This window comes from Flavobacterium sp. SH_e (assembly GCF_025717045.1).
GTDB lineage: Bacteria > Bacteroidota > Bacteroidia > Flavobacteriales > Flavobacteriaceae > Flavobacterium.
In genome coordinates, this window is sequence record NZ_JAOVZN010000003.1 from 1 (window position 1) to 57,671 (window position 57,671).

A 57,671-nucleotide genomic window follows, 5' to 3' on the forward strand; every position below is an offset into this window, starting at 1 on the left:
AATCCAAAAACATTTAGCCGGTTTTGAATATGATCATCTATTGTTTTCATACCACGGAATTCCGGAGCGCCATATCCGCAAAGCTGATGTGACTAAATCCCACTGTAAAATTGACGGCTCCTGCTGCAGCACAGCGTCACCTGCGCACGAATTCTGCTATCGCCACCAATGTTATGAAACTACAAGACAAGTCGTTAAATTATTAGGTCTTTCCGAAGATAAATACAGTCTGACATTTCAATCGCGACTGGCGGGAGACAAATGGCTGGAACCTTATACCGATGTCGAAATTGACAGCATGCCGGCCAATGGAATCAAGAGATTGGCAGTTGTAACGCCAGCTTTCGTTTCAGACTGTTTGGAGACTCTGGAAGAAATCGCAATGCGTGCCAAAGAAGATTTTCAGGCAAATGGAGGAGAAGAATTCCTGGCAATTCCTTGTCTGAATGATGGCGATGAATGGTGTGAGACTGTAGCGGGCTGGATTAATGATTGGGCAAAATAGATAATCGCAAAGGGATATCAGAACAGGCATCTGCCATAAGAATTTAAGCAACAGCAATATTGGGCTTTTAGATATTTTTCCCTTTTTATCATATGCTTTAAAATTAGAAGCCTACCCAGTCAGTCCCCATCTCTCTAATCCAAAGACCAGACTGCATAATGCTTAAAAAAGAAAGAAGCCCTCAAATAAATGATTGCGGCAGTATCGAATCGGCATCTGGCAGTGGTGCGGCTATTGCAGCCGAACCTCCCTGTAGATTTCAATTCTGCCTACAACATCAATATCCAAATTATAATCGATCTGCATTTCATAATTTTTATCAGTTAAAACAATCATCATGCTCTGGCAAACTTCATCATCTGGCCTTAAAACAGATTGTTTGGATAAAATTAGGAAAATTGGCAGTGGCGATTTTGACAATCCATTAATCGCGGGCGTATTAAACCCTTCTCCTGGCGTTTCTTTAACAAATTGCAATCCGGGAAAATTCATCGGGTTTTTATCTATAAAGGACTGCAGCAGATTCAGCTCTTCTTTGCTAAACGAAAATGCGCTGATACCTGCATCATTAAAGCTTTCCAGCCTGTACCATGTAACATTCACAATCATCTTTTTAAAATCGTGATTGTATTTAAAATTGGCAAGCTGTGTATTTAGTGTATACATAGGTTAGGATTCCAATTAAAATGCTGATTTCTTTTTGCTATAATTTCAATTCAAAATAGGCTAATGGCAATCAAGAATAGAGAGATGTGCTGCTGCAGCAGCAATCATACTTATTAGCTGCTAAACATGCAATGCTAAATTAACATGAATTGCGCAAAAAAAAAATCATAAGAATGAAATTTGGAATCATTCCATATCGGGTCTATTATACCTAGTCCGCCGATACAGCCATTTATAATATCAAAATATAAAACCGCCCAGCATTATCTTAGCCTGCTTAATGCATTTTCAAGCATAGATTTCTCCTGTATGCAGTCTTGTTCCAATGAGTCAAGTGTGTGCTCTAAAGCAGGATCATACTCTTGGATATGAGAAGCATACGCTTTAATATATTTTACTTTATTCTTAAAATGGTCAAGATGCCGCTGCGCTTCCAAAATATTGCTATTCATGTATTCCCGTTCGTCCTGCGGACAGGATTCCACGATATCGCTCTGCTGCTGGATCATCAGCTGCGCCGAATTTATTATGCTGTCTGATTTCCTGCTCAGCAGACGCCACTTTTTTAGTGTCTTGCCCTCTATGTTTGAAATTTGCAGTGAATTGGAATCGCTATCATTTACGTTTGAATCTGTCCAATCCTTTTTCTGGCAGCAATACAGTAGAAATGTACTTAGGGCAAGCAATGCTATCTTAGTTTTCATAATTTATTTTTTATTTGGCTTTCACCGCTGTACTGAATTGCCAGCCAGCAGATAAAGGGTTTTCAAATCAGAACTTTTCCGCTTTAGCGCTTTTTCCTGATGCCCAATTCTTTCTCTTGAAGCTTTTTTCAATGGCTGGCGAAAATGATTTAAAATCTGTATGGTCTAGAAGGCCTGCAAGTTCATTTGAACTCCGAAACTCATTGCCGGTTTTGCCATACCTGCGTATTGTCTCAAAAACTGACACGCTTTTTTCTGATGATTCATTTGTTTTCATGGCACTACTATTATCGTAATAAAATGGCATCTCCCATTGCCCCGTTTGGCAATATCCAATCTGGCTAATTTAATGCATAATTGGCCGCTGAAAAATGACCTTGATCACAAAAGCAAAATATCTCCTCTCAAAATATAAGCAGGGCTGTGACAATCATCATTTTAAACCGGACTGCGCTGCTCTACCTTTATTTTATCATAATCCGCATAAATTGCAATCTGATTTAACAAAAAATGGAAAAGCTCATCTTAAAATTTAACGAAATAGGAATTGATGACATCAATAAAGTTGGGGGAAAAAATGCCTCTTTGGGCGAAATGTACAATAACCTCGCCTCCAAAGGAATTCGAATTCCAAATGGGTTTGCCATTACCACTATGGCATATAAATACTTCATAGAATACAACAAGCTGAGAGCTCCCTTGCAGGAATTGCTGGCCAAATTAGATGTATCTGAATTTACTAATTTAACCGAAATTGGATCCAAAGCTCGAAAGCTGATCCTAGAGGGCAGATTTCCTCTTGCTTTAGAAACCAGCATAACGGCAGGCTATAATTCCCTATCAGATAATAAGGAAAGAGACTTTGCCGTAGCGGTAAGAAGCAGCGCAACGGCAGAGGACCTATCTGCTGCCAGCTTTGCAGGACAGCATGATTCTTATCTCAATATAAAAGGCAGCGTTCCCTTGATTTATGCAGTGAAATGCTGCTTTGCTTCACTTTATACAGACAGAGCCATTAAATACAGGCAAGATAAAGGTTTTGATCACAACAGCGTATTCCTTTCTGTAGGCATACAGCAGATGGTACGCTCCGACCTTGGCTGTTCCGGCATCGGTTTTACCCTTGAACCTGAATCAGGATTTCGTGATGTGGTGCACATTGCCGGAACATGGGGACTCGGAGAGACAATTGTGCAGGGCACTGTTACTCCAGATGAATTTATTATATTTAAAACTTCTCTTAAAAAAGGCAGGAAGGCAATTCTGCAGAAAAATCTTGGCAGCAAAAGCAGATTGCTTGCCTATAATGATAATGCCTCAGGCACCAATTCAACAATTCTAAAAATAACCCCCAGAAAATATAGCGGAAGCTTTGTTTTGGAAGACCCAGAAATAGAAAATCTGGCAAGATGGGCTGTCATCATTGAAGATTACTATCAAAAACCCATGGATTTTGAATGGGCCAAAGACGGGCTCAGCGGTGAACTCTACATCATTCAGGCAAGACCGGAAACGGTGCACTCCATAGCCAGACCATTATCGGTGACATCGTATAAATTACTAAACAAAGAGAAAGCTATAACAAGCGGCCAAGCAATCGGACAGGCAGTAATCACCGGCATTGCAAGGATATTATATTCTGTCGCAGATTTGGGACTGATCCAAAAAGGAGAGATTCTGGTAACTGATTATACAAGTCCTGACTGGGATCCTGTCCTTAAAAAAGCGGCCGGAATCATTACCAACAAAGGAGGAAGAACAAGCCACGCCTCCATTGTAGCTAGAGAACTGGGGACACCTGCGATAGTCGGCACATCAAATGCTACCGAGCTTATTAAGAGTGGAGATCTTATTACCCTGAGCTGCGCTGAAGGCAAAACAGGCTATGTATATAAGGATAAGGCGCAATTTATACGCACAAGCACAGTTCTCGACAACCTTCCGCTTCCCATAAAACCTAAAGCCCAGCTTATAGTCTCTGAACCAGAAAGGGCATTCGAACTTGCAATGTATCCCAGCCACGGTGTCGGGCTGCTGCGCATGGAATTCATTATCACCCATAAGGTCAAAATTCATCCTATGGCCCTGATACATCCCGAAAAAATTACGGATCACAAGCAAAAATCAGAGATCGAGATGCTCACCATGAACTATTCCGACAAAAAGCAGTACATGGTCGACAAGCTCTCCCAGGGCATCGCGGTAATTGCAGCCGCTTTTTATCCTAAAGAAGTCATCGTAAGAATGAGCGATTTCAAAACCAACGAATATGCAGGGCTTTTGGGCGGAACAGCTTTTGAGCCTGTCGAAGAGAACCCCATGCTGGGCTTCAGGGGAGCCTCACGCTACTATCATGAAAATTACCGAGAAGGATTTGAGCTTGAATGCCGTGCACTCAAAACAGTACGGGATGAAATGGGGCTTACCAATGTAAAGCTGATGATCCCATTCTGCCGCACTCCCCAGGAAGGAGAGAAAGTCCTCTCCATTATGGGTGATTACGGTCTAAAACAGGCAGAAAACGGCCTTGAAATATATGTGATGGCAGAAATCCCCTCAAATGTGCTGCTCGCCGGAAAATTTGCTGATATTTTTGACGGTTTCTCTATTGGATCCAACGACCTCACCCAGCTCACACTGGGCATTGACCGAGACTCTACCCTCACTGCCGATCTTTTTGACGAGCAGAATCCCGCCAGCAAAAAATTCATCCGAAAGATGATCAAAACCGCAGTCAAAAAAAATAAGAAAATCGGGTTATGCGGCCAGGCTCCCAGCGACTCCCCTGCTTTTACGGAGTTTCTGGTAAAAGAAGGCATCAGCAGCATTTCTTTTAATCCCGATGCCCTAATTGATGGCATAAGACATATAAATGAAAGCTGTAAGCAAAACTGTCGAGGCAGCAGACAAAAGCCTTAACGGGCAGTCAGGCAGCCGGTTTTAAAAGAAACAAAAAACACCTTCAGATGATTATTTTAATAGGCCAGACCATTGATTATCAAAAACATTTAACGATATTTGTTACTGTATAATTCCAATGGCAGATGAAAAACCAGGCGCTTTTAAATGCTATAATTGAAAATGCAATAGACGGGATCATTACAATTAATGACAAAGGTATTGTAGAGTCGATAAATCCGTCAGCATGCCGGCTTTTTTTATATGACCCCCAGGATGTCATCGGAAAAAACATTTCCATTCTGATGCCTTCACCCGACCGTGAGAAGCATGATTCCTATCTTGAAAGCTACAAATCTTCTGGAATTCCTCATATTATTGGTCATGGAAGGGATGTGCTGGGACGAAAAAAAGACGGCAATATATTTCCTTTCCGCCTTGGTGTGAGTGAAGTCAAATTTGAGGATACAAGAATTTTTGCAGGTTTTATACACGATCTAAGCCATCAGAAAGAAGCAGAAAACCGGCTGATGCAATATACACAGCATCTGGAAGAGCTGGTTAAAGACCGCACTATCATATTAAATGAGACCATCGAGGCTCTCACAAATGCCAAAGAGGAAGTAAGTACTACTCTGGAAAAAGAAAAAGAACTTCATCAGATAAAGAGCAGGCTTTTATCAATGGCCTCCCACGAATTCAGGACCCCGCTGAGCACCATCCAGCTTTCTTCCTCCTTGATGCAGCGCTATGCCGAAGGATTGAACAGCCCCAAGATTGACGCTCATCTGCTGAAAATAAAAAGCGCCGTAGCCAATCTGACCGTTATACTGGATGATTTTCTTCTTCTTGAAAAAGCGGAAGCCAATAAAATAACACTGCAGGTTTCGTGTTTTGATCTTCAGGTCTTTATTAAGGAATTATTGGGAGAGCTGAAGCTGCTCACCAAAAAAAAACAGAAAATAATCAGCAGGCCAAATAACGAAATTACACTGGTAAAACTAGATAAAAACCTTCTTAAAAACTGCATCATCAATCTGGTCTCCAATGCCATAAAATATTCAGGCGAGGAAACTGAAATTGAAATCTGGACCACCCTTGACAGTAATAAGATAGCTCTCAATATCAAAGATAACGGCATCGGGATACCACAGGAAGACCAGGAGCATTTGTTTGAAGCCTTTTTCAGAGCCCATAATACAGGAAATATTCCGGGCACCGGTCTGGGACTCCATATAGTTTCACGTTATGTAAAAATTATGAACGGCTCCATATCTTTTAAAAGCGCCGTTGATAAAGGAACCTTGTTTACCATTGAACTGCCGTGTTTATGAATAAAGTGCTTATTATCGAAGATAATGACAATATCAGAGAAAATGTTGTCGAAATACTGGAACTTTCAGGCTATAAGGCTTTTTCCGCTGAAAATGGGAAAAAAGGGGTTGAATTGGCCCTTAGAATAATTCCTGATATTGTATTGTGTGACATTATGATGCCTGAACTTGATGGTTACGGCGTAGTGCACATTCTGCATAAAAATCCGCAGACACAGGTCATTCCTATCATCTTTTTAACCGCTAAAGCAGAAAGGGCCGATCTTAGAAAAGGCATGGAACTGGGCGTTGACGACTATCTGAGCAAACCATTTGATGACCTGGAACTTCTGAAAGCTATAGAAGCCAGGCTCAAAAAGAAGGAGGCGCAACAGCTATTTTACGGACAGACCCCTGAGAACCTTGATACAATAATTTCAAAAGAAGACGGACTCGCGAAACTTAAGGAAATTATGCTTGAAAGGAGTTCCAGAAAGTATAAAAAAAACCAGTATATCCATTATGAAGGTGATCGTGTTACAGGCATATACTACATCATAAGCGGAAAAGTCAAAACAGTGAAGCTTACGGAAGAAGGCCGTGAGCTTATTACCGGCATTTATAAAGAAAATGATTATCTGGACATCAGTGTATTATTTTCAAAAGATACTTATAAAGATACCACTATCGCTCTGGAGGAAACAGAACTCAGCTTCCTTCCTATTGAACAGCTCGACAAGCTGCTTTTTCTCTATCCGGCTGTAGGGGCTAAATTTATCAAGATCCTTTCCAATGATATGAAGGACAAGGAATCCCGCCTATTGCAGATTGCCTATATGTCGGTCAGAAAAAGAATTGCCCAAGCAATCGTCCAATTATTGCTGCAGCATAGCAGTGACGGCTCCACCATCAAATTCAGCCGCGATGATCTCGCCGCATTTTCAGGCACCTCTCCTGAAACGGTAAGCCGAACATTAAGCGATTTTAAGGAAGAGGGATTAATTGAAAAAACTTCAGGGGCAATCCGCATTCTTAATCTGGAAAAACTCAGCAAAATCAAAAACTGAATTTCAAATATGATCGAGATCACGTAATGCAGTGATTACTCTCATTCTTCAAACCGCCAATACGTTGTATTTTTGAGTAATTCATTTCAGAATGTTTAACTTAAATTTTTTACACAATGACAACACTTGTTCCAACAAAGAAGAAAAACAGCAATGGTCTTGGCATTTTTGAAGATTTTTTTACCGATCATTTTCTTGATATTCCATCTTTTTTTGCCTTTGCAAATCAAAATGGGTCATCGCTGCCTCAGGCTAATATCATTGAAAACAATGCTGATTTTGAAATTGAAATCGCAGCGCCGGGTCTTGCAAGCAAAGACTTTAAGGCTGAAATAAAAAATGGCGTTTTGAACATTAGCGCCCAAAAAGAAGAGGAATCAGAGCAGGAAGATAAAAATTTCAGAAAAAAAGAGTTTTCCTTCACCTCATTCAGCCGCTCTTTTGTACTGCCTGAAAATATAGCAGAAGATAAAATCGATGCTAAATATAATAACGGGGTCTTAAAACTGACCCTTCCTAAAAAGAAAAGCAGTCCCGTAAAACCGGTGCAGCACATTGCAATTAACTAACTATGAATCGGGATGTTACATACACCATCCCGATTTTGCATCAATCCAGTTGAGAACCAAACCGCCTGTTATGAAAGTTATTAAGCACTCAGGACACGTTGTTCCATTCGACAGACAAAAATTAAAGCGTTCGCTTCAAAAATCCGGCGCCAGCCCAGAACTTATAGAACAGACTTTACAGAGTATCGAAAATCAGCTGTATGAGGGCATAAGTACAAAAGAAATATACAAACTGGCTTTTGCAATCTTAAAAAAAGCCTCAAACGGCCATGCGGCACGCTACAACCTTCGTCATGCGCTTCAGCTTCTTGGCCCCGATGGCTTTTTCTTTGAAAAATTCATTTCAAGATTATATCAGGCAGAAGGCTATGATGCCAAAACAAACCTGACGCTTCAAGGCAAGTGCGTGACGCATGAAGTGGATATTGCACTTAAAAAAAACAATACCGTCTGGATGGCTGAATGCAAATTCCACAGCAGCAGGGAAAGCGCCTCCGATGTGAAGGTTCCAATGTATATTCTCTCACGATTTAATGATCTTAAAGCACTCCAGCATACTATCTTCTCGGGCAGGGAAACTTTTGCCTGCTGCCTGCTGGTAACCAATAACCGTTTTACAAAAGATGCCGAAACTTTTGCACTCTGCTCAGGAATCAGCCTTTTGAGCTGGGATTTCCCCAAGGACAACGGAATTAAAAACAAAATTGACAAAGGAATGCTTTATCCGATAACCTGCCTGACGACCCTCTCGCTGGTTGAAAAAGAAAAACTGCTGATTTTAAACCTGTTATTAGTCAAAGATATTGTAACTGATTCTAAGAGTCTTTCAAAAATCGGTCTGAGTGAGAACAGAATCAGGAATGTATTAAAAGAGGCTTCACAAATCTGTAACTTTATTTAAAATGAAAATAAAATTTATAGGAGGTGCCGGAACCGTTACAGGTTCAAAAACCCTAATAGAAAGCAATGGCACAAGAATTTTGGTGGACTGCGGCCTTTTTCAGGGCCTCAAAGCGCTTCGTGAACTCAACTGGGAACCGCTGCCCGTTTCTGCTTCTACGATCGACACCGTGCTTCTCACCCATGGGCATCTGGATCATTGCGGCTGGCTGCCACGGCTTATTGATCAAGGATTTAAAGGGAAAATCTATTGCACCGCTCCCACTAAGGCTGTTGCTGAGCTTGTACTTCTTGACAGTGCCAAAATACAGCAGGAAGAAGCTGAAAGGGCCAACAGGGAGCATTATTCAAAACATAATCCCGCAGAACCGCTCTACACCTTGCAGCAGGCAGAGTCAGTTTTTCCGCTCTTTAAAGTCATCCATACCAATGAATCCATAGTTATAGCCAATGAAATAGATGCTGTTTTTTCCAATGCCGGACATATCATTGGCGCCTGCAGCATAAGCGTAAACTTGGAAGGCAGAACATTGGTCTTCTCCGGCGATATTGGCCGCGATGATGATGTTTTGATGTATGCTCCGCAAAAACCCGCTCAAGGGGATTATCTCTTTCTGGAAAGCACCTATGGCAACCGCATTCATCCGAATCTTGACCCAAAGACGGAACTGGAAAAATTCATCAATGAAACCATAAAACAAAAAGGAACCGTTATCATTCCTGGATTTGCAGTAGAACGGGCCCAGTCCATAATGTATCTCTTGTGGGAGCTTAAAAAAGAAGGCCGTATTCCAAATGTGCCCTATATACTGGATACTCCAATGGGCGCAAGCGTATTGAATATTTTTTTAGAAAACCTAAAATGGCACAAGCTCTCCGCCGATGACTGCCATCAGATGTGCGGCATGTTCAGGATAGTTTCTGAATTTGAGCAGACTATGCGCATAATTGAGGATCCATCACCAAAAGTCGTTTTAGCTGCAAGCGGTATGGCTACAGGCGGGCGTGTATTGTCCTACTTTGAACATTATTTGGGCATTGAGAAAAATACTGTTATAATCGTCGGCTATCAGGCCGAAGGCACTCGCGGAAGAAAGCTCCTGGATGGAGCGGATGAAATCAAAATATATGGAAATTATTATTCGGTCAAAGCTAAAATCGTACAGGTAGAAGGCCTGTCGGCTCATGCGGACCAAAAAGGCCTTGCCAGCTGGCTGTCGGATCTAAAAAGCCCTCCCAAGTGCATTTATCTGGTTCATGGCGAAAACCAGCCCGCAGATGAACTGCGCACAAAAATTAAAAAACAATATGGATATGATTGCAGAGTCCCTTTAATGGGCAGTGAGATAGAGATTTAAAGCAGTCCATTTTTAAGATATTTAACTGCCTCAATCCACAATACGGACAATGCTCCTATAACCAGGCAGACAGCTGTATGAAAAAATGAGATGCATTCAAAATCAAAAAGAGACCGCAAAAATGGTATAGCAAAAAGCATTACGACTAGCAGTATGGTTATACCTATTATGACAGGCACCAGCGGGTTTTTATACTTCAGTGTTGTAAACAATGGATATTGAAAAGATCTGTTGACAAGAGTGAGCAGGATATTAGCCGCAATTAAAACCAAAAAAACCATGCTTCTGGTACCGTTTTCCCCTAAATTCATTCTTACAGAAAATTGATAGATTAACAATGCTCCCACAGTTATCATCATTCCTTGAATAAAACTGGCCATAATCTCTTTGCCATTAAAAAAAGTTGTTCTCGGCGGGCGTGGCTTCTCCTGCATAATGTTATCTTCAGCTGGTTCGTTTTCATACAAAATGGAACAGGTCGGCCCCATAACAAGTTCAAGCAGAATAACATGTATAGGATTTAAGATATTAGGACAGACCCATCCTAGAGCAAGCGGAACAAAAACAATCAGTATAATAGGTATGTGTATTGATATAATATAGCGTATCGCTTTTTTTAGATTGACATAGATTTTTCGTCCCATGGCTACAGCTTCTGCCATTTTTGAAAGGTCGTCCTCAGCAAGTATTAGAGAAGCAGCTTCTTTTGCTATAGCTGTGCCTTTTTTCCCCATAGCAATCCCAATATGCGCCGCTTTAAGCGACGGTCCGTCATTAACGCCGTCTCCTGTCATTGCAACAATCTGCCCGTTTGCTTTCAAAGCATTGACAATCCGCAATTTGGCATCTGGAAACATCCGGCTGAAAACATTGATATCCATAACGCTGCTTTGCAGCTCTGAATCGGTCATTTCCATAAGTTCTTTACCAGTAATGGATTTTTCATAACCCCTAAATTCGATCTCCTTCGCAATTGATGCTGTGGTGCCAGCATTATCGCCGGTAATGATCTTGACTTCTATGCCTGCATCATAAAAGGATTTAAGCACTTCCCGGATATTATCTTTTGGAGGATCGTAAAAAGCAATCAAACCTTTGAAGGCAAATGAAATTTCCTGCTGCTTTGCCGGATAATGAGATCCCTGCAGATCGCCCTTGGCGACACCAAGCACTCTGTAGCCCTTTAGGGTCAGTTTATCAAGCGCTGCGATAATTCTTTTATATTCCGGAGATGAAAGGCCGCAGACTTCCAAAATCGCTTCAGGCGCACCTTTTGCCGCAATGATCCGGGTGCCTGAACTATTTTCAAAAACATGCGTCATCATTGGCGGGGTGCCCGACAAAGGGTATTCATGCACCATTTTAAAATCTGCTCGCCAATCTTGATCCGTACTTTTTTTATAGGCATTATGAAGTGCGGCCTCCATCGGGTCAAATGCAATGGGTTCGCTTGCCCACATTGCATTTCTTATCAGGCTGCGCGAGGCTTCTGTTTCAGAAAAAGCCGCAGCAGCTATCTCTAATCCTGAAGGAAGATATAATGCTGCAAGCTCCATTTTATTCTGGGTGATTGTCCCTGTTTTGTCTGTACAGATAACTGTCGCACTTCCAAGGGTTTCAACAGTTTTCATCTGTTTGACTACTATACCTTTTTTCATCATTCTTTGCGCTCCCAACGCCATAAAAGCTGTAAAAGCTACTGGAATTTCCTCAGGCAGTATGCTCATCGCCAAAGTAAGCGACATCAATAGGCTTTTCTCTAAACTGCCTATTTTTGAATAATTGAGCATCCATACCAAAATAAATACAATGGCTCCCGCAAAAACCATTTTTTTTACAAAACTGCCAATCTGCATTTCAAGAGGTGTTTTCTCCTCTTTTATAGTTTCGATGCTTGATCCTATTCTGCCTAATCTGGTTTGGAGACCGATATTTGTTACTCTGACAAATGCCAGTCCGCTGGCAACTATAGTTCCTGAAAATACTTTATTATCTTCTGTTTCCGAGCTTTTGAAAACAGCCAGAGACTCACCTGTTAATATGGACTCATCTACAGAAAAATCATTTGATCGCATTATATTGCCGTCAGCCGGAACTAAGCTTCCTTCTTCAATAATAATTACATCCCCAAGCACAATATCCTTCACAGGTATCCTTTGATGCTTGCCTTCTCGAACAACTTCATATGCGGGCTGCGTAAATTCCTGGAGTTTTGCCAAAGCATTTCGGCTTCTTTTATCCTGATAAATCGATATTCCTGCAATAAGCAAAATGGAAACCGAAAGAAAAATGGCATCACTATACTGCTGATTGGTGTAATAGATTCCAGAGGCCACAAGCAGTAAAAGGATCATTGGTTCTGAAAAAATATTTTTCAAAAATAAATAAATGTTATTCTGTTTTTTATAATCAAGTTTGTTCAGACCATACTTTTTTCTGCTCTCAGCAACTTCTTCGGAGCTCAATCCTTCTAATTCCTCTTCTTTTTCCTCTTCTTTTAAATCCATACTAATTATTAAAATTAAGATTCGCACAAAAACGCTTGCAAAATATCCTTTAGACCATAGACTAATTCAAATCTGATTCTATACTAAAACTACAGAAGGAAATATATGTATTCTGATCTTTAAAGTATTTACCACCAGACTTTTATCTTTGCACAATAAGAAAATTTTTAATGCTCTATTGATCTGGCTGCTTTTAATGATTTCGACCGTCGGCTTTATAAGGATATCTGTTATTTCTGAAACTTCATCGGAAATAGTAAAAGATGCCCGGCCGGTGCTTTTGAAACTTTTACAATCAATCCCTTTATTTTTAGCAGTTCTTAAATATGCTGTCATGTATGAACTTAAAATAGATGCAATGAAGAGATGCTCTGCCGTCCATTTGTCATTTTTAGAATGGCTCAGGCACCAGTTTTTCGCTATTTGAATTTTATCGTCGAAAAGCAGTGAACTTGCTACTGCATTTTGATCCTCTTTCCAGTGAAGATCTACTTGATATTCCTCTAAAGTTTCCATAGCAGCTTTTAAGATGATTTAATTAACTCAACCGTATTTTAATAGATTAGATTATTTTATGGAATATAATTATGCTACTAAATTAGCTATATTCCAGCAAAAACTACATGACAATCATCACATTACAATAGTTCTTCTAAAAATTCAACCTGATTAAGATCATTTTTAACAATGATTAATATCATTTCTTTTTTCTAAGTTTTAAAGCAATTTTACCAGATAATACTAATTGAAAGAAACTCTAAATTTTATCTTCTGAAAAAAAATAATCCTCAAAAAGCACAATCATGAAAAATCATAAATTATTTGTAGCTCATTTTGAAACCCAGCAGCAGGCTGAGGACGCCATAATAAAGCTTAAAAAGCGCGGTTACGATATTACAAAACTATCACTGATTGGAACAGACTGCTATACCGAGCAGAATGTCATGGGATATTATAGTATTTATGACCAGATGGAAAAATGGAGCTCCATAGGGCTCTTTGCAGTCGGGCTGACTTCCATCATATTTGGCACTCTGTTCTTCTTTAATCTGGGAGCAAGCCTACCGTATGTTAAGATGCCAATCATCTATGCCTGCATCGCAGTACTTATATCGGCTGCAATTCCGCTGATTGCCATCTCATTTTCAAAAGAGAAGACCATTGAGTACAAAACTGAAATCAGGGCTCACAAATTTATGCTCTGCGCCGAGGAACCTGCCGCAGAAATCGAAAAAATGCAGGCCGTCCTGCACGTACACATTCCCAAAGAAAACTCGCTTTCTGAGAAAGAAAATCAGGTACTGCTGGAAAACTGATTAAAACAGATCAAGGAACTTTATTAATTAACTGGCTAAAATAGGAATAAAATGAAAACAAATGAAGAATTGCAGAGAGATGTGCAGAACGCCATCAAATGGGAACCGCAGCTTCATGCTGCGCAAATTGGTGTAACAGCAAAAGACGGCATAGTAACCCTTATGGGAACAGTCGATGCTTATTTCAAGAAAATCGAAGCGGAAAATGCCGCTAAAAATGTAGACGGTGTAAAAGCAATTGTTGAAGAAATTAATGTGAGATATTCCAACAGCCAGAAATCGGATAGCGATATCGCTAAGGAGGTAATTAAAGCTTTAATTGACTGCTGGTCAGTTCCAAATGAAAAATTAAAGGTAAAAGTGGAAGACGGATGGATCACTCTTGAAGGACATCTCACCTGGAATTATCAAAAAGAAGCCGCCGAAAAAGCAATTGCCTATCTGCCGGGAGTCAAAGGAATTAATAATCAGATCAAAATCAAATCCGAAATACAGGAACATATTGAGAAAAAAGATGTTGAAAGAGCTTTAAAAAGCAACTGGACACTTCATTCCCAAGAAATCCTGGTTCGTGTAGAAGGCACAAAAGTTATTTTGACTGGCGCCGTTTCTTCATTGTACCAAAAAGACCTCGCCGAAAAGACTGCGTGGAAAACACCTGGTGTCTGGTCAGTTGACAACCAGCTGGTTGTGGAGCACAAATATGCAACTGCTCTCTAGTCAGAGATAAATCTAATTGGAATTATAACAGCTTACGTACTGCTGCACAATTCTGGAAAATCTGATTTAAAAGAAAATCGATAAAAAGCAATCTCAATTAGCAGCAGTTTTTTTTGGCTCTGCAAATTTTGATAACTGCAATATTGCATTGAATCATATCTGCGAAATAATAAATTTTTAATAACATGGAACCAAGCTGGATTATTTTAACCTTCTCAGGATTAATAGTATTAGCAGTCCTGATTTTTGTATTCATCCAAAACGCAAAAGACAAAAAGAAATACGAAGAAGATTTAAACAAACCCTTATTTCCTAATGAAGAGGAATCAGAAGTTCATGATTTATAATAAAAAATTAATTAGTGGAGCTGCTTATTATAAATTAAAATAATTAACTGCATGAAAAAAGCCATAATTTATACTATTTTCCTAAGCACGAGCGCTTTGATACTACTAAACCGCTATACTGCGCTATACATCAACAATTCTATTGTGCATTTTATTATTCTTTATGCCTCTGCCCTTTCTTTGGTTTTTATAATAGCCCAGTTTTTAGGTAAACTAAAAAGTTTAAAATCAAGACTTATTACCGCACTTTTTGTTGGATTTTCGTGTTTCATTAACGCGTTCCTCACATGGGCCGGAGATTGGAAAACACAAAATATTTTGTATCAGAACATAAATAACCCTCATAAAACTGTAGAATTCCAAATGAGAGGCGATCGTTTTTCATTTGGATATAAAAAACGCATCGTAAACCGCACTAAATTATTTCCTGCCTTTGACTGGACAACAGATATTGATACCGCAGCTATCAATGCCAGAGAATGGAAAAAGAACGAAATCTACGTAAACGAAATGAATTTTCATTCCCAAAACACAGTAGACTAATCACCTGTCTTTTGGCACCTTACTTACTTTCTTATCTTAAATTTTATAATTATGAAAAAAATACTAGTGACAACAGACCTGTCCATTAATTCAAAGACAGCCTTGCGTTTTGCTATACAGCTTGCATCTCAGACTCCTTGCGAACTGTTTTTTTACCATGTGGATTCCGCATATATAATAGATCCGTTTGCAGGGGCAGCCTTTGTTGATATACCTGTGGCCGACACTAAAATACAGCAGAAAGAACTTGTGAAATTTGTAAACACGCTCTATAGACAAACCGGAAAAATTCCCGGAAAAATAAACTTTATCGTCGAAAATAGGCTTGATATAAGCCGCGCAGTAATAGAATGCGCTGTAAAAGTTAAAGCGGATTACATCTGTATCGGAACCCGTGGAGGCGGATTGATCAATAAACTGCTGGGCAGCCATGCATCACGAATTTTAAGTGAATCTCCGGTTCCCATTTTTGTAGTCCCCCGACATTACCGTGTCAAACCTTTAAAATCGATCCTCTACCCTTCTGACGTGGAAAATTTTTCTCATGAGATTAATCTGATTAAGAAGTTTGGAGCATTATTTGACGCCGGAATCTCAGTATATCACTATGACTATTTTACCAATGAACAGCAGATCAAAAATAAACTGCATGCAATTGAGCACAAATTTCAGAGCGATAAAATCAGTTTTAATTTTAAAAAACTTTCTCCAGATAAATCTTTATTTAGGAGTCTTCAAATTGATATTATAAGCACCAAACCATCTATAGTAGCTATGTTTGCAAAAGAAGACCGCACTTGGTTTGAACAGCTCCTGCAATCTGTTAAAACAGCAGAAAAAGGATTTGATACCAGGACACCAATGCTGGTTTACAGAAAAGAATAAAAAAGGCAGGCCATTAGTATTGATGGTCTGCTTTTCTTTTTTGAAATTAATTATGTCTGTATTTTAAGCGGTTGAAGCTGGCCGTTGTCAAATTTTACGGCACTTGATAAGTATTAAATTCGCACAGGGCTGCTTCAAGTTTTATTTTTTCCTGCAGATAATCGACCCTTAAAGAATCTAATGTATGACTTACGCCTTGGTCAAAATGATCCGTATTGCCCGCATAGTCTTTTATATACTTAACTTTCTTCTTGAATTCTCGCAGATGGTAGTTAGCATTTAAAACATTATTCTTAGTCTTCCCAATCATCTCATGGTGATCAGCCTCAAATTCAATAGCCGTTTCTGCCGCTGCAATTAAGCTGTCGGCTTCTCTGTTGAAGGAAAACCATTTTCTGAGGGTCTGCTGTTCAATATTTGCAGCCTGAATCGAATCCTCACTGATTTCACCTTCGGCAGAATTTACATCTATTTTCTCCTGACAGCAATACACCAGTGCCGCTGCCAGTCCCATTATGCTCCATTTTGTTTTCATGCTTTATTGATTTAAAATGTTGGCTTTATTTTTTATTCATTTATTACTTTTTCAAAATGTTGGCCTAGTTCCATCGAGGGCTAAACATCCGCTGGCAATGCTATATAACGCTGTAGGCTAATAAACAATATCAAAAGCCCTTTTTAGACAGATTTAAAGCATATTTTTAAAAAGTAAAATCTTGTTTAAAATGACGAAGGTCATATTTCATTTTTCGAAATATCGATAACTTTACTTTGCATTTTAATTGCCATCCTAATGAAAAAAGCTCCATACATTACTGCATTTTGCTCCCTTATATTGATTCACTGTTCAAGCAGCAGGATCATCAGCTCTTATGCATCGCCACAGGAGATAAATATTGAAAAAGGAAAAATTATAGTGGCAGCATTGGCAAAAGAATCGGATTATGCGCTGCAGAAAAAAATGGAAAACCATTTGGCTGATGATTTATGCAATCTGGGCTATAATGCGGTGTGCTCTACTGATCTTTCCGATTTAAGCGCTTCCAATATCCAGGATGAAAAACTGATCTTAAAAAAACTGCAGCAGGCTGGTGCAGATGCGGTATTGACTATTGTCCTGCTTAGCCATGACAAAGAAAAATATCATGTCCCTGCCACTATGTATGGCATTGCAGATCAATACAGTTACAGTCGTTTCTATCCATATTATGCAGCTATTTACAGTAAAATTTATAAGGAAGGCTATTATATAAATGATACATCATACTTTTGGGAAAGCAATTTATATAGTATGCCTGATCAAAATCTGGTCTATTCTGTTCGTACAGAATCCTTTAACCCTTCAAGTATTTCAAGTCTTGCACATCAATATGGGAGACTGATAATACAGGATATGCTTGCAAAAAAAATGGTCAAAAATCTGAAGAAATAATTTTTTTGATATACCAAAGTTATAGCCTACTGAAACCTTCCTTGCTATTAAACTGAAATTTTGGCTTGAGTCCATAGCGTTTGATGCTATGCTCAATAATAAAAAGTCTTACCTGCTCAATATCGTCCGTTACAATAAAAAGCTTTAAGTCAGCTTCATTTATAGTTCCTTTTTCTTTCAATGAATTGATATGCTCAATGAGCTGCTTATGGTACTGGGTATTGAATATGATGATCGGAAAATTTCTGATCTTGCCTGTTTGGATCAGTGTAAGGGATTCAAAAAATTCATCCAAAGTCCCAATGCCTCCGGGCATTACAATAAAGGCAAAGGAATACTTGACCAAAAGTATCTTGCGCACAAAAAAATGCTTTGCCTCCACCCATTTATCAAGGTAAGAATTGGGGCTCTGATCAATTGGAAGCTTAATATTGCAGCCAACGGATTTCCCTCCAGATTCTCTGGCTCCGCGGTTTGCGGCTTCCATTAAACCCGGACCGCCGCCGGTCATAATGGTAAATCCAAGCTTGGCATACTCGCCAGCCGTCTGTCTGGTAAATTCGTAATAAGGATGGCCTTCACTAAAACGCGCAGACCCGAAAAAAGTGATGCAGGGGCCAATTGAACGAAGCTTGCCAAAACATCTTGCCAGTTCCAGCAAAGTTGAAACGATAAATTTCAGCTCTGCAAATCTTGACTGAGGGCCTTCCAAAAACTTAATTTCCGCCTTTTCATTCTGATTGATCATAATCTTTAATTTAAATTCTGAAGATTATTTGACTGTCTTGCTGCAGTCTTTTCGATTTTAGCATAAATAGGGCTGTTCCAGATCTACTTTCAAATGATTTACAACTTTTATTACGCCAGGAGTCTTATAAGCAATCCTTTCAGCTTCCTCCTTTTGAAAAATGGAACCCACCGTACCGGAAAGCTGAACGGTTGCCCCGGCAACCTGAATGTCTATTTCATCCATATCAAAAGCCCAGTGTCTGCGAAGCGCTTTTTCCAGTATTTCCTTTTCAGCCTGATCATAAAGTTCCCTTTTTAGTTTTATATTATTTCTAACATCTCTTACTCCTGATTGGTTCTTGATAATGTCCAGAGCAGTCTCCCTTTGAAAGTTCCAAGGCACAATTCCTTCCGCTGTTACATTTCCATTTTCGACGGTAAGGCTAATTGTATTTTGTGGGACAACCAGATTTTCTTTCAGCTTTTTTACAATTTTTGCTGCAATATCCTGATCGGAAACAACCAGAGACTTGTCAAGCTTCACTTCAATTTCATCTACGATAGCTGCGACTCCTTTGATTTTTTTTGCGGCATGCAATGCCTCGGTTTTCTTTATCAGGTTATCTACAGTCCCGTTAAGGGTAACAATCCCTTCTTTGACAGTGACACCAATTTCGGCGGCATGAAGCATTGGTTCGAACTTCATTGCCTCCTGTATTTCCTGCTGTAATGCTTCATTGTTTTTCATAACTTTATATTTTTATTATCCATTTCAGTTAAACTCCACTAAAAGCTCATTATCCACAAAGCAGACTCCGGGTGTATTCCAGGCTATCCGCTCTGCTTCTTCTTTTTCGAAAAGCGAATCGACAATTCCGCTCAAAAAGATTGTTTTTCCATCTACTCTGACTTTGATATTATCGACATCCAAGAGCCAGCTGTGGCGCAGTGCCTTTTCAACAATTTCTTTCTCAATTTCATTTTTGATCTCAGCTTCTATTTTGATCTCATCAATAACGCCCCTCACTCCATTAAGATAGCGGATTGCTTCATCAGCTGCCTTTCTCTGGAAATTCCAGTGTAGAATTCCTTTAAGAGTAACCCAGCCGTCTTTTACTGTAATTGTTAATCTATGGTTTGGGACTGCCCAGTTTTCCTTCAGGGTTTTAATGACTAAATCTGCTATCTCCTTGTCACTTCTAATACCTGATGTAAACAAATCAACTTTTACATTATTAACCACATCCCTAACCCCGGCAATTTTTTTAACAACATGTTCCGCCTCCTTTTTCTGCGCATAGGTATCTACAGTCCCTCCCAGATCAACTGCACCTTCACTGACATGCACATCAATTTCAGTGCTATGTAAAATAGGCTCCCATTTTAGGGCATCTTTTACTTCTTTTCTTAAAATATCATTATTCTTTTTCATGGCGCTTTTTAGTTTAAAAAATTAATTCAGTGCTGCAGATCGAACCTCTACAGCAAACATCCTTTTTGCGATAAAACAAAATTGATTAAAGGATACGGAAAAAAAAATGATGTGCATCAGTCTTAAAAATGACCTGAATCATTATTGGAGCTGCTATTTTTTTTTCCGCAAAAAGTTAACGCGGTTCTTTAATTTTTTTGGAAATTCTAAGTTTTAGCCAAATAGCAGCGTAACGAATTATAAAAGCAGAAACTCAGCTAAAGAATCATTTAAGAAATCGAAATTCTAATCACTAACATCCTGTAATTGAATGTTAAGCAAAAAAAATGAAAATAAAAATTTAGAATCATTCTAAGGCAATTGCTCTAAAACGGAAGGTATTTTGAGTTAATTTTATTTGGAAAAACTATTGAAATGAATGTCATTGATAAAGAGCTCTTAGAAGACAAACTTAAAAGCATTGATAAAAAAATTGACCTGCTAAATAATCAAAAAATAGCAGCTTTTTTTGAATCTCTGGCATTAGACAAGAGAAATGATATTAGCAAGGACTATCTGAATTGGGAAAATATACTGATAGTGGTTCCGAGCCGCAGTATTTTTAATGAGGTAATAAAATACAAAGACTTAATGTCACGGATTTCCTTTATAACAAATCCAAATGCAATGCAGATTCATATTTATGATTTCAATGATTGGAAAAAAAGCACCAAGAATAAAACAAAATTTCAAATTAGGGAATTAATGAAAACAAATTTTGGAGGGACCGAAAAAATTGCTGAAAAGCGTGACTGGGTTAAACTGTTATTCAAATAAAAAATGCACATAGAAAACCATTTCATCAATAGAAGCGGCTGGTTAAGGGCAGCGGTCCTTGGAGCTAATGACGGGATTTTATCCACTACCAGCTTAGCAATCGGCGTGGCTGCCGCCAGTGTTTCCAGAGAACCAATTTTGCTGGCATCACTGGCAGGGCTGGTTGCCGGTGCACTTTCAATGGCCGCTGGTGAATACGTATCTGTAAGTTCGCAATCTGATATTGAGACGGCAGATTTAAAAAGAGAAAAAATGGCGCTTGAAAACCTGCCGGAAGAAGAACTGCAGGAACTAACGGATATTTATATTAAAAGAGGATTAAATAAAGAGCTGGCCAGACAGGTTGCCGTCGAATTAACAGCTCATGATCCACTTGAAGCCCATGCCAGAGATGAACTCGGCATTAATGAAATCACGCAGGCCAATCCGCTTATGGCAGCCTTTGCATCAGCAATATCCTTTACAGCTGGAGGATTATTGCCGCTCTTGGTAGCCATTTTCGCTCCTATAAGGCAAATGGTCTTTTATCAATATGGGTTTTCAATTGTATTCCTTGCATTTTCCGGCTTTTTAGCCGCGAAGGCAGGAGGATCAAAAATATTTACCGCAGTTCTTCGTATTTGTATCTGGGGGACTTTTGCAATGGCAATGTCGGCATTGGCAGGTTATATTTTTGGTGTTCAAACCTCATAAGATAGAATGTGCCTTTTAGCTAATTAAAAAATTAATCCAATCTTAAGCAATAAAAAAAAATAAGACAGCTAACAATCCGTTATTTCGTAAATATCTAAAAACTAAACTCTGAAATGAAGCTGATTACCCTGTTCCTTTTATTGACAGCAGCAATAACCATAAACTGGGAACCTGATTTTAATAATGCTAAAAAAATTGCAAAGGAAAAACACGAATTGATTCTATTGAACTTCTCCGGCTCAGACTGGTGCGGCCCATGTATAGTAACACGCAGAGACTATTTTGAAAGTGAGGTTTTCACTGCCATGGCCAATGAAAACCTAGTGCTGGTTAATGCTGATTTTCCGAGAAAAAAGAAAAACATCGGAACTCCTGAGCAGGTTAAACGAAACGAAGATTTAGCAGAAATTTATAATAAAGAAGGAAGTTTTCCTTTAACGCTTCTTTTGGATGCTGATGGCAAAGTAATCAAAACCTGGCATGGAAAACCAGAAACTACTCCTGAACAATGGACTGCCGAAATAAAAGCGATCTGTGACAGCCGAAAATAACATACCAGATAAACAGAAATATTCAAAATCCCTGAAACTCATGGGGAACAGCTTCACTATAACAGTTGTTGCCGTGAATGAAAAAACAGGAAATGAATATATTAATCTGGCCATTGAAGAAATCAGGCGCATTGAAAAACTCCTGACCACCTACAGAGAAGACAGCCAGACCAATCTGATCAATGATAGCGCTGGAATCAAACCTGTCAAAGTAGATTTGGAAGTTTTTAATCTAATTGACAGAAGCATCGGGATTTCGAGAATTACGCAAGGGGCATTTGACATCTCTTATGGAAGCATAGACAAAAGCCTTTGGAATTTTGACAAGTCCATGGCTAAATTGCCTGATGCGGCTGCAGCTTTAAAGATGGTGCACCTTATCGATTACCGCAATATTATACTTGACAGGGAAAATACAACTGTATTTCTGAAGGAAAAAGGAATGAGGATTGGTTTTGGCGGCATCGGAAAAGGATATGCCGCTGAAATGGCCAAACAGGTCCTGCTTAAACACAATGTCCAGAGCGGCATCATTAATGCCAGCGGGGATCTTTCTGCCTGGGGACTGCAGCCCGACGGCAGGAAATGGACCATCGGAGTGGCGGATCCAGACTCTCCAAATGCTGCTTTTTCCTATATGGAGATATCCAATAGAGCCGTGGCGACTTCGGGAAATTATGAAAAGTTCATCACCATTGGAGGCAAAAAATATTCCCATACTATTGACCCAAAAACCGGGCTTCCGATAACTGGAATCAAAAGCGTGACCATCATAGCTTCAAATGCAGAGTTTGCAGATGCAATGGCCACCCCGATAGCTGTTATGGGCATCAAAGCCGGCTTGTTTTTAATAGATCAGATACCTGATTTATACTGCATAATAATTGATGACAACAATAAAATTTACACATCCAAAAACATACGCCTAAAATGAAAAAGCCACATCAGAAATTTTTTGCACTGCTATGCAGTGCTGCTCTCGCCGGCCTGATGGCTGGCTCCTGCACTTCGGTAAAGGAATACCAAAAAGGAAAACTCAACGATTCTGAAATGGTCCTTTCCAACAGGAAGATTGAAAAAACGGAGCTTAGCTTCCAATCCTACCGTGAAGGAGCTTCCGGAGCAAATTCAGGAAAAAGCGGCGGCGGCTGCGGCTGCAACTAATTTTCATACTTTTAAAAATGAAAAGAATATTCCTTACAGGAGCTGCTCTGCTGGCATTGTTTCAGTCAAGAGCGCAGGATATCCCGACGGATTCCACAGGCTATAAAAGCAGAAAATTAAAGCTGGAAGAGGTTAATTTAGTCTCAAGCTACTATAAGCAGGATGGAAACAATTCCGCCGTTACAGGAGGGATCGGTTCCGAGCATCTTACTGACATTGCCAATACCATAGATGTCCGACTGGTAAAATACGGAGAAACCGGAATCAGACATACTTTTGATATTGAAGCAGGAATTGACCACTACACTTCCGCCTCATCAGATATGATTGATTTGAGCGCCAATTCATCAGCCTCTTCTTCAGACAACAGATTTTATCCTTCCCTCACCTATCTGAGGGAAAATGAAGAAAAAGGAAGAGCATATGCCTTCGGGGTTTCATCCTCAACAGAATTTGACTATCAGTCTTTTGGAGCAAATATTGCCTTCTCTCAAAAAACCAGAAATAAAAACGGCGAATTTACAGCCAAGCTGCAGACCTTTATCGATCAGCTAAAGCTCATTGAGCCTGTTGAGCTTCGCCAGCCGGGAAGCGAGGGCTATGGCAGTGCCAGCCGGAATACTTTTGCTGGAACTTTAAGCTATTCCCAGGTTATAAATAAAAACCTCCAGATAATGCTGGTTGGAGATGTAATCAGCCAAAATGGCTATTTAAGCCTTCCTTTTCACAGAGTCTACTTTGCAGATGGCTCGGTGCATCAGGAAAAAATGCCTGGCACCAGACTTAAAATTCCGGTGGGAATAAGGGCGAGCTATTTCTTGGGTGACAATATGATCATTAGGGCATACTACCGATATTACACGGATGACTGGAGCCTCAAAGCGCATACCGCAGATCTGGAAATTCCAGTAAAGCTAACGCAGGCTTTTTCTCTAAGCCCATTCTACAGATACTATACCCAGAGCGGAACCAAGTATTTCAAGCCTTATGGAGAACATACAGCAGCTGAGGAATTCTACACCAGCAATTATGATCTGTCCAGGTTTGACAGCAGTTTCTTTGGAATGGGAATGAAATTCACCCCGCCAAATGGCATTTTTGGCCTTAAGCACTGGAACACTTTAGAGATCCGCTACGGGCATTACACCAGAACCACCAATATGGCTTCGGATATCATCAGCATCAATATCAAGTACAGATAAAATTTATTTCAAATCCTTCCCTATACGGTTCTCTGAGCCCAACCTGGCGCAGCTGCATTGCTATGGGTTGGGTTTTTCTCCTGGCAATAGCATTTGCCGGAGAGATTCCCATGCCCCATCTTTGAATTCCATGAGCTGCTGCTGCGCATTCAGAATTCAATAATCCCCTAACTCTGCAGCTTGAAATCCACTAAGAAAAGCAGATTTAAACAGCAGCGATATCGGAGTGTCTGCAGCTGCTGAGGAGATTATGGAATAGGAAGAAATTTAAAATTAAAAATACAGGCAAAGACACCTGGCTGGTGTCCCACAACGAGTTCCCAAAATTGACCTGCTTCTTTGAAGATCAAAGATTCAATTGCCAGAGGACCATCACAGGACTATCTGATCCTTTAGGGGATCTGAATGAAATACAGCTGCTACAGAAAATGGAAAAATGCCTAAAGCACCATCACAGGGAAAAAATAAACGGATAACACTGGCAAGGCCGCTTAGGAGTCCCCCTGCGATATATTCTTTTCTGAAACAAAAAATAATTTTTTAACTGGGTTTAGCAAAGCTTTGGCCCAGTGCAGAAAGAACACCTTCTTTAGGATCATCACAAAGCCGCTGAAGGAATTCGGTTTCTGCACATAAAGGTCCGCCCCCTTCTCAAAGGTTTCCTCAATATCCGAGGGGTGATCCCAGGTGGAGAGCATAACGGCAGGAATGCCCTTAAGCTCCTTATCGGCCTTTATCTCTTCCAGAGCCTGCTTCCCCCCTTTAGCGGGCATATTGATATCGATAAAAATAATATCAGGATCGGGCTGGGACTTATCTTTTAGGGTGTCCACGAGCTCCTGCCCGTTCTCAACGGTGACCACCTCAGAGGAAACATCAGCTTCCTGGAGGGCATCTATGAATAATTCCTGGTCGTCCTTATCATCTTCGGCCAGTATAATTTTCAGGGGCTCTTCGCCATTTAAGCCTTCAGGAGCCGGGTGGGAATTTTCAGAACTCATCATCTTGAAGCGGTTTTACACCCTCAAATTTAGCACATAAATGCCTAAAAGATTTCGATAAGCCAATAATTTTAAAAGCAGCGAGAAATCCAGATCATAAAGAGCCGTTAAAAAATGATGCCCCTAGGCCAGCATCAGAAAGAAAAAGAGCCTTTCGCACGCCCTTTTTCAAAGATCAGAAAGCCTCCCGCTTAAGGCAGGGAGCCCAGATTTTTTCCACATGCAAACCATCACCCGCCAATCAGATGCAGTTAGCACTTTTTCATTGCTTCAGCGGGTTTTATTCCGCTTTCTCAAAATGTGAAATTTTCAGAAAAAATTAAGCCAATCATTTCGCGCGAATCAGCTAAAGTGCCATTTTAAAGGACCTCACCGAACTTTAAAAGGTTTTCCAGCTGCTGAACTATCATAAGATTATAATCGAGAGCATCTGTTTTCTCAGCAAGCAATAATTTCTTTTTATAAACCGCAATCTGCTCAAGGGACTTATTTTTTTAGCTGGAAATAGCCAAACTGCTTCCCGTGGCAGTGGCTTACCTAAGCCCTTTATTACATTTCCCGCTGGCCTTGCCTAATATCATGCTTGCCCCTAAGATTGCAGACTATAGGGAGCTGCATTTTTCTTTGTAATATTTAAGCTCGAGATCTGTCTTGCCAAGCAGCTTTTCTAAAAGCAGAATCTTATCTTCATATAGTTTTGCAATTAAATGAAAGTTATTTTGGCCATTTAAAGTGCCGTTCTTTTTGATATGCCTTTCTTCGCTAAAATATTTCTGAATCTCAAAATTGATTATATATTCTACGGACAGATCGAAAATAACTGCAAGCTGCTGAAGCTTCTCCAGGCTCAGACCTGTTTTACCTTTTTCAATCTTGCTGTAGCCTGCCTGCGTAATTCCCAGCCGATACGCCGTATATTCCTGAGTGTAATTTTTTAATTCCCTGATGCTTTTAATCTTAGCGCCTATTGACATTTCCATAGTACCAAATTCTTTTAATTCTTCTCGACAATATTCAAATAAAGCATTAATATAAGATACAGCTTATCAATATCCATAATGGCAAAATGCTGCATCTATATTAGCTTTGCGATCGTGTAAAATTAAATTCTAAAAAAAACAACAGCAATAACATTTGTTTACATTTTGGCTCATTCCTGCTCAGCACCCTGTTTGAGGCGGCTCAAATGAACAGGGCTTATGTTAAGGTAAGAGGCAATATAATGCTGAGGCACACGGATGAGTATTTTAGGAAACATAATATTCATGCTGTTATAGCGCTGTATGGGGGTCTGCGTATAAAATCCTTTAATTTTATAATTCATCAGAAAAAAATAGTCCTCTGCAATAAGCCTCCCTAACTTTTCTCCATAAAGAAGATTCTTATAAAGAAATTGCAGCATCTCAAAAGTAATTACGATAACGGTCGTATTTTCAAGCGCCTGAATGTAAAAGTCTGCAGAAGTCTGTTTTAAAAAACTCTCATAATCGGTGGCAAAAGTATTTTCCAGTGAAAAATGGAATGTTTTTTCATCATCATTTTCATCAACAAAATATATCCTCAATATCCCTTTTGCCACAAAATATATTTCACGGCTGATTTCTCCTTTAGACAGAATTATCTCTTTTTTCTTAATGCGCTTAAGCTTAAACATAGACTTACACTGCTCCCATTCAGAGTCATTAATGTCTATATAATGCAATATCAGTTCACGTATGGTTTTCAATTCGCTGTTCATAGATTTCTTTAGGTTTAACCTAACAAAATTTTGATCCTAATAATGGAGCTGCACCACCACTTATTTTTGCTTTGTTAGGCTATATAAAAATAATATAGGCAATTTTATCTGTATAGATGAAAGAGCCAATAGCAATTCTTTGCATCTATTTTGATTAAAGACCGCTATGAAAGCTTTTGAATTTTAAAAAAGTGGATGCCGCATAAAAATCCCCGCTTTGCCTATCTTGGCTGAAAAAATCTTTACTGATTTTTTTCCATTGATAAAAGCCATCAAATTGTGCAGGAATGTTTGTCAAAATTAGCTGGAAATGCAATTGCAAAGAATAAGCTATTTCATATCGGGTTCGCTATGAAAAATTGAGGTTTGCTTTTCGAAGTGAATTTTTGCCATGCTCTCTGTAACCTGATTGCACTCTAAGGCGTCTAATTGGATAAAACCTATTTATTATAGCGGAAATGAAGCACATTTGCATACTGCTCTCGGCAGCAGTTTTTATTATCGGGGCAACTGATCGCCTTTATGCCCAAAACCTTGAAGCCAAAGCAGACAGTCTGATACTAAAAGATTTCAGTGCCAAAAATGGTCCCGGAGCCGTATTTATGATTGCGCACCGAGGCAAGGCAGTCTACCGGAAGGCTTTTGGCAAGGCCAATATAGAGCTTGATGCTGATATGACGCCTGAGAATGTATTCCAGCTGGGATCCATCACCAAACAGTTTACGGCCGTAGCCATATTAATGCTTGAGGAGCAGGGGAAGCTGAATGTAAAGGATCCCGTTTCCAAATACATACCCGATTATCCTGGCGGGAGTGAAATAACCCTGCATCATCTGCTTACGCATACTTCGGGCATTAAAGATTTTACAAAAATGAAGCAGCTGTCCGATATTGCGCAGAAAGAGATGACACCTGCAATGATGGCTTCTTTTTTTAAGAATGAACCAGCTGATTTTGCGCCCGGAGAAAAGTATGAGTATAACAATTCGGGCTATGTTCTTCTCGGCTACATTATTGAACTGGTTTCGGGAGAAGCATATGGGGACTTTATCAAAAAGCATATCTTTGATAAAGCGGGAATGAACCAATCCTGCTACGCCAGCGATCGGAAGATAATCCTAAAAAGGGCTTATGGCTACCATAAGAAAGAATACGGCTATGTGAATAAGACGCCAATTAGCTTTAGTGTGCCTTTCTCTTCGGGTTCGCTGATGTCTACCGCAGGGGATATGCTCAAATGGCAGAATGCCTTAAATCAGAACCTGCTGCTTGGAGCGAAGCAGACCAGCAAGGCTTTTAGCAGGCATAGATTAAACAATGGCGATGAATTCGCATATGGCTACGGCTGGCACATAAAAGATGTAAACGCAATAGCATCCAGGGAACACGGGGGCAGTATTTTCGGCTTCAAAACAATGGCGGTCTATATTCCCGAGCACGATATCTATGTTATAGGATTAAGCAATTGCGACTGTAATTCTCCTACACAGACTGTCAGGGATATTGCTGCGCTGGCTCTTAATATGCAAGACAGGACCCAAGTCGGAAGGTAAGGGAATTTCCGTTGCATTATAATGCATTGTAGAAACTAACATTTGACATTTTAATGGAGAACACCAAAATTATTGCCCGAGAATTAATAGAAATGGCACGCCATGACCTGGAGGTGCGCGAAGCGCTGCTAAAAGAAGGAAAGCTGTCACCAGGCTATAATCCCGATATGGAGCGTGTGCATAAAAAAAATGCGCAGCGGCTTGAGGAAATTATTGATTCTATCGGATACCCTACAAAATCAAGTGTCGGTGAAGAAGCCAGCCAGGCGGCTTGGCTCATTGTCCAGCACGCAATCAGCCTGCCGCTTTTTATGAAAAGATGCTATGCGCTCATATCCGAAGCGGCCAATGAAGTGAGTCCGCAAAACCTTGCCTACCTGCATGACAGGATATGCTATTTTGAAGGAAGGCCGCAGAAGTTTGGCACCCAGTTTGACCGCCGAGGCATGTATCCCGTAGAAGATAAGGCAGAAATGATCCGCCTGCGAAGAGAGCTCCAGCTGGCTCCGCATGACGAAGAATCTATAGCAGAATTTGTGGCTTCAGTTCACAAAATGGACCTGCACCCGCATGACCTGGAGTTTAACCGCTGGCGAAAACAGGTTGGCTGGATATGAAAAACATTACGCAATTATTTTCTGTTCCTGAACTAGGCAAATCGATGATGCGCTAAGGAAGATTACCAGCCATTACTATTAAGGGCTTACCTGCCTGGCTATTTCCTTTAGGCTGGACCTCCTAAAATCCGAAGGCGGGACACCGGTATATTTTTTAAAATATTTTACAAAATAGGAATCATCATCGAAGCCTAGACAATGGCCAATCTTACTGATACTGTAGCTAGTCTCAAGGAGCATTCTTTTTGCTTCTGCTAGGATCCTTTCGCAGATAATCTCAGAAGGGCTTTTATCTAATAATTGGCTGGTAAGGCCCGATAATGTCCTTGATGACATCTGCATAAGCGCCGCATACTCGGAGACTTTAAGTTCATTTTTATAATTTTCCTCCACTAGATCAACAAATTTTCTCAATTGCAGCTGCTTTCTATTCTCAGGCGAAATCTGTCGCCCATCAGATGTGCCTGCTTTTTCCCATCTGTGATGAACCTGAATGATAAATGCTTTGAGATAGGACCTTAAAAGCTCCTCATGGCTGTTTTCATTTTTATCTGCCAATTCATTTTTGATCAGCTTTAAATATTCATCCAAAATAAAGGCGTCATCTTGGGTAAGCGAACAGGATGTGTGTTTTTGGCTATCCAGCAGGCCGTGTTTTGAAAAAAAGGAAATATCCTTATTGTCCTGAATCAGAAACTCTTCATTAAACTGAATTAAAACTCCGCTGTAATTGGCATTTCTGTCAAAATAATGATTATCATTTTTAGATAGAAAAAAAAGAGTGTTCCGGTCAATATCCCAGGCTTTAAAATTAACAAAATAGCTGCCGTTCCCCTTTTTAAACCAAATGATCTGATAGTGGTTCTCGGCATGGGCTTTCCTCCTTTTTTTATCATATTTTTTTAAGTAAGCATCAATCTCGCACACAGAAAATCTTGGCGCATTCTGCTGATATTGATTCAGATGATACTCACTGGCATTATTGAGGCTGTTGCTATTTTTCTGCATTGGCGGCGATTAAAAAATTTATTATTGGCTGAGAGCAAAACCTGCATCAATCAATGAGATTTTACTCCCGGCCTGTACTATTTCCCACTCTTTAATTCTATTACAACCTTGCCTTTCGCGCGGCCGCTTTCTACATACTGCAGGGCCTCATTAGTCTGCTCAAAAGCAAACACTCTATCTACTGTGGGTCTGATAATCCCAGCTTCAATAAGAGCCGCAATTTCCTGCAGCTGGTTTCCTTCAGCCCTCATAAATAGAAAGCTAAAATCAACGTGCTTTTTTTGGGCTTTTCTCCTTATGCCAAAACTAAGCAGCGACATAATGATTTTGAAATACCAGGGCAGTCCCATTTCTCTGGCAAATTCAGGCGTTGGCGGTCCTGAAATAGAGATAGCCTTTCCTTGGGGCTTCAAAACGTTTAATGATTTTTCAAGTGTTTTTTGATCCTGGCTGTTTAACACAGCATCATAATCTTTAAGTATGTGCTCAAAATCATTGGTTTTGTAATCGATCAGCACATCTGCTCCAAGATTTTTAAGCAGTTCAAAACTTTTTGCACTTGCTGTAGTGGCAACCACTGCACCTAAATGCTTTGCCAGCTGTATCGCTATGGTTCCAACACCTCCTGAGCCTGCCTGAATAAATACTTTCTGCCCCTTTTTCAAATCGGCACGCTCCACCAATGCCTGCCATGCCGTTAGTGCCACCAATGGAATAGAAGCCGCCTGGTTCATAGAAATATTTTTGGGCTTAAATGCCACATCTTTTTCATTGACGGCAATATACTCGGCAAAGGTTCCTATATGGTAATCCGCAGGGCGGGAATAAACCTGGTCGCCAACTTTAAATTTTCTGACATTTTTGCCTGCTTTGATAACAATACCCGCCACATCATGCCCCAGAATCAAAGGCAGCCTATAGGGAAGCATCAATTTAAATTCTCCTGTTTTTATTTTTGAATCCAGTAAATTTAAGCCTGCGGCATAAACTTCAATCAAAACATCGTTGCTGCCCACATCAGGAGCTGCAACATCTGCAAACTCGAGCGCTCCTTTACCATATTTATTTATTACAAATGCTTTCATATTAATTTTTTAAAAGTTGATGGGTTTTCTTCGGATTAATCAATCTATAGGCTGTTTTTGGAAAAAACCTGTTAATTAGGCTAAACAGTTTCGCATCCCCTACACGGATTGTGTAATTTTCCTTTTGAAGCCCGTCGATAAGCCCTTTTACCATTTCTTCGGCAGATATTTTTTTATCTTTCCGGTCTGCAGTCATTTCTGTAGCAACAAGCGGCGGGATCAGTTCAAATACTTTTACATTGCTTCCAATAATCTTCAAATGCTCTCGAAGCGAGACCGTATAAAAAGCCAGTGCCGTTTTAGACGAAGAATAGGTGGCTTCTATTAATGACGGAGCCTGGCTCAATATTGATGTCGTATTTATTATCGCCGCTTCTTTTCTTGATTGCAGCATGTCCATAAACAGGTTATTGAGCCTTATCACCCCCAGATAATTCACTTCCATTTCGTAGGCCGCGCCTTCGGCATGCCTGTCATCTGCAATGCCTAAATTTGACGGTGGCACCAGTACCGCGGCATTATTATACAAAATATCAATGCCGCCCAATTCTCTTACTCTGCTGAAAAGAAATTTTGCATCTTCTTTATCTGCCGCATCGCTTTGAATTGCTGTGATCGCAGGATATGCCTTTTTAGCGGCATCTAATTTGGCCTGATTTCTTCCCGTAATGATCACTTTAGCTCCGATTGCCAAAAACTGCTTAGCCGCTTCAAACCCAATGCCGGAAGCCCCTCCTGTGATCAATATTGTTCTGCCCTTTATGTCCATAATGATTTATTTAAAGAATTGTTTAGAATCACCAACCGGAACATCAAACTGATTTTTACCAAGAGCCAAAAACAATTCATCTGCAACTTCATCCGGCGAAATGCCGTTTACCCCTCCTATCTCGGCTGAAAATTCAGTATTTACCAGTGGCGGATAGACTTCATAGATTTGAATATTTTTCTCTTCTTCATAAGTAGATCGAAGTGCAGCAGTATAGCTATGCAGTGCTGCTTTGGTTGCTCCATAAGTTGGAAGCAATTTATGGCTTCCAAACACTGCAATGGAGGAAATATTAACTACAGCAGATTCTGCTTTCTGCAATAAGTGGGGCAGTAAAAGCTCCGTAAAATGAATTACGCTCAAATAGTTGGTATTCATTTCTATAGCGGCTTTTTGGTGGGCATTTAAAGTTTCATTCAAAAGATAACTAAACGCTGCCCCGGCATTGTTAATGATTAAATTTACTTCCGGGTAATCTTCTTTTAATTGTTTTGCAATTCGAATCCTATCGGCTTCTTCAGATAAATCGCCTTGTATCGCTGCTGCATTATCCAATTGTTTTAAAGCGCTCTGCAGACGTTCTTCACTGCGCCCATTAATTATTATCCTATTGCCTGACCCGCTTAATTTTTTGGCAATTGCCAATCCTATTCCAGCACTTCCGCCGCTTATGAATATTGTATTCCCTGCTGTTTTCATTAGTATTTCTATTTAAATTATTTTTATTCTTTATCTATCAAGCTGACAAATTCCTTTTTTTTAGACTTTTTAGTATATTTTAAAATATACTTTTTAGTATATTTTGAATCAAAAAAAAATTATATTGCATATTGCTCCAATTCAGACTTTAGGCTTTTGACAAGTCCCTGCATTGGTTTTGCTGTCCCCATAACCCTGCACATTACGATGCCGCCTTCAACCGATGCGACTAATTTAAACGCAAAGACAGCGGGATCAAGTTTAGCGGAAAACTCCCCTAAATCAATTCCCTGCTGAAGCAAACCTGCCAATTCCTGCTGACCGGTTCTAAATACTTTAGCAACTTTCTCTTTTATAAGCGGATAATTATCATCTGCTTCTACGGCAGTATTAAGTATCGGGCAGCCACCCGAAATATAGGTTTCAATTGGGTCCTTATAAAAATCCAGAAATGCAGACACTTTGCCTTTAACTGTTTTTGCCTGATAAACTGCCGCTCTGATTCTGTCTGAAATCATTTTCAGCGACAAATCAATAACCTGCTCTGACAGATCTTCTTTATTTTCAAAATGGCCGTAAAGGCAGCCCTTTGTAAGTTTGGTGGCTTCCAGGATATCATCAATATTGACTCCCGAGATGCCTTTTTCATTATAAAGGGGCACCGCAGTTTCGAGTATAAATTGTTTTGTTCTTTCAGCCTTACTAAGCATTACTAATCAATTAGGGCACAAATATACTAAAAAGTATATTTAGAAATAAAAAATAGCAGTATTTTTTCATCCATTTGATTTTCAAAAATCCGATACAGCCAATGGCTGACTGATAAAAATAAAAAAAGATCAAAGCATGCATTAATCGATTATTGGAAAACAGATGCATTCTTTACATGCTGAAGAAAAATTAATTTCAATTGCTTTTCAATTGCAGATAATGAAATCCCATTTAAAAATGGCTTTCTGAGTGCAATTTTTCAATTCGTAGACACTTCCGATCTTATCGCCTATTGGCATTTTTATGATATTTTAATGCCCTATTTAAAAAAAGCGGCGGAATTTAAAAAAAAACTGCCGCTGGAAAGATATAATTATGATGTGAAATTAAAATATTATTTTTTTTGATGTCCTGCTCCCATCTTCAAAAAATACCCTAATCAGCAATACCTGAGGGCCGGATCGGATGCCATCAATCTCTAAATCAAATGTTTTTATCTGCGGAATATTGTAAATGAGCCTCCCTGCCGCATCATAAATTGAAACCTGCTCCACGGCGTTCCCGTAAGATTTTAATGTGATCACTTTATTTTTTGAAACAACTATTAGATTTTCGGGATTATCCTCAAATTGGGCATTTCCTAAATTTACCTTGGCAGCATAGCGAATAATAAAACGATCTGCAAAAGTTCCTTTTTCTGTTGAAAATGTATAAACACTTTTTTTCAAATTATGTATAGCACCGGTCATTTTATCCTCCAGATAAATATCCTGATCAGCTAAATCGCCATCTGCATGATCAATTGAAATGCTTAAATCTCCGACAATTTCAGACCTGTAGCCAAGAGGAACCGTATCGCTAAGAAGAAACGGCAGGCCGCGTCCTTGAATCACCAGCTTCTTTCCTTCGTTAATGCTGTAAAAATCCGCATATTTATTTGCATCCATGGAAACGGCATCGTAATTGTAATCATAACCATTGGTTGCCCCCTGCATGTAGCCAATCAAAAGCTGCTTAAAAAGCCCTTCATTATTAGTCAGATTAAGCCATACTCGGTGCCTTTCAACTGCGGGAATACTCTTGCAATATAATATAGAGTGGCTGCTGTTTTGAAATACAGGGCCGCCCAAAACAGAATGGGCATTTAGAAAGCCTGATAGCACAAAAGAAATTAAAAGCATAAAATTTAATGAGTATTTTTTTTTCATATCGTATAATTTAAATAAGTACTAAGTGGGTAAATAAATTTGCTGGATGTTACTCTAAAATAATCTTAAGCTATTGATTGCATTTTCGCTGAAATTAGGAGAGTAAATTATACTTTGACAAAAAAACAGGAGGTGAATTTGAGCTTACAGTCATAAAAAAAGATATTTTATTTATAGGATTTATCTCCATGATTAAAGTAAATTTATAATTGCACACTAAAAATTTATTTATATTTATGCCTTTAAAAGTTATAAACATCCCACTTGCCAAGAGAGGGCAAGAGGTAAAAACATGCTTTCTCAGAGACCCAGACGGCATCCGTAAATTATCTATAGTTTCAATCACTGGCCTGTAAGCCAGCAATTGAATTTCTATATCTATTCAGACCGTCAGTTTTACCAAAACAGCGGCTTTTAGATTATTGAAATTGATTCAATTCAATCTCGCAAGGATGGAGCAAAAGGAATCATAAGCTTCCCCCAAAAAGCCTATCAACATCTTAAATAGAAGCGTCTTTTATAACGATTGCAAATTTGATTGATTTACTGGCATAGTTCCAAGATCGTAAAGGAGTAAAATATTCTTAATAGTTATAATATTTAACTTCAAAGGTCTTTTTTTAAGGTGCAATAGAAAATATATAACAGCAGTAAATTATAGTCATCTATATGTATGTAAAAAATAATGATTGAAATCATTATTTTTTACATACGGCAAATGGACTTGATACATTTTTCCGCCACAAAAAGCTGAGGCAAATTTTAAAGAAATTTCAGCTTGAAGTGGATACCTTTTTAACGCAAAAAATTAAGGAAGAAACATCTCCTCCTGCATTACAATGCAGATCCACAATAATTTTGGCTATCGTCTGATTTTGAAATTCCTTCAATATCTATTAAATAGATGCGGCAGAACCGGCAAAAGCCTTTTTAAAGCTTATAAAGACCAAAAACGAAAGAGACGGCCAGTAGGCCGTCTCTTTTACTATTGGATAATTAATTTTCATATTCTTTTTCAGTCCGTTACGGCACTATTCCATAAAAACGCCTTATCTGCAGCACTGCCTCTTTTCGGTGAATTTAAAAAAAGAAAGCAAAGCTATTCCAAATGCGAAAGCCCCGTGCATTATTCTTAGTACTGGCTTTTAAATGCGGCTAGTTTATAATGACCTTTTTGGTGGCTTTTCCCTGACTGGTGATCACCTGAAAAAAATATATTCCTTTTGCCAGAGAATTGACAGTAATAACAGCCTTCTTTTCTGTTTTCACCAATTGCCCTAAAGCATTGTAGACATTTATTTCCTCCAATGCCAAACCATCTTCCAAACTAATGGTTACAGCCTCTGATGCTGGATTTGGATAAACTGAAAAACTGCCCAGAACAAAACTGTCTGAACTCAAAACAGGCGATAGGCCATAGACGCGGACATGGCCGTTTGTGCCATTATAAGGGGCTCCAATGGCCAGCGCACTGCCATCTCCAGACAGAGAGACAATATGGCCGCTTTCATCTCCAGGCGCTTCCCCATCTATATCGGATCCTATTTTTATCCAGGCGCCAGATACATTTTTATACACACGAACCGATCCGGAACGGTCTCCTTTTCCATCATTGTAATGGGCTCCAATCGCCAGAATGCTGCCGTCACTGGAAAGGGAGACGCTAAAGCCGCTCTCATCGGAAAATGCTTCTCCAATTATATCGGCCCCCAACTGTGTCCAGGTTCCCGAAACGTTTTTATACACGCGGACATATCCGTTATAGGATCCGTCTCCAAGATTTCCGGGAGCTCCAATGGCAAGAATTGTCCCATCGCCAGAGAGGGATACGCTCGTACCGCTTCTGTCTCTGGCTGATTTCCCATCTATATCGGCCCCTATCTGCGTCCAGACGCCAGATACATTCTGATAGACGCGCACTGATCCCGCATAAGTTCCGCTCCCGCTGTTTAGGTAGGCCCCAATAGCTAAAGTATTTCCATCGCTGGAAAGGGAAATGCTATTGCCGCTATAATCCCCGGCTGCTTCTCCATCTATATCGCCCCCTATTTTTGTCCAAGTGCCGGACACATTTTTATAGACCCTAACCGATCCTGTAGCATCTCCCTTTGCATCATTATAAGGAGCTGCGATAGCCACGACAGTGCCATCACCGGAAAGGGAAACGCAAATGCCGAAATTATCTCCAGCGGCTTCCCCGTCTATATCGTCCCCTATCTGTGTCCAGGCGCCAGATTTATTCTCATAGACGCGGACTGATCCGGCCTGGTCCCCGCTGGCGTCATTTGCATAAGCTCCAACAGCCAGAATGGCGCCATTGCCGGAAAGGGAAAGGCTGTAGCCTAAATAGTCGCCTATTTTTTCCCCGTCTATATCATCTCCTATCTGCGTCCAGATGCCGGATAGATTTTTATAGACCCTAGCCGATCCTGTGTGGTATCCGCCTGCGTTTGCCTCATTTATCCAATCTCCTATGGCAAGGATCGTGCCGTCATCAGAAATGGAAGCGCTGACGCCGACCATGCCTTCAGATGGGTCTCCTTTTATATCATTTCCCATTTTTGTCCAGGTGCCCGATACATTCTGGTACAGCGAAACTGCCCCCGCATCAGGTCCGTTTCCATCATTAAATGGAGCTCCAGCTGCAAGGGTGGCGCCATCACCCGAAAGGAAAACGCTAGCGCCCAGATTATCGCCGGCCGCCACTCCATCCATATCTGCCCCCATTTTTGTCCAGGTTCCCGATACATTCTGATACACCCGAACTGATCCCGCATCAGCTCCATTTCCGCTATTTAAAGGCGATCCAATTATTAGCATAGAACCATCGCTTGAAAGGGAAATGCTTTTGCCGCTGCTGTCTCCAGCCGATTCGCCATCGATATCCCCTCCTATTTTTGTCCAGGTGCCGGATGCATTCTGATACACCCGAACTGATCCCGCATCAGCCCCATTCCCATCATTTCCCGAGGCTCCAATAGCCAAAGTATTGCCATCGCTGGAAAGGGAAACGCTAGCGCCGCTATTATCTCCTCCTGCTTCTCCATCTATATCGGCTCCAATCTTGGTCCAGATTCCCGCAACATTCTTATACACCCGAACAGATCCCGAATCAGTTCCATTTCCATCATTTCCGGGAGATCCGATAGTCACAATGCTGCCATCGCTGGAAAGGGAAACACTGGAGCCGCTGGCATCTCCAGCCGCTTCCCCATCAATATCGGCTCCCACCTGTGTCCAGACTCCGGCAACGCTCTCATATACCCTTACAGATCCCGCATCGGTTCCATTTGCGTCATTTCCTGGAGATCCAATGGCAATGATATTGCCATTGCTGGAAAGGGAAATGCTGCTGCCGCTATTATCTCCGACCGATTCCCCATAAAAATCCGACCCTATCTGCTGCCACCAACCGGAAACATAATAATACAGCCTGACCAATCCCGCATCAGCTCCCCCCAGATCATTCCCTGGAGATCCAACAGCAAGAGTATAGCCATTACCGGAAAGGGCGACGCTGCTACCGCTATAATCGCCAGCCGCCACTCCATGAATTTCGTATCCTATTCTTCCCCAGCTGCCCGAATCGTATTTATATACATTGACAGATCCTGTTTCATTCCCCCTATTGTCAGTGCCGGGAGATCCAATGGCAAGGGTCCTGCCATTGCTGGAAAGCGAAATGCTGCTGCCGCTATGGCGTGCAGTGGGCTCTCCATAAATATCATCTCCAATTTGCACTTGCCCCATACCCAATAAAGGAAGCAGAATAAAAAACAGTAATTTTTTCATCATAATTTTTAAGGTTAATTGAATCAGATCTTCTAATAACTTGAGAGTACGAATATAGCTTTTTTTGTGTTAAATATTATTTTTGCACGGCTTTATATATAAGCCCAAATGCTTTTGTTCCGGTACAGGCGCGATCCAATCTCCAGCTTGTTTCACCTGATCCTTTTTGCAGTCTGAAGCCCAATGGAAGGCAGGGCCAATACCTTTTTTGCCGCAAAAATTAGGTCTATCTATTATATCATCTAACGGCTATAAACTATCAGATAGCATCTTGCCGCAAATTCATTCAGGCATGCAGAGCGGCCGCACGCGAAAAGCCTCTGAAAGCATCAGATGCTTCCAGAGGCTCCATTGGGGCTAGCCAGTCTATCTTACCTGGTTCTCATTGCTTTAATAAGCTTAGCATCTCTTCTATCCGCTCTTGAATTCTGGAGCGATACCACAGCCCATATGGCTGCGGGAATCCAACCGATCAGCGTAATCTGAAGAATAAGGCACAGCAGCGCGGTCAGAAGCTTTCCTCTGAGAAGAAAAGACAGCGAGGGAAAGAATATGGCAATTAAGGTCATCATAGTTTCAGTTTTAAAGGAATTTATGGTTCTCAACCGAAGGATTTAAAAATCCTTTCTGAAATATTAGTCGATACAGAGCCTGTTTTGTTTCAGAAAAACAGCATTAAATGTCAGGCAATTAAAAAATCAGTACGATCTGATCTTTCTGATCATCTTCTCCAGAGTCAGTATGGCTATGTTTTTATCGTTCTCTTCCGCATTGTAGGATTTGCTTCGAACCGACTGATAGGACAAGTCCTTTTTAAAGGCCGTTGAGAGATGGGGCACTATCCTCTGAAAGACCAGACTCATGGATCTGGACTTGACAATGCGCGCTTCATCTGCCGCACGGAGGATAATCGCGATCTGATCTGCAGACAGATCGCACTCCAGCTTATATTTATGCCTCTCCTCAGAGCTCAATTCTGCATTCAGAACAATCGCAAGTTCAGCCTGCTTCTCCAAATAGCCAAGCTCATGCTTAAACCAATTCTCCAAAACGGTTTTAACAGGCTGCAGCCCTGCATTAAAAAAAAGCTTATCGCTGCAATAGATCTGGCTGAACTCCTTAAAATACAGACTCAGCAGAATGGCCTTTTCGGAAAAATTTTCCTTCGCCTCCATTTTAGACACTATGCGCCTTTCCAGCAGACTGATATAGGCAGGGCTGTTAAAATTCAAGCCGATCAGCTTCCGGTCAAGCGCAGAGAATAGGCCTTCTTCCAAGCACTCAGTCTCTGCGAGCCCATTTAGCAGGGTTCGCTCATAGAGCACCTGACGGAAAGTGACCCTGCTTCTGCTCTGCAGTGACAGCGCTTCGCCCAGTTCCTGAGCCACCACTTTTAATGCCTCCTGCATTTCTTCGCTGTTAGATTTCCGCTTCTGAAGGCTGTTTAATTTCAGCTGCAGCTCCTTGCGGGAAACCAATAGATAGGTGATCGGGACTTTTTCATCCAGACTCAGATAGCCCGAATAGCGCTGCTCCAAAAATGACAGCAGCCCATCCAGACATCCAATGACCGCTTCCCCGCATTTTGAGATAAGAGCCGATTGGAATATGATGCTTTTCTGGCTGTCTGACATCCTATCCAATAGAAAAATTAATGTCGAATGGTACTTTCGGACCAGAAGGCGGATCTGCCTCTTTCGCCTAAGGGCAAATATTTCATTTTTAATCCGAACCTGAATCTGCTTAGATTCTTTTGCCGCATCTTCTGAAATTGCAGCCAGTTCATCTTCTGACATTTGGCTAAGATCTGCCCTATTGGGATTAAGGCGTTCCAATATCAGATTATCCAGCCATTCTAAAGGATATTTGCTCTTCATCATTTTCATGTTTTAATTGCAGTTAATAGGGACTAACGACTCTTAAATCTCTCGGCAGCTTCTGCACGGTATTCTGACGGCGTGCAGGACATTAATTTTTTAAAAAAGATATCAAATGCAGACGGCGAGCTGAACTGCAGCTCTTCTGCTATCTCGGCAATGGTAAAGACAGAATCCTCCAGAAGGTTTACAGCTTCAGCCAAAACTGCATCTGTGATCATCTTCTTGGCCGGTTTTCCAGTAACCTGTTTCACCACCCTATTGAGATAGCCCGAAGTGACATACAGCACTCCGGCATAAAATTTCACCGTATGATGCTTTCTGCAGTGGATGGACAGCACAGTGAGAAACTGCACAGCCAGCTTTTCGGCCCTTGAAATGTGAAGTCCACCATAAGCAAAATACTTGGAGTAGATAAGCTTGAGTTCAAACAGCAGCAGATTGGTGCTGATGCGCCGAAGCTCCAATTCAAAATCGGTGCTAATCTGATTCATTTCTTCCGCATGCAGTAGTCTGCAGATCAGTGAGAGCACCAGATAATCGCTTGCCTCTAAACTGATTTTCACAGCATCTTTCACTTTCAGAAAGAATAAAGAATCAGCCTGTAAGTTCATACTGCCCGTCCTATCTTTCAATGAAGAAAGTCGGATTAGATAAAACCGCAGTTTTTCTCCACCTTCCATCTCAGAGCAGTGGGACTTCTTTGGAAATATCAAAAGATCATGCGCTTTCAGATCATGGACGGTTTCTCCTGACCTTATTTTAAATCTTCCTGATTTCATTAACAGCACCGCAGGATACCTAACTTGGAAAGAATCCCAAGAAGAAAACTTTATCCAATATTCTTTCACGGCATATACAGCAACTCCCTTAGAAAACAGGCCGTTAATTTCGCTATTGATCAAATCTTTAAGCATAGTTTGATTGATACATTGAAGCTTAAAAGAAACTGGCAATGCTAGTCATCAAATCTTTTCCTTACTGCTATATAGAATAGGCTATAAAGGTTTAAAAGCACTGTAATATAAAGCAGATAAGCCATGAATCTGGGATGTCCGCTCCCATGAGTATCAATAGCAGTCTCTTCAGCTCCATTCCAGCTGAACAGACCTATAATCAGATAAAGGCTCAAAAGATTAAAGCAGACAAGCAGTATAAATAATATAATTGGTAGTTTCATTTTAAGCACTTAATTACTAAAGAATCCTTTCCAGTAAAGCTATGATTGAAACAATCGGCACTTCATTGGTCCCGAATAATGGTCTTGCAGGCTTGCTTCCAACAAGAATATCCCAATCCTTATCCTTTCGCTCCTCTTCCGAATACAGCGAATACCTTGATATCGAAGCAACTGTAAGAATGGTTTCGGTTTCTTCCGAAGTGAAAACTGTATCAGCAAGCACCTCTTCTTCATAATCTGTAATATAGCTATAGGTAATACTGAATTCCTCGAGCCTTTTAACGATAAGATGTTGAAGAAAATTAATCAGGTTAGTTTTTGCATAAGCCTGCAGCACACTGTTCTGAACAATGGAGATCATGCTGTTATCGGGATCATCCATTATAGACTGCACCATCTCGTCTGTAAAAGGTATTAGCCTGCTGCTCTTCCCTTCTCCTCTGTCTAATTTATTCGAAATATGCCTGATCTGATCTGCTAGTTCTGAAACTGAATTGGGAGAGTGGTTCTTCTGATAATAGACTTCAAGCGCTTCATAGATTCTCTTTCCTTCCATATCAAAAGGGTTAATGGGATTCGCAGGAAAATTATTATCCGTGACAGGCGCATTGGCTAAATCAGTTAAAATCTCTGCAGCTTCAAAATCTTCATCAGCAGAACATGATACAGATAAAAGGATCGTAATAATGCATAATAAAATGGTTTTCATGGTTTAATGGTTTGAAGGTGAACGGGAATTCCTTCCCAGTCCATTTCATCCGGATAAGCAGAACTTTTACCTGGCACCCTGCCCGGCATTTTGCTTTTGAATTCAAGACAAAACTATTTCGTCTAAACATCTCTCACAACCTGACTTGTGTGGATTTTCGCCATTTCCACTACGGATTTTCGGAAAATCCGTAGTGCATCTCACGACAACAAACATCTATTATTCAATAGTTTATATTATTTTTATATTAACTTAAAGTAAAGCTATTGCAGCGATTACCATCTTTAAGCTTATAATATATTCCCAGCACAATCCCAAACTAACCATAACTATGATTAAACCAAATTCACTTTTATTGCTCCTGATGTTTTTCTGCGCAGCTTCAGCCCAGAAAAATCCTTTCAAAATTCCCGATTCACTGAAAAATAAAGATTTTGAATATCTGGATGACCGCTTCTATATGCATAAAAAAGATAGCGTCCGTGCATCATTATATGCCTATGCTTTTCTCTATAAAGCTAAAAAAGAGCAGAATCTGAAAGAAATCTTAAACGGTTACCAAAACCTAATGCTGATCTCCCCCGAAAAGCTTCGGATAGCATATACGGACAGTATGGTTAATACCGCTAAGAAAGCAAAGGATGACGCACTGATCGGTTCAGCCTATTTAAGCAAAGGCACAGCATATTACGGAATAAAACACCAGCAGCAGGCAATGGATAATTATCTTATTGCCAACAGCTATATATCAAAAACAAAAGACCAGTACCTTATCCATAAAGTAAAATACTGCATTGCACTGACTAAATTCTACATCGGCTTTTATGATGAAGCTGCATCCCTGCTGAAAGAATGCTCTGACTACTACAGACAGACACAGGCCAAACCGTATTTAAATTCCCTTCACTCTCTCGGACTCTGCTATAACAAGCTAGGAAACTACGGAAAATGCACTGAAATAAACGAACTTGGAATCTCAGAATGCATAAGGCTTAAAATTGAGGAAATGGCTGCCTACTTTACACATTCTGAAGGAATCAATGAGTATTTTAAAAAGAATTATGGAGCGTCGATCAGAAATCTAGAATCTTCACTTGAAGCCATTAAGGAAAATAATGATTTCGCAAATGAAGCAATCGGTTACTTCTATATTGGAAAAAGCTACTGGTCGCTGCATCAGAAAGAAAAAGCTATAATCTATTTTGAGCTCGTGGATAAAATCTTCAACAAAAAAAACTATCTGAGACCTGATTTAAGACAGAACTTCGAACTTATGATCAGCTATTATAAAACTAAAAAAGACTTAAATAAGCAGCTTTATTATATTAATCAGCTGCTAAAAGCCGACACGCTGCTGACAGAAACCAATAAATACATCATCGCAAAAATACATAAGCAGTATGACACTAGAGAGCTGCTTCTCGAAAAAGAAAGAATAGCTGAAGAGAATCAGAACATGAGCGCGGAACTGATTTGGGAGAAATACTATGACCGTATATTTGCTGGGATTATTATTGCACTTTTTTTCATCTTAGCAGCGGTTACCTATCGATATTACAAAACCAGAAAAATATATAAAAAGAATTATAAGCTGCTGATGGAAGAGCTTGATACAAAGAAAAACAGGCCTAAATCAAAAACAGAAAAGGCTCCTATTAAAAATATTAGTTCCGATACAGTAGCCTTGCTTCTCAAACAGCTTGAAAACTTCGAGAAAGATAAAAAATTCCTTGAAAAAGACTGGAATCTTACAACTCTTTCTGCAGCCTTTAAAACAAACCCAAAATATTTGGCCAGCATAATTGACCATTACAGAGATAAAGGCATCAACGAATATATAAACGGAATGCGTATCGATTACATTACTGAACTGCTCCGTAACGATTCAAAATTCAAGCTTTACAAGTACGAGGCACTTGCAAAAGAAGCGGGTTTCAGCACCACAGAACGCTTTACAAAAGCTTTCCTAACAAAAACTGGAATTGCACCGGCATATTTCATTGCAGCGATAAAAAAAGAAAAACAATAGACTTTAATTTCTTTCAGGAGTTAGGATATCTCATTTAACTTTATACTTTTACGCCGTAATTAAAAAATGACATTATGAAAGACCTTATAGCAAAAATCACTGCTGAAATCGAAACATTCAAAACTGAATCTGACTCATTAGCAGAAAAAGGAGTTAAAGCTGCAGGAGCAAGAGCTCGCAAATCATCGTTAGAAATTGAAAAACTTCTAAAAGAGTTTAGAAAAGTTTCAATTGAAGAATCTAAAAAATAAATTTTAAGAAAAAGTCCATCTATCAAGATGGACTTTTTTTTGAAAATATTGCCTTAAGGGTTTTAACAAAACCAGATTATTAAATACTTAACTTTAAAAATTCAGAATCAAATTCTATTCTTTAGTGAGGCATTAAAAATAATATTTAAAAATTTTCAAAATGTATATCAATCATCCTGATCCACAAATCGAGAAAAAAGTTAACTTCTTCTATGATTACTATCTATTCACTGTATCACAAATGGGTAGAAATTCAGATTTCGAGATAGATAATTTTCAATCTCTTACTGAAAAAATTGTTTATCAGATTGATCATAATTTTGAACTCTGCAACGCATACTTGCTATCCTATTTAACACATCCATTGCTTCAAAGTGATAATAAATATTTTAAAGAATTAAATGATCATGAAACAATCTCTGCTTTATTTACTGAGCTTAGAATTAGTTTACGAAAAAGAGATAACGACGCAAAAAATATTGCAAAGATTGAAGCCAGTAAGAAGTTAAAAAAACATTTAGTAAACTTAAAAAAATATATGTTTAAAAATGCTCTATATTCTATCATTAGTTACCTAGCTTGTGAACATGATATTGCTGAGCATAAAGAAGATTTAAAACACTATACAAGAATTATTGCCGTTGAATTATTCTTTCAAAAAAAAAGTAAAGCAGATATAAGAAATCTATTTGATAAAATATTGTCTCGTGATATAGAAGTCTTCCCTTTTTCAAATCATTTAAAAAAAGATAATCTCAAAGACAAAGAAGAATTACAAAAATTTATTGAAAATAAATCTTTTAGAGAACAATTCGAGGGTATCTTAAACTATCTAAAGAAACCAGCAAAAAAAAATTACTTTATTTTTAGAATAGGAAATATAATATGTGAAGAAGATTTATTATTTAAATTTAATGATTTAGTTTTTTGTACAAAGAATGACTCAAAAATGATGAGTATAATAAACTCTTACGAGAAGAAAAGAGAAAGTTCAGATATTAACTTCTTTGATAGCGAATTTCACCTCTTTGCAATTGTTTCACAAAATATCAATCATGAACGAGAGGATGTAACGATCGCTATTAACAAAGCTTACGATTATTTAAGTCACATTAATAAAACATGCAATACTAGTGGCTTTATCGATAAAAATTCCTATCTATTTACAGAAGATTTTATAAATGTGGGATATAACATATCTTGGTCTGGTACGGCAAATAGATTAAACAAACAAAGTACCTCTTTTTTAGCACATAACAGCCCTTTTGAATTCCTAGCACGCAAAAGAATAAAAAGTAAAAATCATTTTTTAAGTTTTGAAGATATATATATAAAAGCCAAAACCAATAATAATATTGATGAATATTGGCGCTATCTTGAAAATTTAATTAAAATACCTTTAAAGGAAAAGTTTGCGAATTTTATTGAAAATGATTTAGTTTTAACCGAGATTGCATTAACCGAAAATTATATAGCAAATATATTGAGTTTATGGAACTACAACGAAAAACGAACTAAATTGACATTTGAAGAGCAAAAATCATTAATATTAAAAATGCAAAAAGAAAATTTTCAATATGAAGAAATTTTGTCTATTACTGAAAATGAATTCCTGAAAGATCTAATAGAATATAGAGCTAGTCTAAAAGAAAAAAAAATAAAAGATTACAGCCTCCGTATATTAAATGAGATATATGCTCAACGTAATTTTATACAACATTCAAACAAAATTCATGAAAAAACAAAACTAAAACTTGAAGCAACTATTCCAATACTTTTATCATGTTTTAGAAGTAAACTATTAACGGTTATGACACTTAATCCTAAACTTGACTTTAAAAATTTATTTGATTAAAATTTTCAAACAAGTTGAAACTTATTTAGTTAAAAATCTATTTATTTATTAGTAGAAAAAAATCAGAGAGCTTAAGATTTTTAGCTTCGCAAATTTTATTTAATGTATTTACTGGAATATTATAATTCACACTTTTTTCATTAAGAGCAGTATTTTTTATTTTTCTCACTATTGTTTCTTCAATTCCATGATCAATTGCAAACGAACGCTGAGACTTATAAGATTCAATCCAGTTCTTATAAATATAATTGCAAATTGTTTTACTAGTCTCACTCATAACTTTCACAAAGAAAAGTGAATAGATAAAAAATAGTGCGCACGAAAGTGCGCGTTTTAAATTATTTTGTTATATTTGTAATGAAATACATATTTTTGCGATACTTCATAAAAAATATTTGAAGCATTCGCTTTGAATCTTGCTTAGAAAAACTGGACACTTTTTTAGCGCGCAAGATGATAAGTGCAAATGCCTACGCTTAAAAGTGCGTGGGCTCACTTATTTGTGCGCAGGTAGTCCAGATAAATCCTTCTAAACATTAAGTCGAGTTCCACGTCACTTTATTTAAGTCACAAATTACTCTAATTCTTAGCGACTAATTCCCAATATTAACTGTAATCGCTTATTAGAAGTTTAACAATTTAATATCTCTCATAATAGAACAACAACAATCCTTATTTATGCTTTTAAGCCGTTTACTTAATGCATAAAAATAGCCCTCTACCTCGTCGCCAAACTAGTATAGAGAGCCTGTAGCCAATCAAATATCCATTTAACTAACCAATCCCAATATTATGAATTATTTTTCATTTTACAAGGATGGAAAAGCTCTTTATTGCCTAATTTTTACAGGCATGCTGCTTTCTTTTTCATTCCTATCCGCCAAAAATTCCAAACGGAATTACCAATCATCTAATCAGCAGTATCAGCTTCAGGGAACCGTCACGGACGGTACTGCGCCTCTGCCCGGCGTAACCGTCGCCATTAAAAGCAGAACAGCAGGCAATGCGATTACGGACTACAATGGCCATTACCAGCTTTCCGTCTCTGCCAACGACACTCTAGTCGTTTCCTTCATCGGATTCAAAAAAGCCTTTATTCCTGTCCAGGGGCGAAGCAGAATTGACATCCTTCTGCAATATGACACCACCACTCTGCAGGAAGTGAAAATCAATGCGGGCTATTATAGCGTCAAGGAAAGCGAGCGTACAGGAAGCATTTCCCGCATCACCTCCAAAGACATTGAAACCCAGCCTGTCACCAATGTGCTCGCTGCCATGCAGGGGCGCATGGCTGGAGTCAGCATCACCCAGACAACGGGCGTCCCGGGAGGAGGCTTTGATATAAAGATCAGAGGACAGAACAGCCTGCGTTCAGAAGCCAATGCGCCGCTATATATTATTGACGGCGTTCCCTATGCCTCAGACCCAATCGGTTCGGGCATAACAAACCTGACTTTCCCAACACTCTCTAGCCCCTTAAATAGCATAAATCCAGACTTCATTGAAAGCATTGAGGTTCTAAAGGATGCCGATGCCACCTCCATCTACGGATCTAGAGGAGCCAATGGAGTGGTGCTGATCACCACAAAAAAAGGAAAAGCAGGAAGGACAAAATTTACCGTAACGGCCTCCACAGGAGCAGGAACAGTCACCAGATTCATGAAGCTCATGAACACCGAGCAGTACCTTTCCATGCGCAGGCAGGCATTTAAAAATGACGGCATTACAGCATACTCTCCTTGGGATTATGATGTCAACGGCACTTGGGATCAGAACCGCTACACCGACTGGCAGAAAGAGCTTCTTGGGGGCACCGCCCAGATCACCGACCTTCAGGCAACGGCATCAGGAGGATCAGAAAACACCCAGTTTATGCTCAGCGGTTCCTATCACACCGAGTCTACCGTATTTCCCGGCACTTTCCTATATAAGAAAGGAGGTAGCCAGTTCAGCTTAAGCCATATCTCGGATGACCAGAAATTCCGACTGGCCTTCTCGGCAGGAGTCACCCTTCAGGATAATGACCAGCCATCATTTGACCTCACCTATGATGCCCGCAGCCTTCCCCCTAATGCGCCAGCCTTATACAATGCTGACGGAACATTAAATTGGGAGAACAGCACCTGGACCAATCCACTGGGAAATCTAAATACAAAATTCGAATCCAGAACCAATGATCTCACCGCCAGCGCCGTGCTGTCCTATGAAATAATTCAGGGGCTTTCCGCCAAAGCTAATCTGGGATACACCAATCTAAGCAATAGCGAAACGCGCATAGTGCCTTCAACCATTTATGATCCTGCCTACAATGTCAGCAGTGAAAGATCAGCGCTCTTTCTCAACGATGTCAGCAGAAGCTCATGGATAGCAGAGCCGCAGATCAGCTGGAAAAAAGATCTAAAAACTTCCATAATTGATATCCTTTTAGGAGCCACATTCCAGAGCCAGCAGTCCCTTCGCATCCAGCAGTCGGGAACGGGATTCACGTCAAACAGCCTCATATACAATCTGGCCGCGGCGAAAACTACAAGAGTGCTGCTCAACGATGAAACCCTTTATAAATATCAGGCTTTTTTTGGCAGGGTCAATTACAACTACAAGCAGCGCTATATCCTGAATCTTACCGCGCGCCGTGACGGCTCAAGCCGTTTTGGTCCGGGCAGACAGTTCGCTGGTTTTGGAGCGGCCGGACTGGCTTGGCTTTTCTCAAATGAATCCTTTATGCAGGACAACAGCTGGCTGAGCTTCGGAAAAATACGCACAAGCTATGGAACTACAGGAAATGACCAGATTGGAGACTATCAGTTTTTAGATACCTATTCCAACACTGGAGTGCTTTATAACGGAACGCCCGGACTTGCTCCGAGCAGACTCTTTAACGCAGACTTCGGATGGGAAACCAATAGAAAAATTGAAGCGGCATTGGAGCTCGGATTTCTTAAGGATAGGATTTTCACAACTGCCGCATGGTACCAGAACAGATCTTCCAACCAGCTGACAGGAATTCCCCTTCCCGGCTCCACAGGCTTTACTTCCTATCAGGCAAATCTTGATGCAGTGGTGCAGAACCGCGGACTCGAATTTACGCTCCGCACGGTTAACTTTAGCGGCCATGGCTTTAACTGGACCACAAACCTGAATCTGACCTTTGCCAAGAATAAGCTTCTCAAATTTCCGGGTCTGGAAAGTTCTGCCTACAGCCAGCAGTACCGCATTGGCGAGCCATTGAACATCAGACTGCTGTACAGCTTTAAAGAAGTCGATCCCCAGACAGGCGTATATGCCTTTGAGGATCTCAATAAGGACGGTGCCATAACTTTTCCTGAAGACCGGCAGAATGCAGTGGATCTGAATCCCCAGTATTACGGCGGACTTCAAAACCAGTTCACCTATAAAGGCGTGACGCTTGATTTTCTGTTCCAGTTTGTAAAGCAGCAAAACAGGACCTATCCGATGGGAACGGCCGGAATGATGTCTAACCAGCAGGAAAGGATAAGCAATAGCTGGAGCGTTCCGGGCGATATCGCTCCCTACCAGATTTATACCACTGGCTACAATTACGCAGCCCTGATGGGCACCTATCTCTATAACGAGAGCACAGCATCAGTTACGGATGCCTCTTATATACGCCTTAAGAATATTTCCCTTTCCTATGATCTGCCTCTGGGCTTAAAAGAGACGCAGTGCAGAATTATGGTTCAGGGGCAGAACCTGCTCACTTTTACAAAGTACTTAGACGGAGATCCCGAATTTACCAGCTATGGCTTCCTGCCGCCGCTCAAAGTAGTAACTATGGGAATACAGCTAACCTTTTAAACCAATCATTATGAAAACAATTCATCTTATACTGACGCAGTGGATATGGCTTGCCGTCCTGACTGCATGCTCCTCATGCGACTCTTTTGTTGAAGTGGAGCTTCCTAAAAATCAGCTTACTGCCGTAACGGTCTTTCAGGACTATCATACTGCGGAAGCCGCTATGGCAGACATCTATTCCAATCTGCGTGACAAGGGCATTCTTGCCGGTGACGGAACCGGAATATCCAATCAGCTCGGCAACTACGCCGACGAAATGGTCAGCAGCGAAAACCCTTCCAATCCAAGCATTGCTTTTTATGCCAATGCGCTTCTGCCAAGCAATACTTACATCACAGGCTACTGGAACTCGGCCTACTATCAGATTTATGCCGCCAATGCCGTTATTGAGGGAGTTACGGAAAGCAAAAATCTGACCGATGCACAGAAAAGACAGCTTCAGGGCGAGGCGCTGTTTGTAAGGGCGCTGGTGCATTTTTATCTCGTAAATCTTTTTGGGGATGTGCCCTATATAACACAGACCGACTACAGAATAAACAGCACGGTGAAAAGAACCCCTAGCGGGCAGGTCTACGAGCAGATAATTGCTGATCTTGAAAATGCTGCTGCGCTGCTTCCAGAAAGCTATCCTGATCCGGCAAGAGTCCGCCCCAATGCCTTTACAGCAAAAGCGCTGCTTGCCAGAACCTTTCTGTACACTAATGCCTATCCCGAAGCTTTCAATATGGCATCTGCTGTCTTAAACCAGCAGCAGACCTATAGCCTGGAACAGCCTCAGGAAGTATTTTTAAACACTTCCAGAGAAACCATCTGGCAGCTCCAATCTGGCACAGCGGGACAGAATACGGCGGAGGGCTCTTTCTTTATTTTTACTTCGGTGCCTCCAAGATATGTATCGCTCAGCGAATCGCTGGCTGATTCCTTTTCTCCTGATGATCTTCGCAGATCCACTTGGATTAAAAGCCTTTCAGACGAAACAGCTATCTGGTATCATCCCTACAAATACAAAGAAAACATTCCGACGGCCGTATCCAAGGAATATTCGATCGTATTCAGGCTTGCTGAACAGTACCTCATCAGAGCAGAAGCCAGAGCATGGCAGGGCGATCTGATCGGAGCCAAAGAGGATCTGAACAGAATAAGAAGCCGTGCCGGACTTTCCGATACGCAGGCCGAAACGCAGAATGAAATTCTCGATGCAGTGCTGCTGGAAAGAAAACTGGAGCTATTCACGGAAACTGGACACCGATTCTTTGACCTTAAGCGCACTGGAAGGCTTGATGCAGAACTGGCGCACATCAAACAGGGATGGAATTCGACCGACAGCCTATTCCCAATTCCGCAGAGCGAACTGAGTGCCAACCCCAATCTGAGACCGCAGAATCCCGGATACTAAACAATACACTATTATGTCAAAAGCAATATTCACCGACAGCTGCCGAACAGCAGTGCTCACCGCGGTGCCTATTTTAGAATTTTTATTTTTATTATTTATTTTGCCATTAGTAGCCTGTCCCCTCTGGGGGCAGGCAATGCAAAAAAAGCATCTTTCTCCGGCTGACTACTCCCGCTGGGGCGAAGTCCATCTGGATAAAATTTCAAGTGACGAAAAATGGGCAGCCTACAGGATGGCTTATGAAAACGGAGCCGATACGCTTTTTATCCAGAACATAAAAACAGGCCAAAGACACTTTTTTACCGATGCTGAAAAAACGCTGTTTACGCAAAGCAATTTCTTTATCTGCAGTACCGGCTCTGATCTTACGATTCTGGATTTGGAAACGCTAAAAACAGAAACAGTCTCTGGCATACAGAAATATGCTTATGATAAACAGACCGATCAGCTTATTATCCTATTGGACAGTCCAGAAGAAAAAGGAATGCTGCATATTAGATCACCTAAAAAAGCAGAAGGCACTGCATTCAAGAATGTGAGCCAATTTGCTCTGAGCCCAAACGGGGCTATGCTGGCTTTTACTGTTTTATCCAGCTCAGAAGCCTCTGCAGCCGTCTTGAGCCTTCTACAGCCAAAAAAGGCAAAGTGGATCAGCGCAAAAAACGCAGAGCGGCTGGCTGGACTTATCTGGGAAAAAGAAGGCAGGGCACTGGCTTTTCTAAAAGAGTCAGCAGACCAGAAAATAAAAGCACTAGGCCTTTATATTCCCGCTGAAGACAGAATGTATGAATTGGAACCCGATTCGTGCACTGATTTTCCGAACCATTCCTCCATCTTCTACGATGCATTCTCTCCCATTGTAATTTCAAGCGATCTGAAGCGCGTATTCTTCTCTATCCAGAATGAAGCTGAGACCGCTGAAAACATATCAAAGTCCGATGTCCAGATCTGGAATGCAAATGACAAATGGGTGTATTCCCAGCATAAGACTTTTGAAAGTTTTGATAAAATGCCCAAAATCGCAGTATGGAATCCTGCGGGAAATCATGTGCATCAGATTACCACAAATGAACTTCCGTTGCTAATGCTCACGGATGACATGAAGTATGCCGTACTATCAGACCCATCCCGCCACCAGCCGCAGTTTGAAGCCCAAGACGTCAGGGATTTCTATGTCATGGATCTCACCACATTTGAAAAAAAGATGCTTTTGGAAAAGCATGTCTACCTGCCTTGGGCGCTTAATCCTTCATCCTCGGGAAAATATTTTGCGTACTTTAGGGATAACAGCTGGTGGGTATATGAATTTGCCACAGGCATCCATAAAAATGTATCTGAAAAAATAGGCGTGAAATTTAGCGGTAAAGTTCAGGAGCTTGTTCCTGAATCCACTTACGGCAATCCGGGATGGAGCCTTGATGACAGGGAAATCCTGCTTTATGACCAGTTTGATATCTGGGCTGTGTCTCCAAGCGGCAGCACTTCTAGAAGGCTCACCAAAGGACGGGAATTGGGCATTAAGCTTCGAATAGCACCGCAGCCCAATAGGCTGGGCGCAAAGCATCTTTATGACGGCCCTGTTGCCGACAGTTTTGATCTGCGGCAGGAACTGCTGCTTCGCGGCAGCGGACGTGATGGGAAAACAGGCTATTTCAGATGGAACAGCACTTCAGGAGAAAAAGCAGTCACGTACGGAGACTATTACAGCGATGAGCTAAACTACGCTCCAAAGAAGAAAACACTCTTTTTCAGGGAGCAGCAATTCGACAGCCCTCCTGAGCTCTTCAGCAGTACAGGAACACAAGGCAAAAAGAGCTTTTTCAAAAGCAATCCCCATCATAAAGGCTATTTCTGGGGAAAATCTGAACTGATCGAATTTAAAAATATGGAAGGCAGATCGTTAAAAGGCGTCTTATTCTATCCAGCAGATTATGATCCAAAAATAAAATATCCGATGATTGTGCACATTTACGAGCTCAAATCCCATGAGCTTCACATCTATGATAATCCGACCTATCAAAACGGAACCGGCTTTAATATCACTCTGGCGAACGCTGAAGGCTATTTTGTATTCCTTCCCGACATACAGCATGAATATCAGAAGCCCGGCATTTCAGCAGCTGACTGTGTCATATCGGGCGTAAAAAAAATAATCGAAAAAGGGATTGTAAATGAGCATAAGATTGGTCTCATAGGGCATTCATTCGGAGGTTTTGAAAGCGCTTTTATAATGTCTCAGACAGATCTCTTTGCTGCCGGGATTGCAAGCGGAGCAATCACGGATCTTTTCAGCCACTACAATAGCATCGGTCCGCGTGCGGGAGATCCCGAACAATGGAGGTATAGCGGAGAGCAGTTTAATATGGGAGGATCGCCTTATGAGATCCCTAAACTTTATGAAGCCAACTCCCCTATAATCCATGCCCCTAAAATTACGGCCCCGATGCTTTTGTGGACAGGAGACAGGGATCCTCAGGTGGATCCGCATCAGAGCTACGAGCTTTATCTTGCCCTTCGCTGGCTTCGAAAGAAAAGTATTATGCTCGTCTATCCAAAAGCAGGCCACGTTCTTATAGATCCTAGCCAGCAGAAAGACATTACAATACGCACTCTGGAGTGGTTCAGCTATCATTTAAAGGGCAATCACAACTATCCTTGGATTGCCAATGGAATGGAATAGAATCAGGCTTAAAAAAACAATGCAGTTCCTATGGAACTGCATTGCCATTTCAGCAGGCTTTGATTACTGTCCATTTATAAGACGGTACAAAGGCTGAACACAGTTGTTCTGGCTATCTCTGTCGTATGCAATGGCACCAGAAGTGTCGCCTACGCGGCAAAGCTGATCCTTTGAAACATCACTGCAGGCAACCTGCGTAGTGGAACAGGTTCCGTTTGCATTCGGCAGATAGCCCCATTTAAAGGCAACCGCACTTTTTTCAGGTGCGCGCTGCATCGAAGTGGTTGCAAAAGCTCCCGAAACTGCCAAGGCCACAATAGCAGCCGGCAGCACATTTTTTAAAACTAACGTTTTCATAGCATTAAAATTTATAACCGTAATATGATCTACTTTTTTCTACAGGTGTTCGATCTGATTCCTGACACTGATCAGTATATTATATTGATAGCCCACAGACAGGCTGTAAGCGCTATCCTATTCTTTTTTTATTTCCTTTTTTAGGGCATCCTTTAGCTGATACACAACCAGATCATTTCCGATGACAGCAGCCAGATATCCGCCAGCAACGGCGAAAGAATTTAAAGAGCTGCTGGAGGTATGGTATATTGGAAAGCTCATAAGATAAGAGCCGCGGCTCAGATCGTACACATCAATAATAAAAGATTTCTTCCATAGCTTTTCATTCTCATATCTTCCCCTTACAAGCGAATGGACGAAAAGCAGATTTTCAAAAACTGCCGCATTTGAATTCACCACATCTGCAGGAGCAGACATCGCAAACTCTCTTCCGCCCTTGAGCTCCGACACTTTTATTTTAGCATGGGTGATGGTGTCAATGGTATGCCCTCTGTAGGCAAGCGATCCATATTTATCGGCCACAATAAATTCATTGCGGTAATAATACAGGTACACCATCTTTTTCATTCCTTCGCTGTACAGCAGCGTGCCATCGGTATCAAAGATCCCGTCAATCTGTTTTTGGAGCAGATTTCTTCTATAGCTTATTTTCGGAACCGACTCCATATTGAAAACGCCGAGCACATTGGCCAGCTTTTTGGAATTATTGGATCTGAAAGCAACAGAAGCTCCATCAATCGGCGCCAGTTTTGTAAAATACGGAACCCCCTTAAAGGCTGTCGTGATACTCCAGTCTTTCGCATCTCCGCGAAACACGGCAGGAACGCTTCCGTCGTACAGATAGAAATAAGGCTCCTGAATCCTGATATAGATATTTTTAAAAGGTATGCTGTCCGGAGAAAAAGAAATCCTTTCCATTTTCTGATGGCTTAGGCTGGAATCCAGCGACATCAGATAGGAAGGAAACTCATAGTTTCCCAGATAGATCCGCTGGCCTCGAAAGCCTGCAATATAATAAGAACTGTACTTTAATCTGAAAGACGCGGAATACTCTGCAGGATGGTGGGGATATCGTCTTATAAAGGGGTTGCTGTGGTGCATCACCTCTTCTGAAGACAGATACAGAAGCGCAACAGCCGCTATGCTAGCCGCTATTGCCACAGCTATCCATCTGGCCTGAGCAAAAAAACCATAGCCAGCATTGCGAGCCTTCCCTACCGATGCATCTAAAACAATTGCTGAAGCTGCCAGAAGAACAAAAGCAATATTGAACACCAGATGCGCATTCCAGCCCATCTTTTCCAAAATCCCTCCGCAGGAGCACGGAATAAAAGAGCTGTAGTTCAGTATAATAAAAATATAGGCCGTAAACATAACCATTAGAGAAAGCGCGAAGTAAAGGCCAATATGGCGAAGCCTGCCTGTCAGAAGAAACAGTGCCGTCATTAATTCCGCCGCAAGCACCAATACGGAAATCCAACGGGCAAAAGCGCTCAAAAGCGGAGACTGTCCGAGCTGCACCTGAAAATTTTCAAAATCAAGCATTTTGCTTACCGCGGCATAAACAAATAGAACAGCAAACAGATAGCAGACTGATTGGATAAAAACCGTTTTGATGCTTGCACTGCATTTCATAATCCTAAAGTTTAAGTATGGCTGCACTACGTTAAACTGATGCAGCCACCATAATGATATGCAAATCTAAAACCGTAAGATTTATCATCCATTATCAGAATCACGTCTAAACTTTTCAAAAGCAGGCTGAAACATTATATCAGCTACAAAAAAAACGCGCTGTAAATCGCAAGATTTGCAGCGCGTCTGAGCCTCCGCAAAATAATGCAGGCAGCTGAAAACTGCCTGCATTTCAAAATTATAAAGCAGATTCAATTCTGCACTACATAAGAGCTAAACCCTTTAACAGCAAAATCAAGGCACAGATTAAAAGCGGCCTGACCCCGAAGCTGCGCCGTTCCTCCCATCAGGATGGAAGAAAGCTTGGCCTCATCATCTTTATATCTTCTCACATTCTGAAAATAGCCCGTCACGGCATTGTAGGCGCCAAATACAGTCCCTTTAGTGGTTGCCATCTGCTGTGTGGGATGGCTCATCGCATACTCAAAAGCATTGTCCACCATATTGTTAAAGCAGGCCGATAATTCCGCGTTTCTCCCTTCCTGCAATTTTTTAAGCACTTCTCTGCTGGGAGCCATAGCATGCTGGATCAGTTTTTTAACCTCCTTATCGGATATGCGTGTCTTTGTCCAGTAATTAAAAACGGCTTCCAGACTGCCTGCCAATGCATCTGAAATCCCCATAACCTTATGAGCCTGCTCGAGACGGTCTTTTGCATTTGAGGTGTGGCGTATGCGCACCCTGCTGGTTTTGGACTGCATCGCCGCATTGAGCGTATTGGCGCATACAATACGGATCGGCGTAAAAGCTGCCGTTATGCTGCCGCTCCCATCATGGGAGGTGGTGAGAAAAAGATACTTCTCAATCAGGTCCTCCTTTCCCACACGGATATAGTCAGGCAGTTTTGCGGTGATAAAGATCTTCTCGCCATTTCCCAATGCTCCTGCTGTTTCATATAGAATGCCGTCACCGCCCACGATGCTGTCAAAAAAAGAAAACGCATCCCTGTTCTGCACGATATGATAATCCTTCCCGACAACTCCCAGCACCGTATCGGTATCAGTCCGTACTGTGCTGCAGTAATCTGGTATATCCAGCCTGCCTGCAGTTATAAAGTCCTGCGTTACAATTGGAGCAGAAGGCGTGTAAAGCCTTCTTTTCTCCACTTCAAAATCCAGCCCTGCGTTGGCTATCGCCTCGGCGCTTGTCGGATAGTCTTCCACTGCCTGTCCCAAATTGTGCCAAGGCTTTTCCTTCACGCTGAAAAAACTGTGTCTTCCATTCCCGTCGTTAAAATGAATATGATGCGCCATGATTTCTGATTTTTAAATGATTAAACGCCATATTTAAAATGGCACGTCTTCTGTTGCCTTGCCTTTTCCAGCAGC

At 40.5% G+C, this 57,671-nt stretch carries 54 protein-coding genes (1 of these 54 running past the window's edge); 27 read left to right on the forward strand and 27 right to left on the reverse strand.

Annotation, left to right across the window (positions count from 1 at the left end; genetic code table 11):
- On the forward strand, positions 1–505 hold a 505-nt coding region (locus OD917_RS05140; RefSeq protein WP_263522476.1), incomplete at its 5' end, for a ferrochelatase.
- Positions 506–736: 231 nt separating this feature from the next.
- Here OD917_RS05140 and OD917_RS05145 read toward each other — a convergent pair.
- The 3 genes from OD917_RS05145 to OD917_RS05155 form a co-directional block, all read right to left on the reverse strand.
- On the reverse strand, positions 737–1,171 hold the full coding sequence (locus OD917_RS05145) for a hypothetical protein (RefSeq protein WP_263522477.1): 435 nt from the start codon (positions 1,169–1,171) through the stop codon (positions 737–739).
- A 263-nt stretch (positions 1,172–1,434) separates the two neighbouring features.
- A complete protein-coding gene (locus OD917_RS05150) occupies positions 1,435–1,875 on the reverse strand; it encodes a hypothetical protein (RefSeq protein ID WP_263522479.1) in 441 nt (146 codons plus the stop codon).
- Positions 1,876–1,942: 67 nt separating this feature from the next.
- Positions 1,943–2,152 carry a hypothetical protein gene (locus OD917_RS05155; RefSeq protein WP_263522481.1) on the reverse strand — a complete coding sequence of 70 codons (210 nt, stop codon included), beginning with the start codon at positions 2,150–2,152 and terminating at the stop codon, positions 1,943–1,945.
- 233 nt (positions 2,153–2,385) lie between these two features.
- Here OD917_RS05155 and ppsA point away from each other — a divergent pair, with 233 nt between their 5' ends.
- The 6 genes from ppsA (at position 2,386) to OD917_RS05185 (ending at position 9,980) form a co-directional block, all read left to right on the forward strand.
- Positions 2,386–4,794, forward strand: a complete 2,409-nt coding sequence (gene ppsA / locus OD917_RS05160) for a phosphoenolpyruvate synthase (protein WP_263522483.1) — start codon at positions 2,386–2,388, stop codon at positions 4,792–4,794.
- 125 nt (positions 4,795–4,919) lie between these two features.
- Positions 4,920–6,107 carry a PAS domain-containing sensor histidine kinase gene (locus OD917_RS05165; protein WP_263522484.1) on the forward strand — a complete coding sequence of 396 codons (1,188 nt, stop codon included), beginning with the start codon at positions 4,920–4,922 and terminating at the stop codon, positions 6,105–6,107.
- Positions 6,104–7,153 carry a response regulator gene (locus tag OD917_RS05170; RefSeq protein WP_263522485.1) on the forward strand — a complete coding sequence of 350 codons (1,050 nt, stop codon included), beginning with the start codon at positions 6,104–6,106 and terminating at the stop codon, positions 7,151–7,153. The genes OD917_RS05165 and OD917_RS05170 overlap by 4 nt, the downstream gene beginning before the upstream one ends.
- A 116-nt stretch (positions 7,154–7,269) precedes the next feature.
- Positions 7,270–7,722 carry an Hsp20/alpha crystallin family protein gene (locus OD917_RS05175; RefSeq protein WP_263522487.1) on the forward strand — a complete coding sequence of 151 codons (453 nt, stop codon included), beginning with the start codon at positions 7,270–7,272 and terminating at the stop codon, positions 7,720–7,722.
- A gap of 70 nt (positions 7,723–7,792) precedes the next feature.
- Positions 7,793–8,623, forward strand: coding sequence for an ATP cone domain-containing protein (locus tag OD917_RS05180; protein WP_263522488.1), 831 nt, complete (start codon positions 7,793–7,795; stop codon positions 8,621–8,623).
- A 1-nt stretch (position 8,624) separates the two neighbouring features.
- Positions 8,625–9,980, forward strand: coding sequence for an MBL fold metallo-hydrolase RNA specificity domain-containing protein (locus OD917_RS05185; protein WP_263522489.1), 1,356 nt, complete (start codon positions 8,625–8,627; stop codon positions 9,978–9,980).
- Here the strand turns inward: OD917_RS05185 and OD917_RS05190 are convergent.
- Positions 9,977–12,487, reverse strand: coding sequence for a cation-translocating P-type ATPase (locus tag OD917_RS05190; RefSeq protein WP_263522490.1), 2,511 nt, complete (start codon positions 12,485–12,487; stop codon positions 9,977–9,979). The genes OD917_RS05185 and OD917_RS05190 overlap by 4 nt on opposite strands.
- A 78-nt stretch (positions 12,488–12,565) precedes the next feature.
- A complete protein-coding gene (locus tag OD917_RS05195; protein WP_263522491.1) occupies positions 12,566–13,003 on the reverse strand; it encodes an OsmC family protein in 438 nt (145 codons plus the stop codon).
- A gap of 287 nt (positions 13,004–13,290) precedes the next feature.
- Here OD917_RS05195 and OD917_RS05200 point away from each other — a divergent pair, with 287 nt between their 5' ends.
- The 5 genes from OD917_RS05200 (at position 13,291) to OD917_RS05220 (ending at position 16,298) form a co-directional block, all read left to right on the forward strand.
- Positions 13,291–13,803, forward strand: a complete 513-nt coding sequence (locus tag OD917_RS05200) for a hypothetical protein (protein WP_263522492.1) — start codon at positions 13,291–13,293, stop codon at positions 13,801–13,803.
- A gap of 51 nt (positions 13,804–13,854) precedes the next feature.
- Positions 13,855–14,523 carry a BON domain-containing protein gene (locus tag OD917_RS05205; RefSeq protein WP_263522493.1) on the forward strand — a complete coding sequence of 223 codons (669 nt, stop codon included), beginning with the start codon at positions 13,855–13,857 and terminating at the stop codon, positions 14,521–14,523.
- A gap of 185 nt (positions 14,524–14,708) precedes the next feature.
- A complete protein-coding gene (locus OD917_RS05210; protein ID WP_263522494.1) occupies positions 14,709–14,870 on the forward strand; it encodes a hypothetical protein in 162 nt (53 codons plus the stop codon).
- Positions 14,871–14,921: 51 nt separating this feature from the next.
- Entirely contained in the window at positions 14,922–15,413 is a 492-nt protein-coding gene (locus tag OD917_RS05215; protein WP_263522495.1) for a hypothetical protein, read from the forward strand.
- Between the two features lie 51 nt (positions 15,414–15,464).
- Entirely contained in the window at positions 15,465–16,298 is an 834-nt protein-coding gene (locus tag OD917_RS05220) for a universal stress protein (protein ID WP_263522496.1), read from the forward strand.
- A gap of 94 nt (positions 16,299–16,392) precedes the next feature.
- Here OD917_RS05220 and OD917_RS05225 read toward each other — a convergent pair whose 3' ends face one another.
- Positions 16,393–16,833: a hypothetical protein gene (locus OD917_RS05225; RefSeq protein WP_263522498.1), complete on the reverse strand. Its 441-nt coding sequence runs from the start codon at positions 16,831–16,833 to the stop codon at positions 16,393–16,395.
- A gap of 258 nt (positions 16,834–17,091) precedes the next feature.
- Between OD917_RS05225 and OD917_RS05230 the strand changes: the two genes are divergently transcribed.
- Positions 17,092–17,730: a hypothetical protein gene (locus OD917_RS05230; RefSeq protein WP_263522499.1), complete on the forward strand. Its 639-nt coding sequence runs from the start codon at positions 17,092–17,094 to the stop codon at positions 17,728–17,730.
- A gap of 19 nt (positions 17,731–17,749) precedes the next feature.
- Here the strand turns inward: OD917_RS05230 and OD917_RS05235 are convergent, their stop codons facing one another.
- The 3 genes from OD917_RS05235 to OD917_RS05245 are packed head-to-tail and all read right to left on the reverse strand — an operon-like array spanning position 17,750 to position 19,891.
- Positions 17,750–18,478, reverse strand: coding sequence for a TIGR00730 family Rossman fold protein (locus tag OD917_RS05235; protein WP_263522500.1), 729 nt, complete (start codon positions 18,476–18,478; stop codon positions 17,750–17,752).
- Between the two features lie 57 nt (positions 18,479–18,535).
- On the reverse strand, positions 18,536–19,207 hold the full coding sequence (locus OD917_RS05240) for a BON domain-containing protein (RefSeq protein ID WP_263522501.1): 672 nt from the start codon (positions 19,205–19,207) through the stop codon (positions 18,536–18,538).
- 24 nt (positions 19,208–19,231) lie between these two features.
- Positions 19,232–19,891, reverse strand: coding sequence for a BON domain-containing protein (locus tag OD917_RS05245; RefSeq protein WP_263522502.1), 660 nt, complete (start codon positions 19,889–19,891; stop codon positions 19,232–19,234).
- A 414-nt stretch (positions 19,892–20,305) separates the two neighbouring features.
- On the opposite strand from OD917_RS05245, the gene OD917_RS05250 reads away from it, so the two are divergent.
- From OD917_RS05250 to OD917_RS05275, 6 genes are all read left to right on the forward strand, one after another.
- On the forward strand, positions 20,306–20,707 hold the full coding sequence (locus tag OD917_RS05250; protein WP_263522503.1) for a hypothetical protein: 402 nt from the start codon (positions 20,306–20,308) through the stop codon (positions 20,705–20,707).
- A 3-nt stretch (positions 20,708–20,710) separates the two neighbouring features.
- Positions 20,711–21,400: a VIT family protein gene (locus OD917_RS05255; protein ID WP_263522504.1), complete on the forward strand. Its 690-nt coding sequence runs from the start codon at positions 20,711–20,713 to the stop codon at positions 21,398–21,400.
- Between the two features lie 113 nt (positions 21,401–21,513).
- Positions 21,514–21,951 carry a thioredoxin family protein gene (locus OD917_RS05260; protein ID WP_263522506.1) on the forward strand — a complete coding sequence of 146 codons (438 nt, stop codon included), beginning with the start codon at positions 21,514–21,516 and terminating at the stop codon, positions 21,949–21,951.
- Positions 21,935–22,885 carry an FAD:protein FMN transferase gene (locus OD917_RS05265; RefSeq protein ID WP_263522507.1) on the forward strand — a complete coding sequence of 317 codons (951 nt, stop codon included), beginning with the start codon at positions 21,935–21,937 and terminating at the stop codon, positions 22,883–22,885. Before OD917_RS05260 ends, OD917_RS05265 begins: the two co-directional genes overlap by 17 nt.
- 56 nt (positions 22,886–22,941) lie before the next feature.
- Positions 22,942–23,115, forward strand: a complete 174-nt coding sequence (locus tag OD917_RS05270) for a DUF4266 domain-containing protein (protein WP_263522885.1) — start codon at positions 22,942–22,944, stop codon at positions 23,113–23,115.
- A gap of 17 nt (positions 23,116–23,132) precedes the next feature.
- Positions 23,133–24,317, forward strand: a complete 1,185-nt coding sequence (locus tag OD917_RS05275) for a DUF3570 domain-containing protein (RefSeq protein ID WP_263522508.1) — start codon at positions 23,133–23,135, stop codon at positions 24,315–24,317.
- A gap of 491 nt (positions 24,318–24,808) precedes the next feature.
- On the opposite strand, the gene OD917_RS05280 is transcribed toward OD917_RS05275, so the two are convergent.
- From OD917_RS05280 to OD917_RS05290, 3 genes are all read right to left on the reverse strand, one after another.
- A complete protein-coding gene (locus OD917_RS05280; protein ID WP_263522509.1) occupies positions 24,809–25,321 on the reverse strand; it encodes a response regulator in 513 nt (170 codons plus the stop codon).
- Between the two features lie 599 nt (positions 25,322–25,920).
- Entirely contained in the window at positions 25,921–26,298 is a 378-nt protein-coding gene (locus OD917_RS05285; protein WP_263522510.1) for a helix-turn-helix domain-containing protein, read from the reverse strand.
- A gap of 170 nt (positions 26,299–26,468) precedes the next feature.
- Positions 26,469–27,056, reverse strand: a complete 588-nt coding sequence (locus tag OD917_RS05290; protein WP_263522511.1) for a Crp/Fnr family transcriptional regulator — start codon at positions 27,054–27,056, stop codon at positions 26,469–26,471.
- A 458-nt stretch (positions 27,057–27,514) separates the two neighbouring features.
- Between OD917_RS05290 and OD917_RS05295 the strand changes: the two genes are divergently transcribed.
- Complete coding sequence (locus OD917_RS05295) at positions 27,515–28,609, forward strand: serine hydrolase domain-containing protein (protein ID WP_263522512.1); 1,095 nt, start codon at positions 27,515–27,517, stop codon at positions 28,607–28,609.
- 53 nt (positions 28,610–28,662) lie between these two features.
- A complete protein-coding gene (locus OD917_RS05300) occupies positions 28,663–29,226 on the forward strand; it encodes a DUF6624 domain-containing protein (protein WP_263522513.1) in 564 nt (187 codons plus the stop codon).
- Positions 29,227–29,304: 78 nt separating this feature from the next.
- On the opposite strand, the gene OD917_RS05305 is transcribed toward OD917_RS05300, so the two are convergent.
- The 11 genes from OD917_RS05305 to OD917_RS05355 all read right to left on the reverse strand — a co-directional run bounded on the left by OD917_RS05305 (position 29,305) and on the right by OD917_RS05355 (position 42,264).
- Entirely contained in the window at positions 29,305–30,234 is a 930-nt protein-coding gene (locus OD917_RS05305; RefSeq protein WP_263522514.1) for an AraC family transcriptional regulator, read from the reverse strand.
- Positions 30,235–30,311: 77 nt separating this feature from the next.
- On the reverse strand, positions 30,312–31,319 hold the full coding sequence (locus OD917_RS05310; RefSeq protein ID WP_263522515.1) for an NADP-dependent oxidoreductase: 1,008 nt from the start codon (positions 31,317–31,319) through the stop codon (positions 30,312–30,314).
- Between the two features lies 1 nt (position 31,320).
- On the reverse strand, positions 31,321–32,088 hold the full coding sequence (locus OD917_RS05315; RefSeq protein WP_263522516.1) for an SDR family oxidoreductase: 768 nt from the start codon (positions 32,086–32,088) through the stop codon (positions 31,321–31,323).
- A 6-nt stretch (positions 32,089–32,094) separates the two neighbouring features.
- Complete coding sequence (locus OD917_RS05320) at positions 32,095–32,787, reverse strand: SDR family oxidoreductase (protein ID WP_263522517.1); 693 nt, start codon at positions 32,785–32,787, stop codon at positions 32,095–32,097.
- 119 nt (positions 32,788–32,906) lie between these two features.
- Positions 32,907–33,497, reverse strand: coding sequence for a TetR/AcrR family transcriptional regulator (locus OD917_RS05325; protein WP_263522518.1), 591 nt, complete (start codon positions 33,495–33,497; stop codon positions 32,907–32,909).
- Positions 33,498–33,884: 387 nt separating this feature from the next.
- The gene (locus OD917_RS05330; protein ID WP_263522519.1) at positions 33,885–34,706 is read right to left on the reverse strand and encodes a T9SS sorting signal type C domain-containing protein; all 822 of its coding nucleotides are present in this window, start codon (positions 34,704–34,706) and stop codon (positions 33,885–33,887) included.
- A 1,155-nt stretch (positions 34,707–35,861) separates the two neighbouring features.
- Positions 35,862–38,501: a T9SS type A sorting domain-containing protein gene (locus tag OD917_RS05335; RefSeq protein ID WP_263522520.1), complete on the reverse strand. Its 2,640-nt coding sequence runs from the start codon at positions 38,499–38,501 to the stop codon at positions 35,862–35,864.
- Positions 38,502–38,869: 368 nt separating this feature from the next.
- On the reverse strand, positions 38,870–39,070 hold the full coding sequence (locus OD917_RS05340; RefSeq protein WP_318013857.1) for a YqaE/Pmp3 family membrane protein: 201 nt from the start codon (positions 39,068–39,070) through the stop codon (positions 38,870–38,872).
- Between the two features lie 126 nt (positions 39,071–39,196).
- The gene (locus tag OD917_RS05345; protein WP_263522521.1) at positions 39,197–40,378 is read right to left on the reverse strand and encodes a hypothetical protein; all 1,182 of its coding nucleotides are present in this window, start codon (positions 40,376–40,378) and stop codon (positions 39,197–39,199) included.
- 29 nt (positions 40,379–40,407) lie between these two features.
- The gene (locus tag OD917_RS05350) at positions 40,408–41,292 is read right to left on the reverse strand and encodes an AraC family transcriptional regulator (protein WP_263522522.1); all 885 of its coding nucleotides are present in this window, start codon (positions 41,290–41,292) and stop codon (positions 40,408–40,410) included.
- A gap of 279 nt (positions 41,293–41,571) precedes the next feature.
- Entirely contained in the window at positions 41,572–42,264 is a 693-nt protein-coding gene (locus OD917_RS05355) for a hypothetical protein (protein ID WP_263522523.1), read from the reverse strand.
- 331 nt (positions 42,265–42,595) lie between these two features.
- On the opposite strand from OD917_RS05355, the gene OD917_RS05360 reads away from it, so the two are divergent.
- The 6 genes from OD917_RS05360 (at position 42,596) to OD917_RS05385 (ending at position 54,291) form a co-directional block, all read left to right on the forward strand.
- Positions 42,596–44,293, forward strand: a complete 1,698-nt coding sequence (locus tag OD917_RS05360) for a helix-turn-helix domain-containing protein (RefSeq protein WP_263522524.1) — start codon at positions 42,596–42,598, stop codon at positions 44,291–44,293.
- A 74-nt stretch (positions 44,294–44,367) separates the two neighbouring features.
- The gene (locus OD917_RS05365) at positions 44,368–44,544 is read left to right on the forward strand and encodes a histone H1 (RefSeq protein ID WP_263522525.1); all 177 of its coding nucleotides are present in this window, start codon (positions 44,368–44,370) and stop codon (positions 44,542–44,544) included.
- A 160-nt stretch (positions 44,545–44,704) separates the two neighbouring features.
- Positions 44,705–46,399 (forward strand): hypothetical protein, encoded by a 1,695-nt coding sequence (locus OD917_RS05370; protein WP_263522526.1) that lies wholly within the window; start codon positions 44,705–44,707, stop codon positions 46,397–46,399.
- 792 nt (positions 46,400–47,191) lie between these two features.
- Complete coding sequence (locus OD917_RS05375; RefSeq protein WP_263522527.1) at positions 47,192–50,215, forward strand: SusC/RagA family TonB-linked outer membrane protein; 3,024 nt, start codon at positions 47,192–47,194, stop codon at positions 50,213–50,215.
- A 10-nt stretch (positions 50,216–50,225) separates the two neighbouring features.
- Positions 50,226–51,611: a RagB/SusD family nutrient uptake outer membrane protein gene (locus tag OD917_RS05380; RefSeq protein ID WP_263522528.1), complete on the forward strand. Its 1,386-nt coding sequence runs from the start codon at positions 50,226–50,228 to the stop codon at positions 51,609–51,611.
- 13 nt (positions 51,612–51,624) lie between these two features.
- On the forward strand, positions 51,625–54,291 hold the full coding sequence (locus OD917_RS05385) for an alpha/beta hydrolase family protein (protein ID WP_263522529.1): 2,667 nt from the start codon (positions 51,625–51,627) through the stop codon (positions 54,289–54,291).
- 63 nt (positions 54,292–54,354) lie between these two features.
- On the opposite strand, the gene OD917_RS05390 is transcribed toward OD917_RS05385, so the two are convergent.
- From OD917_RS05390 to OD917_RS05405, 4 genes are all read right to left on the reverse strand, one after another.
- Positions 54,355–54,648, reverse strand: a complete 294-nt coding sequence (locus OD917_RS05390; protein WP_111289997.1) for a DUF6520 family protein — start codon at positions 54,646–54,648, stop codon at positions 54,355–54,357.
- A 117-nt stretch (positions 54,649–54,765) separates the two neighbouring features.
- Positions 54,766–56,283 carry a MauE/DoxX family redox-associated membrane protein gene (locus tag OD917_RS05395; RefSeq protein WP_263522530.1) on the reverse strand — a complete coding sequence of 506 codons (1,518 nt, stop codon included), beginning with the start codon at positions 56,281–56,283 and terminating at the stop codon, positions 54,766–54,768.
- 251 nt (positions 56,284–56,534) lie between these two features.
- Entirely contained in the window at positions 56,535–57,596 is a 1,062-nt protein-coding gene (locus OD917_RS05400; RefSeq protein ID WP_263522531.1) for a DUF932 domain-containing protein, read from the reverse strand.
- 33 nt (positions 57,597–57,629) lie between these two features.
- On the reverse strand, positions 57,630–57,671 hold the 3' portion of the coding sequence (locus OD917_RS05405) for a single-stranded DNA-binding protein (protein WP_263522532.1). It continues 471 nt past the right edge of the window; the window shows 42 of its 513 coding nt (coding positions 472–513); the start codon falls outside the window, past its right edge; it ends in the stop codon at positions 57,630–57,632.

Excerpts from the sequence above, each read along its gene's own strand:
- OD917_RS05145 (WP_263522477.1), bottom strand. The coding sequence starts at position 1,171 with ATGTATACACTAAATACACAGCTTGCCAATTTTAAATACAATCACGAT.
- OD917_RS05150 (WP_263522479.1), bottom strand. The coding sequence starts at position 1,875 with ATGAAAACTAAGATAGCATTGCTTGCCCTAAGTACATTTCTACTGTAT.
- OD917_RS05155 (WP_263522481.1), bottom strand. The coding sequence starts at position 2,152 with ATGAAAACAAATGAATCATCAGAAAAAAGCGTGTCAGTTTTTGAGACA.
- ppsA (WP_263522483.1), top strand. The coding sequence starts at position 2,386 with ATGGAAAAGCTCATCTTAAAATTTAACGAAATAGGAATTGATGACATC.
- OD917_RS05165 (WP_263522484.1), top strand. The coding sequence starts at position 4,920 with ATGAAAAACCAGGCGCTTTTAAATGCTATAATTGAAAATGCAATAGAC.
- OD917_RS05170 (WP_263522485.1), top strand. The coding sequence starts at position 6,104 with ATGAATAAAGTGCTTATTATCGAAGATAATGACAATATCAGAGAAAAT.
- OD917_RS05175 (WP_263522487.1), top strand. The coding sequence starts at position 7,270 with ATGACAACACTTGTTCCAACAAAGAAGAAAAACAGCAATGGTCTTGGC.
- OD917_RS05180 (WP_263522488.1), top strand. The coding sequence starts at position 7,793 with ATGAAAGTTATTAAGCACTCAGGACACGTTGTTCCATTCGACAGACAA.
- OD917_RS05185 (WP_263522489.1), top strand. The coding sequence starts at position 8,625 with ATGAAAATAAAATTTATAGGAGGTGCCGGAACCGTTACAGGTTCAAAA.
- OD917_RS05190 (WP_263522490.1), bottom strand. The coding sequence starts at position 12,487 with ATGGATTTAAAAGAAGAGGAAAAAGAAGAGGAATTAGAAGGATTGAGC.
- OD917_RS05195 (WP_263522491.1), bottom strand. The coding sequence starts at position 13,003 with ATGGAAACTTTAGAGGAATATCAAGTAGATCTTCACTGGAAAGAGGAT.
- OD917_RS05200 (WP_263522492.1), top strand. The coding sequence starts at position 13,291 with ATGAAAAATCATAAATTATTTGTAGCTCATTTTGAAACCCAGCAGCAG.
- OD917_RS05205 (WP_263522493.1), top strand. The coding sequence starts at position 13,855 with ATGAAAACAAATGAAGAATTGCAGAGAGATGTGCAGAACGCCATCAAA.
- OD917_RS05210 (WP_263522494.1), top strand. The coding sequence starts at position 14,709 with ATGGAACCAAGCTGGATTATTTTAACCTTCTCAGGATTAATAGTATTA.
- OD917_RS05215 (WP_263522495.1), top strand. The coding sequence starts at position 14,922 with ATGAAAAAAGCCATAATTTATACTATTTTCCTAAGCACGAGCGCTTTG.
- OD917_RS05220 (WP_263522496.1), top strand. The coding sequence starts at position 15,465 with ATGAAAAAAATACTAGTGACAACAGACCTGTCCATTAATTCAAAGACA.
- OD917_RS05225 (WP_263522498.1), bottom strand. The coding sequence starts at position 16,833 with ATGAAAACAAAATGGAGCATAATGGGACTGGCAGCGGCACTGGTGTAT.
- OD917_RS05230 (WP_263522499.1), top strand. The coding sequence starts at position 17,092 with ATGAAAAAAGCTCCATACATTACTGCATTTTGCTCCCTTATATTGATT.
- OD917_RS05235 (WP_263522500.1), bottom strand. The coding sequence starts at position 18,478 with ATGATCAATCAGAATGAAAAGGCGGAAATTAAGTTTTTGGAAGGCCCT.
- OD917_RS05240 (WP_263522501.1), bottom strand. The coding sequence starts at position 19,207 with ATGAAAAACAATGAAGCATTACAGCAGGAAATACAGGAGGCAATGAAG.
- OD917_RS05245 (WP_263522502.1), bottom strand. The coding sequence starts at position 19,891 with ATGAAAAAGAATAATGATATTTTAAGAAAAGAAGTAAAAGATGCCCTA.
- OD917_RS05250 (WP_263522503.1), top strand. The coding sequence starts at position 20,306 with ATGAATGTCATTGATAAAGAGCTCTTAGAAGACAAACTTAAAAGCATT.
- OD917_RS05255 (WP_263522504.1), top strand. The coding sequence starts at position 20,711 with ATGCACATAGAAAACCATTTCATCAATAGAAGCGGCTGGTTAAGGGCA.
- OD917_RS05260 (WP_263522506.1), top strand. The coding sequence starts at position 21,514 with ATGAAGCTGATTACCCTGTTCCTTTTATTGACAGCAGCAATAACCATA.
- OD917_RS05270 (WP_263522885.1), top strand. The coding sequence starts at position 22,942 with ATGGCTGGCTCCTGCACTTCGGTAAAGGAATACCAAAAAGGAAAACTC.
- OD917_RS05275 (WP_263522508.1), top strand. The coding sequence starts at position 23,133 with ATGAAAAGAATATTCCTTACAGGAGCTGCTCTGCTGGCATTGTTTCAG.
- OD917_RS05280 (WP_263522509.1), bottom strand. The coding sequence starts at position 25,321 with ATGATGAGTTCTGAAAATTCCCACCCGGCTCCTGAAGGCTTAAATGGC.
- OD917_RS05285 (WP_263522510.1), bottom strand. The coding sequence starts at position 26,298 with ATGGAAATGTCAATAGGCGCTAAGATTAAAAGCATCAGGGAATTAAAA.
- OD917_RS05290 (WP_263522511.1), bottom strand. The coding sequence starts at position 27,056 with ATGAACAGCGAATTGAAAACCATACGTGAACTGATATTGCATTATATA.
- OD917_RS05295 (WP_263522512.1), top strand. The coding sequence starts at position 27,515 with ATGAAGCACATTTGCATACTGCTCTCGGCAGCAGTTTTTATTATCGGG.
- OD917_RS05300 (WP_263522513.1), top strand. The coding sequence starts at position 28,663 with ATGGAGAACACCAAAATTATTGCCCGAGAATTAATAGAAATGGCACGC.
- OD917_RS05305 (WP_263522514.1), bottom strand. The coding sequence starts at position 30,234 with ATGCAGAAAAATAGCAACAGCCTCAATAATGCCAGTGAGTATCATCTG.
- OD917_RS05310 (WP_263522515.1), bottom strand. The coding sequence starts at position 31,319 with ATGAAAGCATTTGTAATAAATAAATATGGTAAAGGAGCGCTCGAGTTT.
- OD917_RS05315 (WP_263522516.1), bottom strand. The coding sequence starts at position 32,088 with ATGGACATAAAGGGCAGAACAATATTGATCACAGGAGGGGCTTCCGGC.
- OD917_RS05320 (WP_263522517.1), bottom strand. The coding sequence starts at position 32,787 with ATGAAAACAGCAGGGAATACAATATTCATAAGCGGCGGAAGTGCTGGA.
- OD917_RS05325 (WP_263522518.1), bottom strand. The coding sequence starts at position 33,497 with ATGCTTAGTAAGGCTGAAAGAACAAAACAATTTATACTCGAAACTGCG.
- OD917_RS05330 (WP_263522519.1), bottom strand. The coding sequence starts at position 34,706 with ATGAAAAAAAAATACTCATTAAATTTTATGCTTTTAATTTCTTTTGTG.
- OD917_RS05335 (WP_263522520.1), bottom strand. The coding sequence starts at position 38,501 with ATGATGAAAAAATTACTGTTTTTTATTCTGCTTCCTTTATTGGGTATG.
- OD917_RS05340 (WP_318013857.1), bottom strand. The coding sequence starts at position 39,070 with ATGATGACCTTAATTGCCATATTCTTTCCCTCGCTGTCTTTTCTTCTC.
- OD917_RS05345 (WP_263522521.1), bottom strand. The coding sequence starts at position 40,378 with ATGATGAAGAGCAAATATCCTTTAGAATGGCTGGATAATCTGATATTG.
- OD917_RS05350 (WP_263522522.1), bottom strand. The coding sequence starts at position 41,292 with ATGCTTAAAGATTTGATCAATAGCGAAATTAACGGCCTGTTTTCTAAG.
- OD917_RS05355 (WP_263522523.1), bottom strand. The coding sequence starts at position 42,264 with ATGAAAACCATTTTATTATGCATTATTACGATCCTTTTATCTGTATCA.
- OD917_RS05360 (WP_263522524.1), top strand. The coding sequence starts at position 42,596 with ATGATTAAACCAAATTCACTTTTATTGCTCCTGATGTTTTTCTGCGCA.
- OD917_RS05365 (WP_263522525.1), top strand. The coding sequence starts at position 44,368 with ATGAAAGACCTTATAGCAAAAATCACTGCTGAAATCGAAACATTCAAA.
- OD917_RS05370 (WP_263522526.1), top strand. The coding sequence starts at position 44,705 with ATGTATATCAATCATCCTGATCCACAAATCGAGAAAAAAGTTAACTTC.
- OD917_RS05375 (WP_263522527.1), top strand. The coding sequence starts at position 47,192 with ATGAATTATTTTTCATTTTACAAGGATGGAAAAGCTCTTTATTGCCTA.
- OD917_RS05380 (WP_263522528.1), top strand. The coding sequence starts at position 50,226 with ATGAAAACAATTCATCTTATACTGACGCAGTGGATATGGCTTGCCGTC.
- OD917_RS05385 (WP_263522529.1), top strand. The coding sequence starts at position 51,625 with ATGTCAAAAGCAATATTCACCGACAGCTGCCGAACAGCAGTGCTCACC.
- OD917_RS05390 (WP_111289997.1), bottom strand. The coding sequence starts at position 54,648 with ATGAAAACGTTAGTTTTAAAAAATGTGCTGCCGGCTGCTATTGTGGCC.
- OD917_RS05395 (WP_263522530.1), bottom strand. The coding sequence starts at position 56,283 with ATGAAATGCAGTGCAAGCATCAAAACGGTTTTTATCCAATCAGTCTGC.
- OD917_RS05400 (WP_263522531.1), bottom strand. The coding sequence starts at position 57,596 with ATGGCGCATCATATTCATTTTAACGACGGGAATGGAAGACACAGTTTT.